This is a genomic window from Pseudomonas sp. WS 5532 (genome assembly GCF_012985445.1).
GTDB lineage: Bacteria > Pseudomonadota > Gammaproteobacteria > Pseudomonadales > Pseudomonadaceae > Aquipseudomonas > Aquipseudomonas edaphica.
This window is the reverse complement of the sequence record NZ_JAAQWK010000015.1, coordinates 56,784-113,164: the sequence shown is the minus strand read 5'-3', so window position 1 is coordinate 113,164 and position 56,381 is coordinate 56,784. Positions and strand designations below refer to the sequence as shown.

Below are 56,381 nucleotides of genomic sequence, written 5' to 3'. Positions count from 1 at the left end.
CTGCAACAGGTCTTCGGCGGTGCTGTGGTTATTCACCATCCGCTGCAGAGTGCGTAGCAGAATCACCCGTTGGGTGAGAAAGACTTGGTTGAAGCGAGATTGGCTCACAGTGATACCAGACCGGTTTGCAGTTAATGATAATGCTTATCATCAACTCAAATGGCAAGTGGCACTTTGAGATGCTGCGTCGACTCCTGTGGGAGCTGGCTTGTGTGGGAGCTGGCTTGCCTGCGATGCAGGCGCCCTGGTCTTTCAGACAGACCGCGGAGATGCTATCGCAGGCAAGCCAGCTCCCACACAAGCCAGTCCACACAATGGAACAACCGGGTCGGTTTACTCGGCGTTGCACAGTGCCAGGCAGTTATCCAGCATACGGTTGGAGAAGCCCCATTCGTTGTCATACCACGCCAGCACTTTGAGCAACTTGCCACTGACCTTGGTGTGATTGGCATCGAAAATCGACGACAGCGGGTTATGGTTAAAGTCGCTCGAAACCAGCGGCAGGGTGTTGTAGCCGAGGATTTTCGAATGCTGGCTGGCTTCTTTCAGCAGTGCGTTGACTTGCTCGGCCGTGGCTTCTTTTTTCAGCGTCACGGTGAGGTCCACCAGCGACACGTTGATCACCGGCACACGCACGGCCATGCCGGTCAGCTTGCCTGCCAGTTCCGGCAGTACCAGGCCGACCGCTTCAGCGGCGCCGGTCTTGCTCGGGATCATGTTCTGGGTGGCCGAACGCGCGCGGTACGGGTCGGTGTGGTACACGTCGGTCAGGTTCTGGTCATTGGTGTAAGCGTGAATGGTAGTCATCAGGCCGCTTTCGATGCCCAGCTCGCGATGCAGCACCTGAGCCACAGGTGCCAGGCAGTTGGTGGTGCACGACGCGTTGGAGATGATCTGGTGCGATTGACGCAAAATGTCATGGTTTACCCCGTAAACCACGGTGGCGTCCGCGCCTTTGGCCGGGGCCGAGATGATCACCTTGCGGGCGCCGGCGGTAATATGAGCGGCAGCCTTGTCGCGGTCGGTGAACAGACCGGTGCATTCGAACACTACGTCGATCTTGTGCGCAGCCCATGGCAGGTCGGCCGGGTTGCGAATGGCACTGACGGCAATCCGGTCACCATTGACGGTCAGGCTTTCCTGATCGTGGGCGACCTCTGCGTCGAAAGTGCCGTGCACGGTGTCGTATTTGAGCAGGTGGGCATTGATCGAGCTGTCGCCCAGATCATTGATGGCGACGATCTGCAAATCCTGGCGGTAGCCTTGGGTATACAGTGCGCGCAGGACATTACGGCCGATACGGCCAAAACCATTGATTGCGATACGAAGAGTCATTGGAAAGTGCCTGTCGTCGATTTGTTGTAAGAATTACAAGATTATTCGCATAAAAATAGAAAACAAGCCTTTTTAGTGGCAATATTTTGTTCAATCTACAACGAGTGACCTGAATCAACTGGTCCGATGATTCAAACGACACCCTGCCATCCCATGAGCTGCGGGCGTTTGATCAGCATAGACTCTCAGGTCGCCACATCCGTTAGCCTGGAGTTCTATACATGCATCCCCGCGTTCTTGAGGTCACCGAACGGCTTATCGCCCGCAGTCGTGCAACCCGCGAGGCTTACCTTGCGCTCATTCGTGGCGCGGCCAGCGACGGCCCGATGCGCGGCAAGCTGCAATGCGCCAACTTTGCCCACGGCGTGGCCGGCTGCGGCACTGAAGATAAAAATAGTCTGCGTATGATGAATGCCGCCAACGTGGCAATTGTTTCGTCATATAACGACATGCTCTCGGCGCACCAGCCGTACGAACATTTCCCGGAACAGATCAAGAAAGCCCTGCGCGAAGTCGGCTCGGTCGGCCAGTTCGCCGGTGGCACGCCCGCCATGTGCGACGGCGTGACCCAAGGCGAGCCCGGCATGGAGCTGAGCCTGCTGAGCCGCGAAGTCATCGCCATGTCGACGGCGGTAGCGCTGTCCCACAACATGTTCGATGCCGCGCTGATGCTGGGCATCTGCGACAAGATTGTGCCGGGCCTGATGATGGGGGCGCTGCGCTACGGCCACCTGCCGATGATCTTCGTGCCGGGCGGCCCTATGCCATCGGGCATCTCCAACAAGCAGAAAGCCGACGTGCGCCAGCGTTATGCCGAAGGCAAGGCTACCCGTGAGGAACTGCTGGAATCGGAGATGAAGTCCTACCACAGCCCCGGCACCTGCACCTTTTACGGCACCGCCAACACCAACCAGTTGTTGATGGAAGTGATGGGCCTGCACCTGCCGGGCGCTTCGTTCGTCAACCCGTACACGCCGCTGCGCGATGCGCTGACCCGCGAAGCCGCGCACCAGGTCACGCGCCTGACCAAAGCCAGTGGCGACTTCACGCCGATTGGCGAGATCGTCGACGAGAAGTCCATCGTCAACTCCATCGTCGCCCTAAACGCTACCGGCGGTTCTACCAACCACACCCTGCACATGCCGGCTATCGCCATGTCGGCGGGCATCATCCTCACCTGGCAGGACATGGCCGACCTCTCCGAAGTGGTGCCGACCCTGTCCCACGTGTACCCAAACGGCAAGGCCGACATCAACCACTTCCAGGCAGCGGGCGGCATGTCGTTCCTGATCCGCGAACTGCTCGAAGCCGGCTTGCTCCATGAGGATGTGAACACCGTGGCGGGCAAGGGCCTGAGCCGTTACACCCAGGAACCGTTCCTGGTCGACGGCGAACTGATCTGGCGCGACGGCCCGATCGAAAGCCTCGACGAAACCATCCTGCGCCCCGTAGCCCGTGCGTTCTCGCCCGAAGGCGGCTTGCGCGTGATGGAAGGCAACCTCGGCCGTGGCGTGATGAAGGTCTCGGCCGTGGCGCCGGAGCATCAGATCGTCGAAGCACCGGCCGTGGTGTTCCAGGATCAGCAGGATCTGGCCGATGCATTCAAGGCCGGCCAGCTGGAAAAAGACTTTGTCGCGGTGATGCGCTTCCAGGGCCCGCGCTCCAACGGCATGCCCGAATTGCACAAGATGACACCGTTCCTCGGTGTGTTGCAGGACCGTGGCTTCAAAGTTGCGTTGGTAACAGACGGGCGTATGTCTGGCGCGTCGGGTAAGATCCCCGCCGCGATTCACGTCAACCCCGAAGCCCAGAGCGGCGGGCCGCTGGCGCGGGTCAAGGATGGCGATATCATTCGCGTCGATGGCGTGAAGGGCACCCTGGAGCTTAAGGTGGACGCCGAAGAATTTGCAGCGCGCACGCCTGCCACGGGCCTGTTGGGCAACAACGTGGGGGCCGGTCGCGAGCTGTTTGCATTTATGCGCTTGGCCGCAAGCTCCGCAGAGCAGGGCGCCAGCGCCTTTACCTCTGCCTTGGAGACGCTTAAGTGAAGCTTGCGCTGGTCGGTGACATTGGTGGTACCAACGCCCGTTTTGCGTTGTGGCGGGATCAGGAACTGCATTCGATCCGCGTGCATGCCACGGCGGACCACCACAGCCCTGAGGAAGCCATCAAGGTTTACCTCAAGGAGGAAGGCCTGGAAATCGGGGACATCGGCGCGGTGTGCCTGTCAGTCGCGGGGCCGGTGAGTGGCGATGAATTTAAATTCACCAACAATCACTGGCGGCTGAGCAAAACTGCGTTTTGCAAAACCCTGCAGGTCGATGAGCTGCTGCTGGTCAATGACTTCACGGCCATGGCCCTGGGCATGACGCGGCTCAAACCCGATGAATTCCGTGTGGTCTGCCAAGGCACGCCGGAGCCGTTGCGCCCAGCCGTGGTGATCGGCCCGGGCACTGGCCTGGGTGTGGGCACCTTGCTGGATTTGGGCGAAGGCCGTTACGCGGCGTTGCCAGGGGAGGGTGGCCATGTCGACCTGCCGCTGAGCAGCCCGCGCGAAACCCAGTTGTGGCAGCACATTCACAGCGAAATTGGGCATGTGAGCGCCGAGACCGCGCTGAGCGGTGGCGGCCTGCCCCGTGTGTACCGCGCCATTTGTGCGGTCGACGGGCACACGCCGGTGCTGGACACGCCCGAAGCCATTACGGCCGCGGGCCTGGCTGGCGACGCGGTGGCCATGGAAGTGTTGAACCAGTTCAGTATCTGGCTGGGCCGTGTGGCCGGTAACAACGTGCTGACCACCGGTGGGCGTGGTGGTGTGTACATCGTGGGCGGGGTGATTCCGAGGTTTGCCGACTTCTTTATCAACAGCGGTTTTGCCAAGAGTTTCAGCGACAAGGGCTGCATGAGCGACTACTTCAAAGGCATTCCTGTGTGGTTGGTGACGGCGCCGTATTCCGGGTTGACCGGGGCCGGTGTTGCGCTTGAGCAGGCTTTTGCGTAGGGGCTGATGGCCTCATCGCAGGCAAGCCAGCTCCCACAGTTGACCGGGTTCCAACCTTGGAATGCAGTCAACTGTGGGAGCTGGCTTGCCTGCGATAGGGCCTCAAACGCAACAAATGATTTAAGCTTGGCCATAACAACAAGGAGGACCCCGTGAGCGTAATCAGTAAATCGATTCTCCTCGTCGACGACGACCAGGAAATCCGCGAATTGCTGCAGACCTACCTCAGTCGCGCCGGCTTCCAGGTACGTGGCGTACCGGATGGCGCGGGGTTCCGCCAGGCGATGAACGAGGCGCCGTGCGACCTGGTCATCCTCGATGTGATGTTGCCGGACGAAGACGGTTTCAGCCTTTGCCGCTGGATTCGCCAGCACCCGCGCCAGGCGCAGGTGCCGATCATCATGCTGACCGCAAGTTCCGATGAAGCCGACCGTGTGATCGGCCTGGAGCTGGGGGCCGACGACTACATCGGCAAACCCTTCAGCCCGCGCGAGCTGCAAGCGCGGATCAAAGCATTGTTGCGTCGCGCCCAGTTTGGCCAGGAGCGCACGGGTGGCGGCGACGTTCTGGTGTTCGATGAGTGGCGCCTGGACATGATCAGCCATCGCCTGTTTCACGTGGACGGCGAAGAGGTAATCCTCTCCGGCGCCGACTTTGCCTTGCTCAAGTTGTTTCTTGATCACCCCCAACAGATTCTCGACCGCGACACCATTGGCAACGCCACCCGTGGCCGCGACCTGATGCCGTTGGACCGTATCGTCGACATGGCCGTCAGCCGCCTGCGCCAACGCCTGCGCGATACCGAAAAACCTCCAAGGCTGATCCGCACCGTGCGTGGCAGCGGTTATCAACTGGCAGCCAGCGTGGTTGCCGGCAATGCCCACTGAGCCGCTGACCGAGCGCCGCCGGCGTTTTCCGGTGCCGCGTTCGCTGCTTGGGCGCATGTTGCTGCTGACCTTGCTTGTGGTGCTGTTTGCCCAGGCGCTGTCCAGCGTGATCTGGGTTTCGCAACTGCGCGCCACCCAGCTCGAAGGCCTGGTGACCAGTGCGCGCAGCCTGGCGCATTCGATGACGGCCAGCGTGAGTTACTTCCGCTCGCTGCCGGTTGCCTACCGCCCGTTGGTGCTCGACCAACTGCGCAGCATGGGCGGCACGCGGTTTGTGGTGACCCTCAACGACCGCCCATTGGACATGCAGATTCTGCCGCAGACCCCGCGCAAGCAGGCGGTGCTGCAAGCCGTGGACGAAGTGCTGCGCCAGACCCTGGGCAGCGACGTGCATATCTCGGTGGAGTTCGTCAGCGCCGAGGACCTGCGTATTTTCAACGCGGGCCTCAAACTCGATGAACTGCCGCGTTCCTGGGCGCATTATGCCCTGACCCTGGAGCCGGTGAACCCGCCGGTGCTGGTCACGCAAATCCAGCTGGCACCCGGCGAATGGCTGTACATCGCCTCGCTGCTGCCCGAGCCGTACACCAGTTTGGAAGAACAAGGCCTGCCGTCGCAGCAAGTGTGGTTTATCGTGCTGACCAGCGGTTTCCTGTTGCTGTTTATCGGCCTGCTGGTGCACTGGCAAAGCCGGCCGCTCAAGCGCCTGGCCCGTGCAGCGCGGGACATGTCCCTGGGCGCCGATGTGGAACCGGTGGCCGAAGGCGGTGGCAGCGAAGTGGTGGAAGTGGGCCGTGCGTTTAACGCCATGCGCGAGCGCATCAGCCGTTACCTCACCGAGCGCAGCCAACTGTTCAGCGCAATTTCCCACGATTTGCGCACGCCGATCACGCGTCTGCGCTTGCGCGTGGAGTTGCTGGAAGACGAAAACCTGCAAGCCAAATTCGGTCGTGACCTGGATGAGTTGGAGTTGCTGGTCAAGGGGGCACTGCAATGCGTCAAAGACACCGACATCCACGAGAACATCGAGCCGGTCGACCTTAACCACGTGCTTGATTGCCTGGTGGAACCGTACCTGGCGCCGAACGGTAACGGCCGTATCACCCAGCACGGACGGGCGCTGACCCCTTATCCGGGCAAACCGCTGGCGCTCAAGCGCTGCATCGGCAACCTGATCGACAATGCCTTGAAGTACGGGCAGAACGCGCATTTGCATATCGAGGACGATGGCGTGGAGTTCATCCTGCATGTGGATGACGAAGGCCCGGGCGTGCCGGAGCAGCGTTTGGAACAGGTCTTCGAACCGCACTTTCGCCTGGCTGGCCAGCAGCAAGGTTATGGCTTGGGTCTGGGCATCGCGCGCAACATTGCCCACAGCCATGGTGGGGAAGTGAGTTTGCAGAATTTGCGCGAAGGCGGGTTGCGGGTGACCTTACAACTGCCGCGAACCCTGGACTAATGTGGGAGCTGGCTTGCCTGCGATGCAGGCACCCTGTTCTTTCAGTCAGACCGCGGTGATGCTATCGCAGGCAAGCCAGCTCCCACACAAGCCCGCTCCCACATTTTGATCCCGGTTGAGTCAGATACTTTGGCGCAGCCGGGCCAAATCCCGCAGCGGCGGTGCCCCGAACAACCGGCTGTATTCCCGGCTGAACTGCGACGGGCTCTCATACCCTACCCGATACCCCGCTGCCGACGCCTCCAGCCCTTCGGCAATCATCAATCGCCGCGCTTCCTGCAACCGTAACTGCTTCTGGTATTGCAGCGGACTCATCGCCGTAATCGCCTTGAAGCGATGGTGCAAGGTCGAAACACTGAGGTTCACTTCCCTGGCCAGGTCATCAATGCGCAGCGGTTGTTCGAAGTTCCCGTTCAACCATTTGATGGCCTGACTCACGCGATGGCTCTGACTGTTGGCCACGGCGATTTCATACAGCCGATAACCCTGCGGGCCACGTAACAACCGATAGAGAATCTCGCGATTGATGAGTGGCGCGAGCATGGCGATGTCTTTCGGTGTGTCCAGCAGGCGCGCCAGGCGCAACACGGCGTCGAGCAGTTGGTTGTCGATGCGGTCAACGTACATGCCACGCGATGTCGGCCTGGAGGGCACGCCCATCGGGCCTGCCTCGGCGATCAATGCGGTGAGCTGGGCCGGGTCGATATTGATGCGCACCGACAGGTTGGGGTCTTGCGGTGTGGCGTCGATGATCCGCCCGGCGACCGGCATCGCCACCGAAAACACCAGATAATTGAGCGGGTCGTAGGCAAAGATCTCGTCGGCCAGGCGCACTTCCTTGCTGCCGCTGGCCAGAATGCACAGGGCGGGTTCGACCAGCACCGGCATGAAATCGCGCGGGGTGTTGTGGCGGTTCAGATACAGCGAGGTAATTGCCGTGCCGTAGGAGCCATCTTCCCAGGTATGACGGTGAACAATGCTGGCCAGCTCGGCGCGTTGTTTTTCCATCTCGGCATCGAGGGGCATTGGCTTGGTTTCGGGCGACGACATGGAGCGTCCTCTACTGACTGCTTTGATGGGCCCAGCTTAGCGGCGGCTTTTCAAAAGGTGTTACTTCGATTCTGCACAATCCTTGCCTGATCCTGCGATAAGGCGTGAATCAGGCAAGTGCAGGGCCTGTCATGTGCCTGAAACACTGAGTGTGCGGTTGGAATAAATCCCTGGGGCCAGACGTCTTATCTACGCTTCTCGCAGGATTGTGCAATAAGCCTGCAGGAATCGACTAACTGCGCCCATCTTCGCGCCGCTATCTTTGATCCTGTGGCAACACGCCCTCACAGTGCTTGCCGAGCATCACTTCTCAACGGGAGAGTCGAACATGTCCACCCCCATTCCCGCGAGCCATATGGCCTTTATCCGTGCCCGTACCGGGTGCAGCACCGAACTCGGTGCACGCTTGAGCAGTTTGATCGAACCGGGCCGTCAGGCTCAGGGTTGCCTGCAATTCTCGTTGCAGCATTCCCAGGTCGATCCCGATGTATGGCTGGTCTCGGGCTTCTGGAGCAGCGAGCAGGCGATGAGTGCCTACTTCAGTTCCCCTGCCTTGATGCTCTTTACTGAGCTGTTGAACGACATGGTAGTGCGCAGCATGGACTTCCAGACCTTCACCGACGCATCCGCCGCCCATGCTTACGGTGAGTACCTGCAATTGGCCGGTTAGCGGTTAGAATGGCCGACTTTTCATTGGCCAGGACCTGCAACATGGCACGTAAACAATTTGCCCATCACGAAGCCGTTTCTGCATTAGTGCGTGAAGAAGAGGGTGGCTACAGCGCCGCCGTCGCCGTCAAGGCACTCGATGGCATGGGCGCCCCGCAGTTTCACAAGATCCTGGCTGGCCAGACCTTCAAGACCGCCTCCGACGCCGACGATGCAGCGACGCTGCAACTTGAATGTCTGGTTGATGTGGACGAAGACGGTCAGTTGACTTGGGCAACGGCCGCAAGCTGAAGCCGAACACTTTATATCGCTCAACAGAAATCAAATGTGGGAGCCGGGCTTGCCCGCGATAGCGGTTTGCCAGCCAACTCATCAGGTGGCTGACAAACCGCTATCGCAGGCAAGCCCGGCTCCCACAGGGTTCTGTTGTGTGTGTTGGGCAGTGAATCAGCGCGGGCGATACATCTTGAACAACGCCTCCGGTCCCAACTGGAAATAATCCGCCGGGCCACCGCCGCGCAAAATCGGCTCAGCGGCCGCCGTGTCGTAAACCCCATCCTTGAGCAGCCACTTGGCAATGTGCACGGCAACCACCTCACCGAGCACCAGCCAGCTAGGCACCAACCCCTTGTCGGCACGCTGCAGTTGAATGATCTGCGTCACCTTGCATTCAAACGACACCGGGCTTTCGCCCACCCGTGGCACCGCGACGATTTTCGAGGCCACCGGCGTCAGGCCGGATAACTCGAATTCATTCACGTCCGGTGATACGGCCGCGCAACTCTGGTTCATCTGCTCGGCCAGCGGGCGGGTGGCCAGGTTCCAGACAAATTCGCCGGTCTGTTCGATGTTGTTCAGGCTGTCTTTGCGCCCGACACTGGAAAACCCAATGATCGGCGGGATGTAGTTGAACGCGTTGAAGAAACTGTAGGGCGCCAGGTTCAGGCGGCCCTCGCCATCGTGTGACGAGATCCAGCCAATCGGCCGTGGCCCGACGATGGCATTGAACGGATCATGGGGCAGGCCGTGGCCGTTGGCGGGTTCGTAGAAATGGATATCGTCGGACATGGGCCAGGGTTCCTGCTGCGCGTTGGAGGAGGCCGTCATAGTGCAATCCAGAGCGATGAATTTCCATCGCGCGTATGGAATTTTCATTGATTGCCCACCTATTTTTCACAGCCCCGCGTTCAGTCTGCGCGCCAGGTCGGCACCCCTTTAAGTCGGCTGATTGAAAGACTGAGCTTCGGAGCCTTCTCGCACATGAACAAACTTCCTCAGATCACCCTGGCGTTCTGGGTCATGAAAATCTGCGCAACGACCCTGGGCGAAACCGCCGGGGATTTGCTCTCGATGACCCTTAACGTCGGCTACGCCATCAGCTCGATGATCCTGATCAGCGTGTTTCTCGTCACGCTGCTGACACAGCTCTGGTCGAAAACCTACAACCCGGTGCTGTACTGGATCGTGATCCTGTCCACCAGCACGGCCGGCACCACCATGTCGGACTTTATGGACCGCACGTTGGGCCTGGGCTATGCGGCAGGGTCGATGATCCTGATCGTGATCCTGATGATCATCTTTGCACTGTGGCGCTTGAGCGGCGACTCGCTGAACGTGAACAAGGTCCAGACCTTTCGCGGCGAGCTGTTTTACTGGATGGCGATTCTGTTTTCCAACACCTTGGGCACCGCGTTGGGCGACTTCCTGGCGGACGATTCGGGGTTGGGCTTTGCCGGTGGCGCCTTGCTGATCGGCTCGGCGATTGCGCTGGTGGTCGCACTCAAATACTTCACACAGATATCGTCAGTGCTGCTGTTCTGGGTGGCATTTGTGCTGACCCGCCCGTTTGGTGCGACCCTGGGCGATTTTCTGACCAAACCCTCTGAAAAGGGCGGGCTGGATTTCGGCACCGTTGGCTCATCGGCGGTGCTGGCGGCAGTGCTGGTGGTGATGATTGCCGGGGCGGCATATGCGCAGCGTCGGTATGGGCGTAGCGCAATAGCGGACGTTTCCTGAAACCAAATGTGGGAGCGGGCAAGCCAGCTCCCACATTTTTTACCGCGCTAAACCCTTAGTCGGTGGTGATACGCGAGTGTTTACGGGTGTCTTTCATGGTCACGTAAACCACCAGCGACACCGCGATACACGCGGTCACATACCAGTAGTAACCCGTCTCCATGCCGATGTTCTTGAACCACAGCGCAATCACTTCAGCCGTACCGCCGAAGATCGACACGGTCAGCGCATACGGCAGGCCCACGCCCAGCGCACGGATCTCGGTTGGGAACAGTTCAGCTTTCACCACCGCGTTGATCGAGGTATAGCCGCTGACGATGATCAGCGCCGCCATGATCAGGAAAAACGCACCCCACCAGCTTTGGATAGTGTGCAGGGTGGTGAGGATCGGTACGGTGAACAGCGTGCCGAGGATGCCGAAGGCGATCAGGATCGGCCGGCGGCCAACCTTGTCCGACAGCCCGCCAACCAGCGGTTGCAGGCACATGAACAGGAACAGTGTGGCGGCCGAAATGGTGGTGGAGTCGGAGATGCTCATGCCGACCGTGTTCACCAGGTATTTCTGCATGTAGGTGGTGTAGGTGTAGAAGGCCAGGGTGCCGCCCATGGTCAGGCCGACCACGGTCATCACTTCCTTGGGGTGACGCATCAAGGTGCGCATTGCGCTTTCCTTGGCTTTTTCCTTTTTGGTGAACGACTCGGTTTCTTCCATGCCACGACGCAGGAACAACGCGACCACTGCGCACAGCGCGCCGATGGCGAACGGGATGCGCCAGCCCCAGGCATACAGCTGCTCGGTGGTCAGGGTTTGTTGCAACACGATCAACACGGCAAGGGCGATGAGCTGGCCGGAGATCAGGGTCACGTACTGGAAGCTGGAGAAGAAACCGCGACGCTCCTTGGTCGCCATCTCACTCAGGTAAGTGGCCGAGGTGCCGTACTCGCCACCGACCGACAGGCCCTGAAGCAAACGTGCAAACACCAGCAGGATCGGCGCGCCGATACCGATGGTGTCGTAGCCCGGCGTCAGCGCGATCAGCAGCGAGCCGAAGCACATCAGCAATACCGAGAACATCAGCGCAGCCTTGCGCCCTTTGTAGTCGGCATACAGGCCCATCAGCCAGCCACCGATCGGGCGCATGATAAAGCCCACGGCAAAGATGGCAGCGGTGTTCATCAACTGAGCGGTGGAGTCACCGGCGGGGAAGAAGGTCTTTGCGAAGTACAGCGAGAAAGCGGCGTAGACGTACCAGTCGTACCATTCGACCATATTGCCGACGGAGCCACTGAAGATCGATTTGATACGGCTGGTAGTGGTGCGCTCTTTAGCCGGCGCAGCCGCCGACCCCAGAGGCAGGGCGTTGGAGTTATCCATTGAAGGATCCTTCATCTAGTTGTTTTTATGGAGCCGCACGAACGCAGCCTGGTTTGGGCTATAGCAGGAGCTGTGCCAAACAGATGAAGGCCCGGAATAGAAGGGTTACAAGATTTTTTTGAGCGGAAAGTCGCTGATGATTATTGGGTGGTGAGCGGAAATCCGCTTATGGCTGCTGGCCTCATCGCAGGCAAGCCAGCTCCCACAGGAATGCGCATTCCAACTGTGGGAGCTGGCTTGCCTGCGATAGCGTCTTCGAAAACGCCATCGAAAATAGCTAAAGAAACATCTCCCGCACCAACCCATGCCGCTGCATCTTTTCATTCAAGGTACGGCGCGGCAGTTGCAGCTCGGCCAACACCGCCTTGATATCGCCTTTGTGCCGCGTCAACGCAGCCTTGAGGCAATGCGCTTCGAACGCTTCCTGTTGCGCCGCCAGGGATTGCCCGGCCTCGACGCCTTCCGGCTCAGGTTCACCCAGGCCCAGCACTTGGCGTTCGGCGACGTTGGCCAGCTCGCGCACATTGCCCGGCCAGTCGTGGCTGAGCAGGCGCCCCAGTTGCGCGCCGCTCAACGGCTCGACGTTGCGGCCCAGGCGCTCGGCGGCGCTTTGGGCGAAGTGGTCGAACAACAGCGGGATATCTTCGCGGCGCTCACGCAACGGCGGCAGGCGCAGTTGTGCGACGTTCAAACGGTACGCCAGGTCTTCGCGAAACCGCCCGGCGCGGGCCTCTTCGAGCAAGTCGGGCTTGGTGGCGGCAATGATGCGCAAGTCCACATGGATACTTTGGTTGGAGCCCAGCCGCTCCAGTTTTTGCTCTTGCAGCACCCGCAACAATTTGACCTGCTGGGCCAGCGGCATGCTTTCGATTTCATCCAGGAACAGCGTGCCGCCGTGGGCATATTCCAGCTTGCCGATGCGCTTGCCCTGGGCGCCGGTGAACGCGCCGCTTTCGTGGCCGAACAGCTCGGCTTCAAACAGCTGCTCGGGGATGGCCGCGCAGTTGAGCGCGACAAACGGCTTTTTTGCCCGTGGGCCAAAATCATGCAGGCAACGGGCGACCAGTTCCTTGCCGCTGCCGGTTTCGCCACGGATCAGCACATTGACCGGCAAGCTGGCCAGGTCCAGCACTTGCCGGCGCAGGGTCTGCAAACCGCGAGACACGCCGAGCAGGCTCGATTCCAGCTGCGCCCGATGGTCGGCCTGTTGATGCAGGCGACGGTTCTCCAGGATCAACCCGCGTTTATCCAAGGCGCGGCGCAGGCTGTTGAGCAGTGCGTCCGGGCTGAAGGGTTTTTCCAGAAAGTCGTAGGCACCGTCGCGCATGGCTTCCACGGCCATCGGTACATCGCCATGGCCGGTGAGCAAGATCACCGGTAAGTCGGCGTCACGCCGCTGCACTTCGGCCAGCAGCTCCAGGCCGCTGAGGCCGGGCATGCGCACGTCGCTCAAAATGACGCCAGGAAAGTCTTTGGGCAGCTGTGCCAGGCATTCTTCGGCGCGACTGAACAACTGCACTTCGAATCCCGACAGGCTCAACCACTGCTCGACGGCGGTGCGAATACTCGCCTCGTCATCCACCACAATCACTGCGTTCAACATAGGTCGGGTGTCTCCAGCGCGATAGGCAAGGTCAGGGTAAATACCGCGCCGTCGCCACGGTTACCGGCGAGCAGGCGCCCACCCAGTTCATGCACGATGGCATAGGACACGGCCAACCCCAAGCCAAGGCCGTCGCCCACGGGTTTGGTGGTGAAAAATGGATCGAACACGCTGTTCAAATGGGCTTCGGCAATCCCGCCGCCGCTGTCGCTGACGCTCAGTTGCCACAGCTGTTGGTCGGCGTGCAGGCGGATTTCCAGGCGTTTGCGCGGTTTGTCGGCCATGGCGTCCAGCGCATTGCGTAGCAGGTTGATCAGCACTTGCTCCAGGCGGATTGCGTCACCGCGCACCCAGGCGGGGCGGCTCAGGTCCAGCACCACACCAATGCTTTCATCGCGCAGGCGGGCGTCGAGCAGGTGCAAGGATTGGTCGACCACCGTGGCCAAATCCAGCCGTTCGCGCAGGCCGCTGGGGCTCTTGCGGGCGAAGGTCTTAAGGTGGCTGGTGAGCGCCGCCATGCGCGTGAGCATGTCGTCCAGCGGGGTGAGCGCCTTATAGGCATCGTCCACGCGGCCGTGATCGAGCAGCAGGCGCAAGGTCGCCAATTGCATGCGCTGGGTGGTCAGCGGCTGATTGATCTCATGGGCGAGGGCAGCGGACATTTGCCCCAAGGCCGCCAGCTTGGCCGACTGCACCAGGCCATCCTGCGCGGTGCGCAACGCCTGGGTGCGTTCTTCGACAAGCTGTTCAAGCTCCTCGCGGCTGCGTTGGCGCAAACGGGCCAGGCGCCAGCGTTGGTTCAGGAACAGCAGCAGGAACACCAGCGCCAGCCATGAACCGGCGGCGGCAAGGCCAGCGTTGCGTTGGTCTTCAAAGGCGAATTGCGGTTTGCGCAGCAAGTGCAAGGTCCAGCCTTCGGCTTTCAGCGGCAGGGATTCCCAGATGTAATTGGCGTTGCCGTCGGGGCCGTTGACACGCATCAGATGGCTGTTTTCGTCAAAACGCTGCAATGTCTGGGTGTCCAGCGGCTGCAGCTGTTTTTTGTCGTATTGGCGAGTTGCCTTGAGTTCGGCAAGGTCGCTCGCCGACAACGGACGCAAGTTGCGGAAACGCCAGCCCGGCTGATTGGCGATAAACACGATGCCACGCGCATCGCTGACCAGCAGCAGGTCATTACCTTGGGCCCATTCGCGCTCAAGTTCGGGGAACTCCAGCTTCACCACCATGGCGCCGAGGAACTGTTCGTGCTCATCGACCACGGCGCTGGAGAGGAAATAACCCGGAATGCCGGTGGTCACCCCCACCGCATAAAAACGCCCGGTTCCCTGGCTCAAGGTCTGGCTGAAATACGGGCGAAACGCGTAGTTGTGCCCGACATAACTGCTGGGCAGGTTCCAGTTGCTGGCGGCCACGGCCAGACCGTTACGGTCCATCAATTCCAGAGTGGAAGACTGCGCGGCACCGTTGATGCGTTCCAGCTTGCGGTTGAGCAAGTCCTGGGTGGCGGTGTCCAGCGGGGCTTTAAGGGCGCTGATCATTTCCGAATCCAGCGCCAGTACGGCGGGCAGGGCACGGTAACGTTCAATCAGGGTATGCAGTGAGTTGGCATAGAGCGCCAGTTGTTGATTGGCGCGAGCGGCGTCATCCACCAAGGCCTGGCGTTCGGCATGGCGGGTGGCCAAGGCGGCGGCCAGCACGGCGCCGGCGATGATCAACAGCGAGTAGAAAGTCAGTCGCAGGGGGCGAGGGATCACGATCATACGGTGATGAACAGGCGCGGTAAGGGGCAAGCACCATAGCATGAGCCGCCGCAAACTTGTGGCACGTGGAATTTCTGTGGGAGCTGGCTTGCCTGCGATAGCTTCACCTCGGTGCAACTGAAAAACCGCGGTGAAGCCATCGCAGGCAAGCCAGCTCCCACATGACCGAGTTCGCCATAAAAAAGGCGACTGGGCCGTGGGGCCGCAGTCGCCTTTTTCCTTGCAGGGAAGTGCTTACTGCACTTCGACCGCCAGGCTTTCACTGATCTTCTTCTGCCAGATGGCAGGACCGGTGATGTGTACGGATTCGCCCTTGCTGTCCACCGCAACGGTGACCGGCATGTCTTTGACGTCGAACTCGTAGATCGCTTCCATGCCCAGTTCGGCAAATGCGACAACGCGCGACTTCTTGATGGCTTGCGCCACCAGGTAAGCTGCGCCGCCCACGGCCATCAGGTACACGGCCTTGTGGTCCTTGATCGCTTCGATCGCAGTCGGGCCGCGCTCGGATTTGCCGATCATGCCCAACAGGCCGGTTTGCTCGAGGATCTGACGGGTGAACTTGTCCATCCGCGTGGCCGTGGTCGGGCCAGCCGGGCCAACCACTTCTTCGCGCACCGGATCAACTGGGCCGACGTAGTAGATAAAGCGACCCTTGAGGTCCACCGGCAGGGTTTCGCCCTTGTTGAGCATCTCGACCATACGCTTGTGAGCAGCGTCGCGGCCGGTGAGCATCTTGCCGTTGAGCAACACGGTTTCGCCCGGCTTCCAGCTTTGTACTTCTTCCGGGGTCAGGGTGTCGAGGTTGACGCGGCGGGCCGACGGGCCGGCTTCCCAGACGATTTCCGGGTAGGCGTCCAGCGGTGGTGCTTCCAGCGATGCCGGGCCTGAACCATCGAGCACAAAGTGTGCATGACGGGTGGCGGCGCAGTTGGGGATCATGCACACCGGCAGCGAGGCTGCGTGGGTCGGGTAGTCCATGATTTTCACGTCGAGCACGGTGGTCAGGCCACCCAGGCCCTGGGCGCCGATGCCCAGTTGGTTGACCTTCTCGAACAACTCCAGGCGCATCTCTTCGATACGGTTCTGCGGGCCGCGCTTTTTCAGCTCGTGAATGTCGATGGACTCCATCAACACTTCCTTGGCCATTACCGCAGCTTTCTCGGCGGTGCCGCCGATGCCGATGCCGAGCATGCCCGGTGGGCACCAGCCGGCGCCCATGGTCGGAACGGTCTTGAGCACCCAGTCGACGATCGAGTCGGACGGGTTGAGCATGGCCATTTTCGACTTGTTCTCGGAACCGCCGCCCTTGGCTGCCACGTCCACTTCCACGGTGTTACCCGGGACGATGGAGTAGTGGATTACGGCCGGAGTGTTGTCCTTGGTGTTTTTACGCGCACCGGCCGGGTCGGCCAGGATGGAAGCACGCAGGACGTTCTCCGGCAGGTTGTAGGCGCGACGCACGCCTTCGTTGATCATGTCGTCCAGGCCCATGGTGGCGCCGTCCCAACGCACGTCCATGCCCACGCGCACGAACACGGTAACAATACCGGTGTCCTGGCAGATCGGGCGATGGCCGGTGGCGCACATGCGCGAGTTGATCAGGATCTGGGCGATGGAGTCACGGGCTGCCGGCGATTCTTCACGCAGGTAGGCTTCGTGCATGGCCTGGATGAAGTCAACGGGGTGGTAGTAGGAAATGAATTGCAGGGCGTCGGCAACGCTCTGAATCAGGTCGTCTTGCTTGATCACGGTCATGAGTCGCGCTCCTCTATAAGGGAACATTCAATAAAGGTGGCTTCAGTGTTGCATCGGTCGGCTGAAACCACCTTTCCAAGGCACGCCACAGTGGTGCAAGGCGCGACGCTAAAAAGGCGCGGCAGTATAACCCGACGCGGTGGCCGATACACCCGACTATGGTCAAACTGTCGCAGGCATGATTCCCTGTGCCGGTCCCTTCTGATTGAGCCTTTATATGCCTGAACTGCACGTCGGCGAACGCCACTGGTCGGTAGCCACCGGCAGCAACCTGCTGGATGCCTTGAATCTGGCGGGTGTGGCTGTGCCCTACAGTTGCCGGGCGGGCAGTTGCCATGCGTGCCTGGTGCGTTGCCGGGGTGAGGTCGATGATAAGCAACCCGATGCCCTGAGCCCGGCGCAGCGCCAGGACGGTTGGCGTTTGGCTTGCCAGTGTGAAGTTGTCGCAGATTTACAGGTTGAAGCATTTGACCCACTGCACGATGGTTTGCCCGCGCAAGTGGTGGGCGTCGACTGGTTGAGCCCCGAGGTACTGCGCCTGCGCCTGCAACCTGAACGTGGCTTGCGTTATCGGGCCGGGCAACATCTGGTGCTGTGGGCAGGTCAGGTAGCGCGCCCGTATTCGTTGGCCAGCTTGCCGCAGGAAGACCCGTTTTTGGAGTTTCACCTCGATTGCCGCCTGCCCGGCGAATTCAGCGATATTGCTCGGCAATTACAGGTGGGCGACAGCCTGCGCCTCGGCGAATTACGTGGCGGGGCACTGCAATACGATCCTGACTGGCAATCGCGGCCGCTGTGGCTGCTGGCATCCGGCACGGGGCTTGGGCCGTTATGGGGCGTGCTGCGCGAGGCACTGCGCCAGGATCACCAAGGCGCCATCCGCCTGATTCACCTGGCCCATGATGCCGATGGGCATTATCTGGCCGAACCCTTGGCGCAATTGGCCGCGCTGCACGCGAACCTGACTGTGGAACTGTGGACGGCGGCTGAGTCGGCCCAGGCATTGGCGCAACTGCGGCTTGTTTCGCGGCAAACTCTGGCCTTACTCTGCGGGCACCCCGCCAATGTCGAAGCGTTTTCCAAACGCCTGTTCCTGGCGGGGTTGCCGCGCAATCAACTGCTGGCTGATATGTTCCTGCCGCGTGGTTGAGCGCTGACTTTTCCAGCCGCGAGATTCGCCATGACCGACGCCATCCTGCTGCAACGCGAAGGCGGGCTGCTGACCCTGCAGCTCAATCGCCCCGACAAGAAAAACGCCCTGACCCGCGCCATGTACACCCAACTGGCCAAGGCGTTGGAGCAGGCTGATGCGGACTCAGGTATCCGTGCGGTGCTGATCCAGGGCAGCAATGAGTGTTTTACCGCCGGCAACGACATAGCCGACTTCCTCGAACAGCCGCCCGGTGATCTGGACAGCCCGCCGTTTCACTTCATGAAAAGCCTGCTCAACTGCCGCAAGCCGGTGATCGCGGCGGTGGCGGGTGCGGCGGTCGGCATCGGTACGACCCTGTTGCTGCATTGCGATCTCGTCTATATCAGTCGCGATGCGCGCTTGCGCATGCCTTTCGTCAACCTGGGGCTGTGCCCGGAGTTTGGCTCCAGCCTGATCCTGCCCCGGCTGCTGGGGCATGCGAAAGCGGCTGAACTGTTGCTGTTGGGCGAAGGCTTTACCGGCGAGCAGGCGGCGGCGTGGGGCATTGCTACTGAGGCGATGGGTAGCGGTGAAGCGGCGCTGGTCAAGGCGCGGGAAGTTGCGCAGCGCTTTGAAACCCTGGCGCCGGGAGCGGTGCAGGTCAGCAAACAGTTGATGAAAAGTGTCGACCGTGAACAGTTGCGGCAGGTGATTGAGGTCGAGGGGGCGTTGTTTGTGCAGCGTTTGAAGTCACCGGAGGCGATTGCGGCGTTGTCGGGGTTTATTGCCCGGCGTTGATGACGCCATCGCAGGCAAGCCAGCTCCCACAGTTGACCGCATTCCAATGTGGGAGCTGGCTTGCCTGCGATGAGGCCCTTTGATTCAACAGGTTCCCAGGCCTTTAAATACAAAAAGCCCCGCCATTCACATGGCGGGGCTTTTGTTTTTTAGCGTGTCACTCAGAACTGCGGGTCGCCCACGTGCAGGATCTTCATGCCATTGGTGCCACCGGTGGTGTGGTAGCTGTCGCCCTTGGTCAGGATGACCCAGTCGCCTTTCTCTACGACGCCACGCTTGACCAGTTCGTCGATTGCCTTCTGGCTCACTTCGTTAGGGGCCAACGAAGCTGGATCGAACGGAATGGTGTACACGCCACGGAACAACGCTGCGCGGGCCTGGGCTTCGCGGTGCGGGGTGAACGCGTAGATCGGTACCGACGAACGGATACGCGACATGATCAGCGGGGTGTAGCCACTTTCGGTCAGGGCAATGATCGCCTTGACGCCCGGGAAGTGGTTGGCGGTGTACATGGCCGCCAGGGCGATGCTCTGGTCGCAGCTTTCGAACACTTTGCCGATGCGGTGGCTGGAGGTCTTGCTGGTCGGGTGCTTTTCGGCACCGACGCAGATACGCGCCATGGCCTGTACGGCTTCCAGCGGGTAAGGGCCGGCAGCACTTTCAGCCGAGAGCATCACGGCGTCGGTGTAGTCGAGCACGGCGTTGGCCACGTCGGACACTTCGGCACGGGTTGGCATCGGGTTCTGGATCATCGACTCCATCATCTGGGTCGCTACGATCACGGCCTTGTTGTGACGGCGTGCGTGCAGGATGATCTTCTTCTGGATACCGATCAGCTCGGCGTCACCGATTTCCACGCCCAGGTCGCCACGGGCAACCATCACAGCGTCGGATGCATTGATCAAGGCATCGAGGGTTTCGTCATCGGCCACGGCTTCGGCACGTTCGATCTTCGCCACCAGCCAGGCAGTACCGCCGGCTTCGTCGCGCAGCTTACGGGCGTATTCCATGTCGGCAGCGTCGCGCGGGAAGGACACGGCGAGGTAGTCCACTTCCATTTCGGCGGCGAGCTTGATGTCGGCCTTGTCTTTCTCAGTCAGGGCCGGCGCCGTCAGGCCACCGCCGCGACGGTTGATGCCTTTGTGATCGGACAACGGGCCACCGATGATCACGGTGCAGTTCAGCTCCGTCGAGGTGGCCGTGTCGACGCGCATCACCACGCGGCCGTCGTCCAGCAGCAGTTCGTCGCCGACGCCGCAGTCCTTGACCAGGTCCGGGTAGTCGATACCGACGACTTCCTGGTTGCCTTCGGTCAGCGAATGGCTGGTGGAGAAGGTGAACTTGTCACCGATCTTCAGCTCAATGCGCTTGTTGGCGAATTTGGCGATACGAATTTTCGGGCCTTGCAGGTCACCCAGCAGTGCCACAAAGCGGCCGTGCTTGGCGGCCAGGTCACGCACCAGCTTGGCGCGAGCCTTGTGCTCGTCCGGGGTGCCGTGGGAGAAGTTCAGACGGGCAACGTCCAAACCAGCCAGAATCAGCTGTTCGAGGACTTCCGGCGAGTTACTGGCCGGGCCAAGGGTGGCGACGATTTTGGTACGACGGACGGACATGCACAGACTCCTGAGTTCAAGCGCTGGGGAAGGCTACTATGCTCTTTGGTTGTAGTCATTGTTCGTTTGCACTACTTATCGAAGATTCGCTTGTTTTCGCTCCAATTGAATAGATGAACATCCTTGAAGATTTTCGACGCGGGGTCGATACACTGCTCAAGACAGGAGAACCCCCATGCGAATTTTGCTCATTGCTGCCCTGGCCGTCAGTGTTGTCGGCTGTACCCGCTGGTCGATGGACCATCATTTGAACAACGCTTACCGCGCCTATGGGGTGGGTGACTGCGAGCGTGTCACCCTGGAGTTGTCCCAGGTAGACCGCGAGAGCCGTACCCGTCGGTATGTGCAACCGGAAGTTTCGATGCTGCGCGGGCAATGCCTGGAGCGCCAGAAGCTGTTCGTCGATGCGGTGCAAACCTACCAGTTCATCATCAATCAGTACCCGTCCAGCGAGTACGCCTATCGTGCCCGTGCTCGGCTCGACACCCTGCAGCAACTGGGCCATTACTCCGGCGCGAGTGTCGCGCAGCCACGGCCCGCATCACTTTGATGATATTTGTCATTCCATAGCTGGCCCGTCGCCAGTCTTAAGCTATTCTTTGAATGTCTGTTTGTACAAGTTTATGTTCAATCGGATGGATTGCTTGGGATTGGCAGTTGTAAGGCGATCAAGCGCACGCTGGATTCGCACCAATTTCCAGGGAGAGCGAACATTCAGTGTTCGTTCCGAATAACTGGCGCGGCCACTGATCTGGCCAATGGATGGCGATTTCATCATGTTTACCGACCGAAGGATTGAGCGGCATCAGCTGTCTGGTTTCTTGAAAGTGTTCAACCGGCTGACGGATAAGCCTATTGGCTACTTGGGGAACGTGTCCGAAGATGGGCTGATGTTGATCAGCCAATTACCCATGATGGTTGACGTGGCGTTTGAACTGCGTTTGAAAATCCCTCTGGCAGACGGTGATTTCCAGGCAATTGACCTCACTGCGATGTGCTTGTGGAGCCACGAAGATGTCAACCCGCAGCACTATGACTCAGGGTTTCGCGTGGTCGAAGCGCCTGAGGCATACGGGCACTTGATAAGTGCCTTGTATCATTACTTCACCTTTGATCCTCTGCAGGCTTCCGCCTAGGCGTTGCGCGCTGTCGACCCGGCTCGGACGTGGTTAGCCGAGCTTGTGGTCGTGTGCTTGAGTCATAAAACACCGGCCTTTTTCCAGCCCAGATAGCGCGTCACCAGTGCAGCCCCCAGCCCCGAAGGTGGCGTATCCAGCACCGACAAACCGTGGGCACTCAAGCGCTCATGCAGATCGTTTCTCTTGTTGAGATAGTCGACAGTCCCGCAGTAGGCCAGCGCTTCAGGCAAGGTTTGAACCGGGGCCTGGCGCAGTTGGTCGAGTATGTCTTCGCGCAGGCTGGCGACCAGCACCCGATGTTGCCGGCTGATGCGCTTAACGGCTGCGAGTAACTCCTCATCATCTTCATCGCGAAGATTGGTCACCACGATCACTAATGCCCGACGTTTCTGTCGGGCCAGTAATTGGCTGGCGGCGGCTGCATAATCGGCAGTGCGTCGGGTGGTGTCGAGGTCGTAAACGGCATTGAGTAATACGTTCAGTTGGCCGCTGCCTTTGACGGGTGCCAGGTAGCGTGGCTGGTCACAGGCAAAGGTGCACAGACCCACCGCATCGCCTTGGCGCAAGGCGACGTAACTGAGTAACAGGCAGGCATTGAGGGCGTGGTCGAAGTGAGCGAGCTCCGCGTCCTGGCTGCGCATGCGCCGGCCGCAATCGAGCATGAACACTATCTGCTGGTCGCGTTCGTCCTGATATTCCCGGGCGATGGGCGTGCGCTGGCGCGCGGTGGCCTTCCAGTCGATCTGTCGCAGGCTGTCGCCTTCGCGAAACTCGCGCAACTGATGAAACTCCAGCCCCAACCCGCGTCGTGGGTGCTGGCGAACCCCTAATTGGCTCAACCAACTGTCCACGCCCAGCAGTTGTGCGCCGTACAAACGGGCAAAGTCAGGGTAGACCCGCGTTGTATCCCGGGCTGCAACAAAACGCCTCGCAGACCACAACCCGAAAGGGCTGGGCAGGTGAATCTCACTGCGACTGAAACTGAAGTGGCCGCGCCGCAAGGGCCGCACTCGATAGCCCAGTTCGCTTTGTTGGCCCGGGAGAAGCTCGACGGACTGCGGCATATTCTCCACGCTCAGGCCGTCAGGTGCGTGGTCGAATACCTGCACGGTCAGCGGCTGCGGGTAGTCATGTTCAAGGGTCAGGCGTACCTCACCCCAGCGGCCCAGGGCCAGGCTGCCGGGCATCTGCCGTTGCACCCGTGGGCAGGGAAGGCGCCGCAGGCGCAGGGCGTCCAGCAGTGCCAATAGAAACAGCGCCAGCAGCAGGCCCCACGCCACTGAATGCAGCGTGTCGGGCACTTTGAGCTGGAGCGCCGTAGCCGCGCCCAAGAGGATGTTCAAACCCGAGAGGACGCCGAGCCAGATCAGCAGCAGACGAGTTGGCTTCATGGTCGAGTCATTGCCGAGGTGCCGAAATCTGGTCCAGCAGTTGCTTGAGCACCTGATCCACTTCCAGCCCGTCAATGTCCAATTCGGGGGTAATACGCACGCGATGGCGCAGCACCGCCAAGGCGCAGCCCTTGATATCGTCCGGGGTAACAAACTCGCCGCCGCGTAGCAAGGCCCGGGCGCGGGCGCCGCGAACCAGGGCGATGGAGGCACGCGGGCCTGCACCGATGGTCAGCCCCGGCCAACTGCGAGTGGCGCGGGCCAGGCGCACGGCGTAGTCGAGTACTTGCTCATCCAGCGGCAGTTCGCTGGCAATTTGCTGCAACTGCAACACGTCCTCTGCCTGCAGCACCGTGCGCAGTGGCTGCACATCCAGCATGTCGGCCCTGGAGGAGCGGGTGACTTCGCGGACCATCTCCAGCTCCTGCTGCGCATCGGGGTAGTCCATGCGTACTTTGAGCATGAACCGGTCCAGCTCGGCCTCGGGCAGGGGGTATGTGCCTTCCTGTTCGATGGGGTTCTGGGTCGCCAGCACCATGAACGGTTGGCCAATGGGCAGCGCTTCACCCTCGAGGGTGACTTGGCGTTCCTGCATGGCCTCAAGCAGGGCGGCCTGGGTCTTGGCGGGGGCGCGATTGATTTCATCGGCCAGCAACAGGTGGGTGAACAGCGGCCCCTTGCGCAGCTTGAACTGCTCACTGTGCAGGTCGTACACCGCGTGGCCGGTGACATCGCTGGGCATCAGGTCCGGGGTGAACTGAATACGTGCAAAGTTGCCACCAAAACAGCGTGCCAACGCGCGAACCAACAGGGTTTTGCCTAGGCCCGGTACACCTTCGAGCAGTATGTGGCCACCTGCGATCAATGCGGTCAGCACGTCGTCGATCACCTGGTCCTGGCCAATCACCGCCTTACGCAGTTCAACACGCAGAGCCTGTGCCTGCTGGCTGGCCTTTTGAAGGCTTTCGGCAGTCGGGGCGGTGGCTGATGGAAATTCGCTCATAGGGCATTCCTGAGGGTTTGCAGGCTCGCCACCTGACGGCTGAAATCGGCGCTGGTGAGCCGTTTTGCCGGGAGTGGGTCGAGGGCCTGGCGGATGACGTGGGAGGGTTGGCGCGTCAGGCGTTCGAGGACCTGCCATTGTTCGTCGCTGTCGAGGTGTTCAAAGCCTGGGTGGCGTCGTCGTGCAGCCCGCTGGATATCACGCTGCAAGGCGTGCAGCAGCGTGCCTTGGCCACTGCGGCGCAGCAGGAAGTCGGCACTGGCCTTCAAATGTTCCTGTAACTGGCGACGTGCCTTTGGCGCGGGCGCCTGGGTCGGCCCCTGGCGCATGCCGGCGTGCCAGAGTGCCAGGGCAATCAGTGCGCAGAGCGCCACTAACGCCTGGGGGAAGTTGCGCATTAGCAGGGTGAGCAGATCGTCTACGTCGCTGTTGAACAGCAGTGTTACATCCGTCCCCCGGTTGAGATACCACAACAGCCAGGCGTTATCGTGTTTGCCGATGCCTGGGGTTTTCCACAAGTCGCTGTCGGTTACAACCGTTACGGTGCCTTGACCGAAGTTGCGTTGCATCAAATGGCTGGACTTGCCGCTGTTGGCGGAGAACTGCGCCAGGTGTCTGGGGTCGGTGAGGTTGAAGTCGGTATCGAAGCTGAAATAGGCCGGGGCGGTCTCATTGTCGACGTAGAGCTTGGTCAGGTCCGGTACTTTCTTTTTGCGTGGGGAAGCAGGCTCGTCAAGGCCCTCGCTGAGTGTCTGGTGGAAGCCCAGCTGGTCCAGCAGCAGGTCGCCGCTTTTACCGGTTTCCTCATCCCAAAGCGCTTCGGCAACCAGCAGCAAATGGCCACCGGATTTTGCCCAGTCCAGCAGTTGCTCAGCCTGGCGCGGGGTCATGTTGCTGCGCTCGCCCAGCAATACCAGGCTATGCCCCTTGGCTGGCTGGTCGGCCAGGTGCTCAAGGCTGTTGGCGTGTTCCACGGCCAGGCCCTGCTGGCGCAGGAAGTATTCAGCCGCCAGGTAGGGGTTGGCGATGGCTTGTGGCGATGGGCCGCGATCGACTATTTCGTCGTAGGGGATCGCCTTGTGCCAAACATAAAGCCCACCTGCTCCAAGCACACAGGCCAGCAGCAGGCCGACCCACAGCATGGGGCGGTTCATTGGGCGGCTCCCGTACTGAACAGGGCGCGCCAATCGCGGCACAGTTGCTGTTGTACCAAAGCCGGCGGCAGGCGGTGGCCATAGGCGAGGTTTTGCCAGTGGTGTGTCAGTGCATCACTGAAGGCCAGTAGTTGTGGCTGTTGCAGTTGGTGGATGCGCTCCAGGACCTGGCCTTCGGTATCGGCGCTTTTCAGGGGCAGGTTGAAGTCGTGCAGCAGTCGGTTGAGCAGGCCGCGATACAGCAGGCCGAGAGCTTCCCTGGGGTGGGTGGACCACAGCTGTTCGGCGGTGCTGGCAATGTCGTCAGGCAAGGTCTCGCTGCCCAACGCCAGGCCGAACAATTGTGCAGGGGCCGCTTTGGCGGTTTTGGCTTTGGCTGGCCCGCGTCGACTGACGAAGGTGTGCAGCCACTCCCGATAGCGCCAGACAACTAGCGCGAGGCCAGTCGCCAGCAGGCCCAAGAGCAGTACCTCCAGGCCGAGGGCGGCGTTTTTGAAGGTATTGCTGTTGAATCCGTCCAGTAGCGCCTGAAGCCAGGCCGGAAGTTTACCGTCACCCTTTACCTTGTGTTGCGCGGCGTTTTTTTCGTTGCCAAAACGGTAGCGAGTGACGGTTTCCGGGTGCTTGAACGGGGGGCTGTCCAGCAGCGCCTTGATCGATTGGCTGGCGGCCTGGGTGGTGACTTGTTTGGCCGGTCCGGGCTCGTCCGCCATGACGGGGCGGCTGAATGGCACGAGCATCAGCCCAGCCACCAGCAGCAACGTTGCGACGCTGCTCAGGCGTTGGCGTAATCGGCGGAACACCAGTTCAAGGTCCCAGGCTTCCAGCACGGTGCGGCGGTTGAGGTACAGGCTGAAGCCGCAAGCGACATAAATGGGCTCCCAGAACACCAGAATCAGTGCGTAGAAGGCGTTACTCAAATGCTCCAGCCACAACCCTTCCGAGCCGCTTGCCAGTGCCAGCCGTTGCCAGTCCCAATCGAGTTCCAGTTGCTGCGGGATGAACAGGTAAAACAGTGCCATGCAACCGAACCACAGGCCGATTTCCATATGCACGCCAATGGTGGTCAGCCAGCGTGCGGCGCCGGCGTTGCGTTGCAGCAGCACCCCCAGGCGTATTTGACGGGCATTGCCATCCAGGCCTTCAAGCTGGCTCACCGGCATCACAAAGCTGCGGCTCAGGCTCAGTCGCCTCCAGGTCAGGCTGGCCAGCAGTTGGCCTTTGAGCAGGCGCGGCCACTGGCGCACAGCCTGCTTGAGGCTGGGTGTCTCGCCAAACAAGGCCTTGGAGAGGATGTACAGTGGCAAGCGGTCAAAGGCCGGTTTTAACCACCAGAACACAAACATGGCCATGGACGGGTATCGCCACAGCAGCACGGTCAGCAAAATGAATATCGGCAACGTCACCATTGCCCAACTGCTCATTAACAGCAGTCGATGTTCCTGGGCCATCAGTACGCCCAGGTCCATGGCTTCCCAGGAGGTGCGGGGCCGAATTACCACGCTGGCCTCACTCAGGCGCATGGTGAGTGCGTCCGGCAAGCGTGAGGTAGGCGGCAACCAGCAGCCACAGCCCGGCGCCCGTTGAGTATTTGATCCAGGGCGTGATCGTGGTGGAGGAAGACCAATAGGCTTCAATAAACGCCGCGATCAGCAGCAATAGCATGACGCCGCAAAGCATCCGCACGCTTGTGCGTGCCGCCAGCCGCAGGGATTCGCCGCGAGTCAGGTGCCCGGGAGCAATCACCGCCCAGCCCAATTGCAAGCCTGCCGCCCCGGCCAGGGCGATGGCCGTGAGTTCGAAAGCACCGTGGCCGATGACAAACGACCAGAAGGTCTGGCCATAGCCGATCTCGGTGAGGTGGCCGGAGATGGCGCCGATGATCAGGCCGTTGAAAATCAGAAAGAACACGCTGCCCAAACCAAATAGCAAACCGGCGGCAAAGGTCTGGAAGGCAATCCCGATGTTGTGCATCACGTAGTAGCCGAACATCATCCAGTCTTCACTGGAAGCGCGGTCGGCGGCACGCCCCAGGTGGCCAGCATCCGGGTCATACATGCTGTGCATTTCGGCGACCTGCGCGGGGCTCACGATGCTGTAGATAAGGTCTGGAAACAGGTAGACCAGCAACGCAACGCCCACCAGGCTGCCGAAGAACAGCACGCCGGCGATTAACACGAAACGCCATTGTTCGCGCACCAGGCGCGGGAAGCCCGCCAGGATGAAACCCAGTACATTCGCGCCCAATTGGCTGCGGTGGCGATACAACTGCTGGTGGCCCCGCAGCGCCAGTTGTTGCAGGGGATCTATCAGATAGCTGCTGTAGCCACGCTCCTGGGCCAGGGCGAGGTGCTGGCACAGGCGTCGATAATGGTGGGGGAAGTCAGACATATCGCTGGCCTTGGCCTTGCCTTGCTCCAACTGTATGAGTTGTGCGGTGAAGGCTTGCCACTGCGGCTGATGGCGGCTCTCGAACAGGCTCTGCTTCATGCTGGCCCCACTAAGCCGCGCGCCACGCCATTGAGTTGTTCTACCGCGCGAGCCGGCGATACGTGTAACGGCGTTGCCAGGATGGACGCCAGTTCGTGCACCCGATCGGCGGACAACTCACTTTGGCGTTCAGCGAAACCCAGTATGGCGCGTTGTTCGCTCAGCTCCAGCGTGAAGGGCAGGCGCAGGGCGGCGGCTTGAGGCACCTTGGGGCGCGCCAGTGGCTGTTCGCGGTAGACCACCAGGGTGCCCGCAGCGAGGTCGCCGAGCCGTTTGAAGTGAGGGTGTTGCAGGCAACTGATGGCGCCGAGGAAGTAGCCCAAAGGCAGCATGTCGACAAAGCGCAGCAGGTTGCGGATGAGTGAAGCTGGCCAGCCAATGGGTGTGCCGTCGTCCTGAATGACGCGCAAGCCCATGACCTGCTTGCCCGGAGAGCAGCCCTGGTTAAGGACTTCGAACAGCACCATGTACCACCAACTGATCAGGAACAGCAGCAGCGAGCCCAAGCCAATACCGATATTGCCAAGCAACGCCAGCGGCACGAGCAGGATACCCATGATCAGGCCGCGCAGTCCCAGGTCGAAAGCAAAAGCCAGTGCGCGTGGCATCAGGCCGGCCGGGCGCAAGGGCAAGTCTATGCCCTCGGGGGTCTCGATCGGGTAGTGGGTATCCAATGGAACTGATGGCATCGCGATCCTTGGCAGTGCGGGCGGCTTGAAGACACGGATGCTAGCAGTGTCGACGGTGGAAGCAACCTTTCAAGGTTTTGCTGGATGTTTGTACAGTAATCTATCGCTGGCCCCGAGTGCCTTGCAGCGCCTAGACTTTGTCGATCTTCAGCACAGGAACAGCCCGTGACTACCATTTTCTGGTACGACTATGAAACTACCGGCATCAACCCCCGCAGCGATCGCCCGTTGCAGGTTGCCGGTATTCGTACCGACCTCGAGCTCAACGAGGTCGGCCCGCCGGTCAACCTTTATTGCCAGCCAAGCGACGATATCCTGCCGCACCCGGCTGCCTGCGCCATAACCGGTATCACCCCTGGCATTCTGGCGGAAAAAGGCCTGGCCGAAGCCGACTTCATGACCCGCGTGCACGCCGAGCTGGCTGCGCCTGGAACCTGTGGTGCCGGTTACAACACGTTGCGCTTTGACGATGAAATGACGCGCTACAGCCTGTACCGCAACTTTTTTGATCCGTATGCCCGTGAGTGGCAGGGGGGCAATAGTCGTTGGGACTTGATCGATGTGGTTCGTACGGCTTACGCACTGCGCCCCGAAGGCATTGAGTGGCCGCAGCAGGACGGGCGTGTCACCCTCAAGCTGGAGCGTTTGACCCAAGCCAATGGCATCGACCATGGCCATGCTCACGATGCCCTGTCGGACGTGCGAGCCACCATAGCCCTGGCGCGGCTGATCCGCGACAAGCAGCCAAAGTTGTATGACTGGCTGTTTCAACTGCGCAGCAAGCAGCGGGTGATGGATCAGATCCGCCTGTTGCAGCCCATGGTGCATATTTCCGGGCGTTTCTCCGCCGAGCGTCATTACCTGGGTGTGGTACTGCCCCTGGCCTGGCACCCGCGCAATCGCAATGCGTTGATTGTCTGTGACCTTGGTCTCGACCCGCAGGGTTTGCTCGACCTGGACGCCGAAACCTTACGCCAGCGGCTTTACACGCGCCGTGATGAGTTGGCGCAAGGTGAGTTGCCAGTGCCGCTCAAGTTGTTGCATATCAACCGCTGCCCGGTGGTCGCGCCATTGAATGTGCTGCGCGCACAGGATCGCGAACGCCTGAACTTCGATATGGACGTGTGCCAGGCGCGGGCGCTGCGACTAACTGACGCACAGGAAGTTTGGCGCGACAAGTTGGCAGCCATTTATGCCGAGGAAGACTTTGCACCGAGCACAGACCCGGAGCAGCAGCTCTATGACGGTTTTATCGGTGACCGCGACCGACGGTTATGCGAACAAGTCCGTGTGGCTGAACCGTCACAGTTGGCACGTCAGCAGTGGCCTTTCGATGATCATCGATTGCCGGAATTATTATTCCGTTACCGTGCGCGTAACTTTCCTGACACCTTGGACAACGATGAGCAACAACGCTGGAAACTTTTCTGTCAGCAACGTTTGTCGAGCCCGGAGTGGGGCGCACCCAATACCCTGTTGGCATTTAAGCAGGCACGTGAGGAGTTGGCTGTTAGTGCTACAGCGTTTCAGCGCCAGGTGCTCGATGAATGGCAAGAGTATGCCGACTCTTTAGCCGCTCGCCTGGGCCTGTAGTCAGGCACTTGCAAAATATTCGGACAATAAAAAACGCCAGCAAGCTGGCGTTTTTATTGTGTTGCATATCAGGCAGAAGCCCGATCAGGCTTAGCCCAGCAGGGTAGCCCAACCTTCTACCACGTCGCCGCCCCACTTGGCTTTCCACTCTTTCAGAGTCTTGTGGTTGCCACCTTTGGTTTCAATCACTTCGCCGTTGTGCGGGTTTTTGTACTGCTTGACCTTGCGAGCACGCTTGGTGCCGGTAGTTTTCACAGCGCCACGTGGTGCTTTAACTTTGGATTCCGGATCCAGCAGCGCGATGATGTCACGCAGGGATTTGGAGTACTCACCCATCAGGGTGCGCAGTTTGCCTTCGAATTCCAGCTCGGTTTGCAGCTTGTCGTCTTGTGACAGGTTCTTCAAACGGGCTTGCAGTTCTTTGATAGCTTCTTCGGTGGCGCGGTATTCGTTGATCAGGGACATGTGGACTACCTTATGTAGAGCGCTGATTGACAGTGAGTGGCCTAATAATAGTCAGGCAATTTCCCCAAGTAAACATTTAAGAAGGCATTTATGTGAATTACGTTGAATGTTTGTGGCAATGCTATGCAATCGAGTTAATTAATAGGTGGTAGGTGTAAAAATAATTCTGTTTATTTTGCATAACTGTCTGAGCCTCGGGTGGGCGTTCATATAGCGGCGGTAAAACCTTACGCTATTAAGGGGTGTCGCCAGGACCGGGCGACAGAATAAGGTGCAAGGAGTACTGCAGTTTTTCTGCGTAATCGCTAGAATGGCGGCCTTTGCGAAGTTCTGGAGTTTCCCCCTAATGCGCACTTTTCGGCTGGTGATTGCTTGCCCGGACCGGGTTGGTATCGTTGCCAAAGTCAGTAACTTTCTGGCCTCCCACAACGGCTGGATCACCGAGGCGAGCCATCACTCGGACGATCTCAGTGGTTGGTTTTTCATGCGTCATGAGATACGTGCCGACACGCTGCCCTTCGGCCTCGAAGCATTTCGCGAGGCGTTTGCGCCGATCGCTGAAGAGTTTTCGATGACCTGGCATATCACCGACACCGAGCAGAAAAAACGTGTCGTGCTGATGGCCAGCCGTGAATCCCACTGCCTGGCCGACTTGCTGCACCGTTGGCACAGCGATGAGCTGGACTGTGAGATCGCCTGTGTAATTTCCAACCATGATGACCTGCGCAGCATGGTCGAATGGCATGGCATCCCGTACTACCACGTGCCGGTCAACCCACAGGACAAGGAACCGGCATTCGCCGAAGTCTCCCGCCTGGTCAAGCAGCACGAAGCCGATGTAGTCGTGCTGGCGCGTTACATGCAAATCCTGCCGCCGGAACTGTGCAGCGAATATGCCGGTCGAGTGATCAACATTCACCACAGCTTCCTGCCATCGTTTGTGGGTGCCAAGCCGTATCACCAGGCCTCCCTGCGCGGTGTGAAGTTGATTGGCGCAACGTGCCACTATGTCACCGAGGAGCTCGACGCCGGCCCGATCATCGAGCAGGACGTAGTGCGCGTCAGCCACAGCGACAGCATTGAAGACATGGTGCGTTTCGGCCGTGACGTCGAGAAGATGGTGCTGGCCCGTGGCCTGCGTTACCACTTGGAAGATCGCGTGCTGGTACACGGCAACAAGACTGTGGTGTTCTGACAGCCGCGTTTAAGTTGAAGAAAAAAGGGCCTGGGCGTTAAATCGTCCCAGGCCCTTTTTTTGTCCGCCATGAAGGATTAAGCGATGAGCGATCCACTCGATAAAGCCACCTCCAAGGCCCCAGCGACGCTGGGCGAAGGGTGTTTGAGCCGTTTTGACCCGGATGACCTGGACGCGGAGGACGGCACCGAGTTTCCCGGTGCCGCCGAGCTGTGGCGGCAGGAACACACTAAAACCGATCCCGAGCAAGCCTAGCGGTCCGCCGCCTTAACGCTCGGCGGGCGCAGGGATCAGATCCGGAAGCTGCCCACCAGCTGTTTCAAGCGTGCGGCCTGTTGTTCCAGGTCGGTACAGGCGCGCAGGGTTGATTGCAGGTTTTCCACACCTTCCTGGTTGAGGGTGTTGATCTCGGTGATGTCCATGTTGATCGACTCCACCACCGAAGTCTGTTCCTCGGTGGCGGTGGCCACGGACTGGTTCATCCCGTCGATCTCGCCAATGCGTTGGGTCACGCTGTTGAGACGCTCGCCGGCCAGGTTGGCGATCTCGACGCTCTCCAGGCTATGGCGTTGGCTTTCACTCATGGTGCTGACCGAATCCCGGGCGCCGACCTGCAACTCTTCAATCATCTTTTGCACTTGTTGCGCCGATTCCTGAGTGCGATGTGCCAGGTTGCGCACCTCATCGGCCACCACCGCAAACCCGCGACCAGCTTCACCTGCACGTGCCGCTTCGATGGCGGCGTTCAGCGCCAGCAGGTTGGTTTGCTGGGAGATGCTGGTGATCACCTCCAGAATCTGCCCGATGTTCACGGTCTTGCTGTTGAGCGCTTCGATATTGCTGCTGGAGGCGCTGATCATCTCGGACAGTTGGTTCATTGCCTTGATATTACGCTCGACCACTTGCTGGCCGTCCTCGGCCAAGTGCCGGGCATCGCTGGCCTGATGGGAAGCCTGCGCGGCGTTACGTGCAATTTCTTGCGCAGCAGCGCCCAGTTCGTTGATGGCGGCGGCCACGCTGTTGGTGCGGTTGGCCTGCTCGTCAGAGTTGACCATCGACGAGTTGGAAGCGCTGACCACTCGCAGGGCCACTTCATTGACCTGCTCGGTGGCCGAGGACACTTCGCGAATCGAGGTGTGAATGCGCTCCACGAAGCGATTGAAAGCATTACCCAGCGTGCCGAACTCGTCGTGATTCTGGATGTTCAGGCGGCGGGTCAGGTCACCTTCGCCATCGGCGATGTCCTGCATGGCGCGGGTCATCACGTGCAGGGGTTGCAGCAGCACTCGGATCAGCATGCCGAGCAGCGCGATGATGATCACAACCGCAATGATCGTGGCGATAACGGCCGAGGTGCGAAATTTGCTGAGCATGGCGAAGGATTTATCTTTATCCACCGAAATACCCAGGTACCAGTTCACCGACGGCAGGCCTTTGATGGGGGTGAAGGTCACGATGTTGTCTTTGCCATTGGCTTCGACTTCGCTGAAATCACCACTGATCTTCGGGGTGTTTTTCGGGTACATGTCGGCCAGCGTCTTCATCACCAGGTTCTTGTCCGGGTGCACCAGCACTTTGCCGTCAGCGCTGACCAGGAACGCGTAGCCCATGCCGCCGAAGTTCAGCGCGCCGATGTTATCCACCAGCGTTTGCAGGCTCAGGTCGCCGCCGACCACGCCGATGCTTTGCCCCGCCTTGGCGCTGGGGGTAGCGACGGAAATGATCAACTGGCCGGTCGCTGCGTCGATGTAAGGTTCGGTCAGGGTTGAGCCGTTACTGCTTTGGGCGCCTTTGTACCAAGGGCGCACCCGTGGGTCGAAACCGTCCGGCATCTTGGTGTCGGGGCGGATGGTGAAGGCGCCTTTGCTGTCGCCCACGTAGGTGGCCATGAACGAGGATGTCAGGGTTTTCTGCTCGAGCAGGCCAGCAACTACGGCGGGTTCAGGGTTGATCGCGATGTTCTGTGCAGCGTTTTCGACCAGGGCAATACGCCCGGTGAGCCAGGTTTGAATGTTGCTGGCGGTGACATCGCCCATTTCATGCAGGTAATTATTGAGGTCGTCGCGAATCGCGTTGCGTTGCAGGTAGTCGTTGTAGAGGGTAAACAGTGCAAAAGCGGCGATGACGATAAGGGAGGCTGCAAGCAGGATTTTGTGGCTGAAGCGCAGGTTTTTATTCATGGCTTGTAGGGTCCGCTAAGGTCTTAATATCCGAAGCGCGTCCTTGTAGGATGCGCAAAATGACAGCGTCAAAAAAGGTGTGATACTGCTTGTGATAATTCCGGTGGTCCCTGTGAGAACTATCTGACCTATTTTTAGACTTTGTGGGTCTTACCTCTGTCTGTATCGACCTGACGGCACTAAAGATTAACCAAAGGTGACGAAATGCCTGATTCCTCGCAACTCCTTATCGGCGCCGGCCTGGACGGCCAGCCCATCGCCCAGGCCATGCGCTTGGCCAACCGTCACGGGTTGATTGCCGGCGCGACCGGCACAGGTAAAACCGTCACGTTGCAGCGCTTGGCGGAAGCCTTCAGCGATGCGGGTGTGGCCGTGTTTGCCGCTGATATCAAGGGTGACTTGTGCGGCCTTGGCGCTGCGGCCAACCCTCAAGGCAAGGTGGCCGAGCGCATTGCGGGCATGCCCTTCCTCAATTACAGCGCGAAGGCGTATCCGGTAACACTGTGGGATATCCACGGGCAGTCCGGTCATCCGCTTCGCACCACCATCAGCGAAATGGGGCCGTTGCTGCTTGGCAGCCTGCTGGAACTCACTGACAGCCAGCAATCGGCGCTCTATGCGACTTTCAAGGTGGCCGACCGCGAAGGCCTGTTGCTGCTGGACCTCAAAGACCTCAAGGCCTTGCTCAACCACTTGCGTTATCACCCGGAACTGCTGGGCGACGACGCGGCGCTGATGACCACCGGTTCCAGCCAGGCGCTGTTGCGGCGTTTGGCGGTGCTGGAGCAGCAGGGCGCCGAAGCCTTGTTTGGCGAGCCTGCCCTGCAGCTTGAAGATATCTTGCAGCCTGCCGGCGATGGTCGTGGGCGCATTCACCTGCTGGACGCGAGCCGCTTGGTGCACGAGGCGCCCAAGGTCTATGCGACCTTCCTGCTGTGGCTGTTGGCCGAGTTGTTCGAACAACTGCCGGAGCGTGGCGATGCCGATAAACCGTTGCTGGCGCTGTTTTTCGACGAGGCGCATTTATTGTTCGCCGATACGCCCAAGGCATTGCAGGATCGCCTGGAGCAAGTGGTGCGTTTGATCCGTTCCAAGGGCGTGGGTGTGTACTTTGTCACTCAATCCCCAGGGGATTTGCCTGACACGGTATTGGCGCAACTGGGCTTGCGTATCCAGCATGGCTTGCGGGCGTTCACCACCAAAGAGCAGAAATCACTGCGTGCGGTGGCGGACGGTTTTCGCCCCAACCCGGCGTTCGATACCTTGTCGGTACTGACTGAGTTGGGCACCGGTGAGGCATTGGTGGGGGCGTTGCAGGAAAAGGGCACGCCGGAAGTGGTCCAGCGCGTGCTGGTCGCGCCGCCGCAATCGCGGATCGGGCCGCTCAGCGAAGCCGAGCGCGCTGCGATCATCGCCAGTTCGCCTTTATTGGGGCGCTACGACAAGCCAATTGACCGTGAGTCGGCCTATGAAGTGCTGATGGCGCGCAAGGAGCTTGGCCCGACCGAGGAGGCCAAACCGGCCGCCGAAGAGCCGAGCTTTACCGACAAGGCCGGAGCGTTCCTGGGGACTACAGCAGGTAAGGCGCTCAAATCCGCCATGCAACAGGCGGCCAATCAAATGGGACGGCAGTTGGTGCGCGGGTTGTTGGGCTCGTTGCTGGGCGGCAGTAAACGCAAGTAGCGGTTCAGGGCTTGGGCCTGGCGTGGGCGGCCAACCGCTCCAACGCTGCGCGCAGGCCCGGATCGCTGATGCCGTCGGCCGTGGCTTGAATGGTTTCGGCCGCGTTCTGCGACAGGTCCATGGTGTGGCCCACTGCACCTTGCTGCACGGTGGGCGGCTGCACCTTGAACTGGATGCGGGTCAGGCTGGCAAACTCTTCAAATGCCATTAATTGCCGCTGCAAGCGTTTTTGCTGGTAGCGCAGGCGGGTGGCCCAATGCCCGTCGGTGACAATTAACAGTAAATTGCCTTCGCGCCACGACGCCACATGACAATGTTCGCGGGCGGCAGGTTGCAGTTGGCTTTCTACAAGGCGTTGCAAATGGCCCAAGCGTTGCGCGTGGCCGAAGATGGCTTTCAACGGTTTGGCTTCGCGGAGCAACACGCTGGGCGCGCGGGCTGTAAGTGGGCGAAACGCCATGTTTAGACACCTTAAGTAACAGAGCCGCCATCTTAGCAGAAAGCGCCTGTGCGGCCCCAGGCAAAGCGATAGCAGGGCAATGCGAGTGAAATCAATAGGTAACTTCTGCGCTTGATGGGTTGAAGTTCCAGCAAAAGCCCTTATTTTAAACAGGCCCTCTCACAGCGCCATGCCAGCATCGGGGAATAACGCCACTTTCCTCACCCACGATTCCGGGTAGAATGCGCGTTCGCATGCGGCCGTGAGGGCTGCTCGGGCCACTCACGGTGCGCCCTCCATCCCTATGTGTGGAAGAACCTGCCGATATGTTTGCGCCTTTGTTAAAGAAACTTTTTGGAAGCAAGAATGAGCGCGAAGTCAAACGCATGCTCAAGACGGTGCAGCTGGTCAATGCCTTCGAAGAGCAGATGGTTGCCCTGTCGGACGAGCAATTGCGCGCCAAGACCCAAGAGTTCAAGGCCCGCATAGCCAAAGGTGAAACCCTCGACAAGCTGTTGCCTGAAGCCTTTGCGGTCGCCCGTGAAGCCGGTAAGCGTGTCATGGGCATGCGCCACTTCGACGTGCAGTTGATCGGCGGCATGACCTTGCATGAAGGCATGATTGCCGAGATGCGTACCGGTGAAGGCAAGACCCTGGTGGCAACCCTGGGCGTTTACCTCAACGCACTGTCCGGCAAGGGCGTGCACGTTGTGACGGTGAACGACTATCTGGCCCGCCGGGACGCCAACTGGATGCGCCCGCTGTATGAATACCTCGGCCTGACCGTCGGCGTAGTCACGCCGTTCCAGCCGCCGGAAGAAAAGCGCGCCGCCTATGCGTGTGACATTACCTACGGCACCAACAACGAATTCGGTTTCGATTACCTTCGCGACAACATGGCGTTCAGCATGGAAGAAAAATTCCAGCGCGAACTCAACTTTGCCGTGATCGACGAAGTCGACTCCATCCTCATCGACGAAGCGCGTACCCCGCTGATCATCTCCGGCCAGGCCGAAGACAGCTCGCGCCTGTACACCGAGATCAACAAGTTGATCCCGCGCCTGGTGCAGCACGTTGAGGAAGTGGAAGGCGTGGTGACCAAAGAAGGTCACTTCACCATCGACGAGAAGACCCGCCAGGTTGAACTCAACGAAGCCGGTCACCAGTTTGTCGAAGAGATGCTGACCCAGATCGGCGAGCTGGCCGAGGGCGAAAGCCTCTACTCGGCGCACAACCTGGGCCTGTTGACCCACGTGTACGCCGGCCTGCGCGCCCACAAGCTGTTCCATCGCAACGTCGAATACATTGTCCAGGACGGCCAGGTCGTACTGGTTGACGAACACACCGGCCGTACCATGCCGGGTCGCCGTCTGTCCGAAGGCCTGCACCAGGCCATCGAAGCCAAGGAAATGCTCAACATCCAGGCCGAAAGCCAGACGTTGGCGTCGACTACCTTCCAGAACTACTTCCGTCTGTACAACAAACTGTCCGGCATGACCGGTACAGCTGACACCGAAGCGTTCGAATTCCATCAGATCTACAACCTGGCTGTGATGGTGATTCCACCGAACAAGCCGCTGGCGCGTAAAGACTTCAACGACCTGGTGTTCCTGACGGCCGAAGAGAAATACGCGGCAATCATCAACGACATCAAGGACGGCATGGCGCAGGGGCGTCCGATCCTGGTGGGTACTGCCACCATCGAGACTTCCGAGCACGTGTCCAACCTGCTCAACAAGGAAGGCATCGAGCACAAGGTTCTCAACGCCAAGTTCCACGAAAAAGAAGCCGAGATCATTGCCCAGGCCGGTCGCCCAGGCGCGCTGACCATCGCTACCAACATGGCCGGTCGTGGTACCGACATCCTGTTGGGCGGCAACTGGGAAGTGGAAGTTGCGGCACTGGAAAACCCAAGCCCTGAGCAAATCGCCCAGATCAAGGCCGACTGGCAGAAACGCCACCAGGCTGTGCTGGAATCCGGTGGTTTGCAGGTAATCGCCTCCGAGCGTCATGAATCGCGCCGTATCGACAATCAGCTGCGTGGTCGTGCCGGCCGTCAGGGTGACGCCGGTTCCACCCGCTTCTACCTGTCGCTGGAAGACAGCCTGATGCGTATCTTCGCCTCGGATCGGGTGAAGAACTTCATGAAAGCCCTGGGCATGCAGTCCGGTGAAGCGATCGAGCACCGCATGGTGACCAACGCCATCGAGAAGGCCCAACGCAAGGTAGAAGGCCGTAACTTCGACATTCGTAAGCAACTGCTCGAGTTCGATGACGTTAACAACGAACAGCGTAAAGTGATTTATCACATGCGTAACACGTTGCTGGCCGCCGACAACATTGGCGAGACGATTGCCGATTTCCGTCAGGACGTGCTCAACGCTACCGTCAGCGCACACATCCCGCCACAGTCCCTGCCTGAGCAGTGGGATGTTGCCGGCCTGGAAGCCGCGTTGAAGAGCGACTTCGGTGTGGACTTGCCGGTTCAGCAGTGGCTGGACGAAGACGACCACCTGTACGAAGAAACCCTGCGCGAGAAGCTGATGACCGAGCTTTTGGCCGCGTACAACGAGAAAGAAGAGCAGGCGAGTGCCGAAGCACTGCGCACCTTCGAGAAACAAATCGTACTGCGCGTGCTGGACGACCTGTGGAAAGACCACCTGTCGACCATGGACCACCTGCGTCACGGTATCCACCTGCGTGGCTACGCCCAGAAGAACCCGAAGCAGGAGTACAAGCGCGAGTCGTTCACGCTGTTCTCCGAGCTGCTGGATTCGATCAAGCGCGATTCGATCCGTGTGCTCTCCCACGTTCAGGTGCGTCGCGAAGACCCGATCGAGGAAGAAGCCCGCCTGCGTCAGGAAGCCGAGGCACTCGCTGCGCGCATGCAGTTCCAGCATGACGAAGCACCGGGGCTGGAAGCGCCGGAAGCCTTGGGCGAAGAGGTCGATGTGGCCTTGGCTCAAGCCCCGGTCCGCAATGACCAGAAGCTGGGCCGCAACGAGCTGTGCTGGTGCGGTTCGGGCAAGAAGTTCAAACACTGCCACGGCGAAATCAACTAAGATTTTTGCCTGACGCTGCAACACCCTGCGCCGCGACCGGCCTTTGCCGTCGCGGCGTTTTGCCATTAATTTCACCGTTGATCGCGACGGTACAGACATCACCTATTCTTTAAGGAGCGCATTCATGGCTGTTGGTCTTGGTCCTTTGCCCACTTTGCACCCGGTCGCCGGTTTTGAACTCGGTATCGCTTCGGCCGGCATCAAGCGCCCGGGGCGCAAAGATGTAGTGGTGATGCGCTGTGCCGAAGGCTCGACGGTTGCGGGCGTGTTCACGCTCAACGCGTTTTGCGCCGCACCGGTCATCCTGGCCAAGCAACGCGTGGCAGGTTCGATCCGTTACCTGCTGACCAACACCGGCAATGCCAACGCCGGTACCGGCGAGCCAGGCCTGGTTGCCGCTGCGCGCACCTGCGCCAAGCTGGCCCAGTTGACCGGCGTGGATGCCAGCCAAGTGCTGCCGTACTCCACCGGCGTGATCGGTGAGCCGCTGCCGGTGGAAAAAATCGAAGGCGCGCTGCAAGCCGCACTGGATGACCTGTCTGTGGATAACTGGACGGCTGCGGCCACCGGCATCATGACCACCGACACCCTGCCCAAAGGCGCTAGCCGCCAGTTTGTACACGATGGCGTGACCGTTACCGTGACCGGCATCAGCAAGGGCGCGGGCATGATCCGCCCGAACATGGCCACCATGCTCGGCTACATTGCCACCGACGCCAAAGTCTCCCGCGACGTGCTGCAGCGCCTGATGCTCGACGGCGCCAACAAGTCGTTCAACCGCATCACCATCGATGGCGACACCTCGACCAACGACTGCTGCATGCTGATCGCCACCGGCCAGGCCAACCTGCCGGAAATCACCTCCACCGAGGGCGCGCTGTTCGCCGCATTGAAGCAGGCGGTGTTCGAAGTGTGCATGGACGTGGCCCAGGCCATCGTGCGTGACGGTGAGGGCGCAACCAAGTTCGTCACTGTTGAAGTGAACGGCGGCGCTAACCACCAGGAATGCCTGGATGTCGGTTACACCGTGGCCCACTCGCCCCTGATCAAGACTGCACTGTTTGCTTCCGACCCGAACTGGGGCCGCATCCTCGCTGCCGTCGGCCGTGCCGGTGTGCCGGACCTGGACGTCAGCAAGATCGACGTATTCCTTGGTGACGTGTGCATTGCCAGCCGTGGCGCTCGCGCTGAAACCTACACCGAAGCCCAGGGCTCGGCGGTGATGCAGCAAGAAGAAATCACTATCCGCATCGAGTTGGGTCGCGGCGAGTGCAGCGAAACCATCTGGACCACCGACCTGTCCCACGAGTACGTAAAGATCAACGCGGAATACCGCACCTGACAGCCAAGAGGAAAGCGTGGTGAAACGAGTGCATGTAGCAGCAGCGGTGATCCGTGGCGTCGACGGCAGGATCCTGCTGGCACGCCGTGCCGATACCCAGCACCAAGGCGGCCTCTGGGAGTTTCCCGGCGGCAAGGTGGAGGCTGATGAGTCGGTCGCAAGCGCTTTGTCCCGCGAGTTGCAGGAAGAACTGGGCATCCAGGTCACCACGGCGCGCCCGCTGATCAAGGTGCAGCATGACTACCCGGACAAGCAGGTGTTGCTGGATGTCTGGGAAGTCTCGGCCTTTACCGGCGAGCCCCATGGTGCCGAAGGGCAGCCGTTGGAATGGGTGACGCCGCGGGACTTGCTCAACTATGAGTTCCCGGCGGCGAATGCACCGATTGTCGCGGCTGCCCGTTTGCCCGCTGAATACTTGATCACACCAGGCGAACTGGAAGCCCCCACCTTGTTGCGTGGTGTCCAGAAAGCCATTGCCGGTGGCATCAAGCTGGTTCAACTGCGCGCGCCCAACGGTTACGACCCTAAATACCGTGACCTGGCGGTGGACGCGGTGGGCCTGTGTGCCGGCAAGGCGCAACTGATGCTTAAAGGGCCGTTCGAATGGCTGGGGGATTTCCCTGCCGCCGGCTGGCACATGACCTCGGCGCAGTTGCGTAAATATGCGAGTAAAGGCCGCCCGCTGCCGAAGGATCGCTGGTTGGCGGCTTCTTGCCACAACGCCGAAGAGCTGGCACTGGCAGAGATGATGGACGTGGATTTCGTCACGCTGTCGCCGGTGCAGCCGACCCAGACTCATCCCGATGCCCAGCCGTTGGGTTGGGAGCAGGCGGTAGAGTTGATCCGTGGGTTCAGTAAACCGGTGTTTCTGCTGGGCGGGCTTGGGCCGGCTGAGCGGGAACAGGCTTGGGAAGCCGGGGCTCAGGGTGTGGCAGGCATTCGCGCGTTCTGGCCTGAGGCATGATGATCGTTCCCACGCTCTGCGTGGGAATGCCTCTTGTGACGCTCCGCGTCACGCTTTGGGGCGCGGAGCGTCCAGGGCTGCATTCCCACGCAGAGCGTGGGAACGAACTTAGTGAGGCTTGGCCGCCGCCTGCCACAACACTTCCACTACACCCTGACGCTTGGCAATCACCCGCGCCGCCACAAACAGCAAATCCGACAACCGATTGATATACGCAAGCCCCACGCCTTCCAACGGCTCAATCGCATTCAACTGCTGACACCGCCGCTCCGCACTGCGCGCCAGGCTGCGGCACACATGGGCCTGGGCAATCAGCGCTGAACCGCCGGGCAAGATGAAGTTTTCCAGCGGCCCGACTTCCTCATTCCAACGGTCAATCGCCGCTTCCAGCCGATCGACTTCTGCGGCATTCAACGCTTTGTACACAGGCATCGCCAACTCACCGCCCAAGTCGAACAAGCGGTGCTGGCACGGCGTAAGCACCTCGATCACCTCGTTGAGCTGCGGGTGCTGGCCGCTCTGTTCTTCAAGGTTGGCCAGCAGCAAACCCAACTGGCTGTTCAGCGTATCCACCTCGCCAATGGCTTCCACGCGAGGGTGGTCCTTGGGCACGCGACGGCCATCACCCAGGCCCGTCTCGCCCTTGTCGCCGGTGCGGGTGTAGATCTTCGACAGGCGAAAGCCCATGGTCATTGCTCCAGTTGAGTCAGTTCATAGGGTGGCATCTGGCTGCCGGCCAACGGCAGGCGCAGGGTAAAACAGGTGCCTTGGCCGAGGGTGGAATGCACTTCCATCTGGCCTTTATGGTTGTTGGTGATGATGAAGTACGACACCGACAGCCCAAGCCCGGTGCCTTGGCCGATTTCCTTGGTGGTAAAGAACGGCTCGAACGTGCGTTTGCGCACGTTCTCGCTCATGCCGATGCCATTGTCTTCCACCTGGATCTCCGCCCACGGCGGGTTGAGGCGGGTGCGCAAGATGATGCGCCCCGGCTCGCTGTCGTCTTCACGCAGGTGAATGGCTTGCGCAGCGTTTTTCAGCAGATTGAGCAGCACCTGTTCCAGCTCGTTGGCGGTACCGGGCACCGGGCCCAGTTGCGGGTCGAACTGGCGGATGATCGCCTGGCCCTTGAAGTCGAAGCCGATGGTCAGGTCGAAGTCGTTACCGGCAATTTCCACGGCCTGGTCGATCAGTGCCGGTAAGTCGCACGGCGCCATCTGGCGGTTACTGCGGCGGCTGAAGCTGAGCATATGGGTGACGATTTTCGCCGCCCGCGCGCCGGCTTGCTGGATGCCATCGAGCAATTGCGGGACTTCGCGGCTTTGCAGGTAGTGGTTGACCGTCTCCAGCTCGATACCCGCCTGTTCGGCGTGTTCCAGGTTCTTCGGCAGGTCGGGGGACAGGCGCCGGCGGATGTTCTGCACGTTATGCAGGATCGCCCCCAGCGGGTTGTTGATTTCATGGGCCATGCCCGCAGCCAGGCCGCCCACGGAGAGCATTTTTTCCGACTGCACCATCATTTCTTCCAGGGACAAACGCTGGGTGATGTCGTCGATACGGATCACTACGCCGCGCCCGGCACCGCCCATCAACGGGTAGAAGGTCAGGGCGTAATGCTTGGGTTCGTCATCCTTGATCCAGGTGACACGCTCAATGCGCTCCACCGTGTGCTGCTCCACCGTGGCTTTTATCTGCGGCAGGTACGGTTTGAGCGGCTGGAAGGCGAGGAAGATCGGCTGGTTCAGCGCTTCATCCAGGCGCGTGCCGGAAAGCGCCGTGGCTTCCTGGTTCCATTGGGTGACGTAAAGCTGCTCATCCAGGGCGATCAGCGCCGACGGCATCGAGTCGATGATGCTGTTGAGGTAGTTCTGGAAGCCGGTGAGCTTTTTCTCGATCTTGCTGCGCACCTGCACTTCCAGTTCGAGCTTGCGGTTGGTGTGGCGTGTTTCTTCGGCCAGGCCCTGGGCTTGGTCGTAGGCGGCCTGAGAGTCGTCTCGCGCACGTTTGAGCTGCTGCTCGCGGGCTTCGATGCGCGACAACATGGTGTTGAAGGCTTCGGCCAGGCTGCCGATTTCATCATGGTTGCCGCGCCCGGCGCGCAGGGCGTAGTTCTCTTCGCGCGTCACCTGGCGTGAAAGCTCTTCCAGCTCATGGATCGGGCGGGTGATCAGGCGTTTGATCTGGCGGGCGATGATCAGCCACAGCAATACGCTGAAAATCAGGATGCCGAGGCTGGCGGTCAATGTGCCGGTATAGAACGCCATAGGCAGCTCACTGCTGGCCACCAACAGCAAATGCCCGGACGGCTGGCCGGCGCGGGGCAGGGTGATGACCTGGTTGCTGCGAAACTCAGTGAGGCGCCAGGCTTCGATATGCCGGTAGTTTTCCGGCAGGTGCAGGCGGTTGCCGTGCTGCATCTGCGCCAGCAAGGTGCCGTCGCCGTCGTACAGCGCGGCGGCGCGTAATGGCGAATAGCTGGTCAGCTCATTGAGCAGGGCGTCGGCCTTGGCCGGGGATTCAAGGGCTTCGGCGGCCAGCGACGGGTTGGACACCAATCGACCGATGGCCTGCAACGCCTGGGGCGCCATGCTTTCCTGGGAGATCCAATAGGCGGCACTGATAAACGTCAGGTTGGCCACCAGTAATACCGTGGTCAACAGCACCAGCAGGGCGGCCAGCAGTTTCTGCCCTACCGGTAGATTTTCTAGACGCTGGCGCAGTGGCATCAGGTTTTTTCCAGGTGATAGACAGGTAGGCAGGGTAGCGCGTGCCTCAGTCGCTGGCCAATCCGCGTGTGTGCAAGTAGTCGACCAGGCGCGCCCGCAACTGTTGCAGATGCGGCAGCACCAATTGATGGCGCTCTGCCGCCTGGCACGCATAACCGAGCAGGTAGCTGATTTCGGTGCGACGGCTGGAGGCCACATCCTGATACATGGACGAATAATTGGCCGCGGTGGCTTGGATCACCCGTTGCACTTCGCTGTGCAGGTCCTGGGCGGCGGCGGGTTGGCCGCAGCATTCGAGCAACTCGCTGAGTTCGGCGCACAAGGTCGCGACTTCGCATTGGTGGGCTTGCAGGCCGCCGTTGCGGCACTGGTAAAGCACGGTCAATGGGTTAATGGCGCAATTGAGCGCCAGCTTGCGCCATAAACGCGTCAGGATGTCGGTGCTCCACTCATGGGGAATGCTGGCGGCGTGCAGGTCGTCCAGCCACAGCGCGGGAGTGGGGTGCCGCGCGTCTCCCAGCCAGGTGTAGCCGTGGCCGGCGAAGACCACGCGCCAATCGCCGTCGCGAAACGCGCCTTCGGTGCTGGAGGCAAAGATACAGCGGGCCTGGGGTAATTGCGCGGCCACCGCGTCCTGGCTGCCAAGGCCGTTTTGCAGCAGGATCAGCTCAGCGTCGGGTGCCAATCGGTGTTGCAGCTGTGCGATGGCGCTTTGGGCGTCGTAGGCTTTGCACGCCACCAGCAGGCGATGAATCGGCTCGGGGCTGTCGGGTGTTTCGCCGATCACCGGGTAAGTATTTTCTATGCCGTGTTCCACCAGGGTCAGGCCGCTCGCCTTCTCATAGCTGGTCAGGCGTGCTGCATCGCGCACTATCAGCCGCACGGGCAGGCCCGCGCGCGACAATCGTGTGGCCCAGAGGGTGCCCAGGCTGCCGGCGCCGAGAATATGCCAGGTGGTCGACATCAGTTTGTGCTCCGTAGGGTCGCCTGCGATGAATGGTGCGAAAGAACCGCTATAATGCCTCGGCATTTTAGCTTGGGCGCGCTCCATCTCTACTGAGCCCGCCCCTTATATTGGAGAAATGACATGCCTTCGTTCGACGTGGTATCCGAACTGGACAAACACGAAGTCACCAACGCCGTCGAAAACGCCGTCAAGGAGCTGGACCGTCGCTACGACTTGAAGGGCAAGGGCAGCTTCGAGTTCAAGGAAAAGGAATTGACCGTCAACCTGACCGCTGAAGCCGATTTCCAGCTGGAAGCGATGATCGAGATCCTCAAGCTGTCGTTGGTCAAGCGCAAGATCGACGCACAGTGCCTTGAAATCAAGGACGCCTACGCCTCCGGCAAGCTGATGAAGCAGGAAGCCGTGCTCAAGGAAGGCATCGACAAGGAGCTGGCGAAGAAGATCGTCGCTCACGTCAAAGATGCCAAGCTAAAGGTCCAGGCCGCCATCCAGGGCGAGCAGGTACGTATCACCGGCAAGAAGCGTGACGACCTGCAGGAAGCCATTGCTGCCCTGCGCGCCAAGACCTTCGACATGCCGCTGCAGTTCAATAACTTCCGCGACTGATGGCACATTGGGGAACCTGTGAGCGTTTTTGACGTCCCACGCCCCAGAAACAGTGCCTACACTTGAGCCCTTCGGGGCTCATTTGCGTTTTAAGGCAGTCAATTAAGCCGCACATCCGCGCAACAGGAGAAGATAGATGGATTTAAACGTTGAAATGGATCACCTGATCAAGACCTCTGAGTCTTGGCTCCCGATGATTATGGAATACGGCAGCCGGTTTTTGCTGGCCGTGGTCACCCTGGCCATCGGTTGGTGGCTGATTAACGTGTTGACCCACCGCGTGGGGCGTTTGCTGGCGCTGCGTAATGCCGACCTGGCGCTGCAACATTTCATCACTAACCTTGCCAACATCGCGCTCAAAGTCATGCTGGTGGTCAACGTGGCCTCGATGATCGGCGTGGCCACGACCTCGTTCGTGGCCGCGATTGGTGCCGCTACTCTGGCCATCGGCCTGGCATTGCAAGGCAGCCTGGCGAACTTCGCCGGTGGCGTACTGATCCTGTTGTTCCGTCCGTTTCGCATTGGTGACTGGATCGAAGCACAAGGCACTTCCGGTACCGTCGACAGCATCCAGATCTTCCACACCGTGTTGCGCACCGGCGACAACAAAACCGTGATCATCCCTAACGGTAGCCTGTCCAACGGTCTCATCACCAACACCAACCGTCAGCCGACCCGCAAGGTGGTGTTTGATGTGGGGGTCGACTACGAAGCCGATTTGCAGAAAGCCCGTGAAGTGCTGTTGGAGCTGGCCAAAGACCCACGCGTGCTGGCTGACCCTGCGCCTGTGGCAGTGGTGTCGACCTTGGGAGACAGTTCGATCACTGTCTCCCTGCGTTGCTGGACCAATACCCCGGATTATTGGGATGTGGTGTTTATGCTCAATGAACTGGCGCGTGATCGTTTGAAAGGGGCGGGTATTGATATTCCGTTTCCACAGCGAGTTATTCGCGTGATGCAAGAACCGCTTGCCAAATAACTAAGCGCGGGTTGTCGAACTTGGCCGATAGGTCAAGTTTGATGCGTAAGGCCAATGTAGTTACTTAGCTTGCTAGTTATTTTTCTTGTGTAATAAAACTGAAATAAAAAAGCCGCTCCCTTGCAAAGCAGGGTAGCGGCTTTTTAGTTAAGGCTTACGCCTTAAGTCATCATTGTAATTAAACAGCTAATTACAAGATGTTCAGCGGGTATTGCGCGATCAGACGCAGTTCGTCGATCGACGCCGAACCGTAGTACACGCCATCAGACGAACGATAGGTCGCTTGACGAACGCGCAGGCTCAGGTCTTTTGCCGGGCCGCTCTGAACCACGTACTTGGCTTCGATGTCGCGTTCCCACTCTTTGCCGTTCGAAGTGGTGCCAGTGTTGGCGCCGCTACCGCTGACATAACGAGTCATGAAGCTCAGGCCTGGCACGCCGAAAGTGGCCATGTTCAGGTCGTAGCGAGCTTGCCAGGATTTTTCGTCTTCAGCGTTGAAGTCGGAACGGGCGATGGAGTTGGCCAGGAAAATCGTGCCGCCGCCGTCTACGCCGTAGCCGTAGTCACCGTCACCGCTGACTTTCTGGTAGGCCAGGGTGAACGTGTGAGCCTGGATGGTGTACGCGCCTTGCAAGCTGTACGCACGGTTATCCAGTTTGGTGGTGTTGTCTTTTTCTGCGCGCTGCAGGCCGGCGCCATCGCTTTTGGTGCTGTAGATGTTGAAGTCAACGGCCAGGGACTGATCGTTGCTCAGCGCGTGAGTCCAGTTCAGGTTGGCGTAGGTCTTCTTCCAGTAGTCTTCGGTCTTCGCGTAGTAGAGGCTGGCGCTGACTTCCGGCGTCAGGGCATAGACACCACCGATAAAGTCGGTTTTGGTCAGACCCAGGCTGTCACGGTATGTCTGTGCTTGTGCCACGCTCGAGGTGAAGTGACCGCCTTCGAGTTTCAGGCCCTTGATCTCGTTGCTGGTGATCGAGATACCTTGCGGCAGCTCTGGCAGCAAGCGGCTGTCGTCGGAAGCGAACACAGGCGCGGTGGTGTACTGGTCGCCGACTTTAAGCACGGTGTCGGAGATGCGGAACTTAACGGCGCCGCCGCCTTTGGAGTAGTCGTCTTGCGAGCGACCGTCGGCACCGGTAGGGAACAGGCCAGTGCCCGAGCGACCCTTGCCGCTGTCCAGTTTCACGCCCAGCAGGCCGATCACGTCAACGCCGACACCGATAGTGCCCTGGGTGAAACCCGATTGGTACAGTGCGTTGAAGCCCAGGCCAGTTTCTTCGACACGGCTTTGAGCCTTGCCATTGATGATTTTGTAGCCGCCAGCCGGCTCATTACGGAAATCACGGCTGAAATACAACATACGAGTATTGATGCCGAAAGTGCTGTCTTCAACAAAGCCTTTGGAATCGTCCTGGGCGGACGCCATTGCGTACTGCGAAACGCCGGCTGAAACAGCCAGGGCGATCATGCTCCACTTCATCACGCGCATCGTGATTTGCTCCTTTGGTTTTAGGAAGAGTACTGCCGTCCCACCTGTATTTTTATCTGGGCGGCTCTTTCTTTTTTGTGTCGGCGCAAAGTTATATCACGCAGACCCTATTGACGATACTTACTCATCTATCCTTTCAGCTTCTTTACGAGGCTGTCGTAAATTGCTATTTCCCTGTCGCAAATTCACAGCCCGAGTGTGACCAGGCTGACAACTAAAGTGCAGTATTCATACCCCTTGCGAAGTTTGAACTCATCCTTGAAAGGCACCTGAACGCTACTGTTTCTTATCGCGTAACACCTGTATCCATACGGGTGCCGTTGCCGACGATACGGGTGTGAATGCAACAAGCGTGCACAAAGCGGTAACCGAATGTCATTTTTTCGTGAAAAACGTTACGGCCGTGTAAAAACCGCATAAGCACGGGCTTTTTACGTCGTTTGGTTTGGGCTTGACGCCCCGCTGAAACACCTGTTGGGAGGTACAAAAATCCTGTGCCAGGGCAAAGCGTTACCGGTTCACCCCTTGAGTGGGTAATTGGCGGATCCCTTTGAGGCACGGGTGGGTCATTTTGGTGCATCCCGCTGAGGCCCGATTTAGCGTAGCTCAAATATTTGCCTGCCTCGAAAGGGTGCGTGCTTTTTTGCCCGGTTGCCTGAACGCTCCCGCATTCGCCGTGAAGCCTCGGGCATTCGAAGGTATGCTGGGCACCTGAAATTGACCTGCCGAACGGAGTGCCGCGTGTTCGCCTTAGACCAACGCCTGCAACAAGACACACTGGCCATTGGGGACTTCCCGCTCTGCCGCCTGCTGCTGTCCAACGACGCCAATTACCCCTGGTTCATCCTGGTGCCGCGCATCAACGGTATCAGCGAAGTGTTTCAACTGGATGTCGCAGATCAACAGATACTGTGGCAAGAAACGACAGTCTTGGCGCAACAGCTCAACACGAGCTTTGCCGCCGACAAAATGAACATCGGCGCGCTGGGGAATGTCGTCAGTCAGTTGCATGTGCATGTGATCGTGCGCAAACGTGACGATGCGGCCTGGCCGGCACCGGTCTGGGGCAAACACCCGGCCCGGCCTTATACCGAAGAGCAAGTGGCGGCGATTCGCAGCCAATTGCGCGGGCTATTGCCTGCCGACTTCATCTTTAGCCAGGACTGAATCATGGATCTGCAAGACCGCGTTACCGATCTGGAAAGCCGCCTGGCCTTCCAGGACGACACCATCGAAACCCTCAATGACATCCTGGTCACTCAGCAGCGTGCGGTTGAGCGCCTGCAAATGCAGATGACGGCGCTGCTCAAGCGCCAGGAGGAAATGGGCGGGCAGTTCGAGACCTCCGAAGAAGAAGCACCGCCGCCACATTATTAATCGGTCCTTCGTTAAACAGCCGCGCATAAAAAACCGCGATCCAGCTCAGCCGGATCGCGGTTTTTTTATGCGCTGCGGGTAGGAATCAGCGACGCGGCAAGGCCGCAATCACGTCTTCGGCTTGCAGGCCTTTGTCGCGGTTCATGACGGAGAACTCCACGCGCTGGCCTTCGACCAGGACGCGATGGCCTTCGCCACGGATGGCCCGGAAGTGGACGAAGATATCGTCGCCCGAATCGCGGGAAATAAAGCCGAAGCCTTTGGAGGTGTTGAACCACTTGACGGTCCCGGTATCCCGGTTGGTCATGTCGTAGTTTTGCGACGCCGCGGCAGGCGACGAACGGTAGAAGCTGATGGCCAGGTGAAGAACGATGGCGACCACAGCAATCACCAGGCTGAGCAGGATGGCCGGGTGGCCGCCCACTTCAGGCATAGGTGCCAGGAGGGTGAGGGTTTGCACGACAACGGTCAGTACCAACAGCGCGCTGACCAGGTTTTGCAGTTGATGACGCGTGCCTTTGTTCCAGTAAGGGATTACCGGTGCGAGCGTCAGGTTAAGAAGGCCGAACAAGGCCAGGTACAGGGCGTCGTGTTGTTCCAGGTACGGCAGGCTTTCAGGCTGCAGACTCGGAATAAAGGACAGCAGCAACGCTGCAACGCCCGTCAGGAGGTGGACGATTTTCAACATTTTGATTAACTCACGTTAAGACGGATCACAAGGAAGAGCTGACTGGCACGGTTCGCTTCTGAACAATGGGAGGCGTTGAGCACGTGCGCGGGTATCAGCCTATGTGGCGTACCGCAGAAATGAACGGTAACCACACGCCGCCTATTTAACAGCAAAGGCTGTGCCTACTCAAATCAAGCATTTCGGGGCGTTGCAAGGGCAAAGGCATTTCTGCGTCAAACCCTTGTCCTAGACAGTGGCAGGGTTTGCGAGCGGTAATTTTAAAGTTTTCCGACTCGTCACAAAGGTTGGCCCGTCGCTCATAGGCACCGCCGTGGAGAGGGGCGATATGTCGCACGCTGTCTGCCTGTGTCGGGCTGCACACTGCCGGCACTCTTGCTAGAGTGGTCCTGCACCTGATCAATGAATGTTCGTCAATTGAAGGGGAAAAACATGGCAATCGATATTGGTATCAGTGAAGAAGATCGTAAATCCATCGTCGATGGGCTTTCACGGCTGCTGTCCGATACCTATGTACTGTATTTGAAAACCCACAACTTCCACTGGAACGTCACGGGTCCCATGTTTCGTACGCTGCACTTGATGTTCGAGGAGCAGTACAACGAACTCGCGCTGGCGGTGGACTCCATTGCCGAGCGTATCCGCGCCCTGGGCTTCCCGGCGCCGGGTGCCTATTCGATCTATGCCCGGCTGTCTTCGATCAAGGAAGAAGAGGGCGTGCCCAGCGCCGAAGAGATGATCAAGCAACTGGTGGCCGGCCAGGAAGCCGTCACCCGCACCGCACGCGGTATTTTCCCACTGCTCGACAAGGTCAGCGACGAGCCGACCGCCGACCTGTTGACCCAGCGCATGCAGGTTCACGAGAAAACCGCGTGGATGCTGCGTTCGTTGCTTGAAAACCAGTAAAGACACCCGCTGAGCGGCGCCTTCCCGGCGCCGCTCGCTTGTTTCTCCGCATTTCCTGGCGTTGTCCTACAACTTTCCAATCCGCGTCTTCTGGCTGGCCCTCTCGCCCTGCTGTTTTATAGGCCCACTGCCCAATGGGAGAAACCCATGGGCTGCTGTTTGGCAATGGAGTGTCAGGTGTATGTCACGCGGAGTGGGTAATGGAGTGATGGAAACCGCCGGTTTTCACAAGATAAAGGTCGACCCCTTTGCCAAAGGGTTCGACATGGGACTGGCCAAGCCATTGTCCCGGTCGGTCAGGCTCAATGGGTTTTCCACCTGCCTGCGTCTTGAGCAGATCTACTGGAATATCCTCACGGAGATAGCCAGGATCAATGCCTGTTCAGTCAGCGCGTTGCTGTCGTATGTCGATCGGGAAGTGCATTTGCGTTACGGGGGAGTGAAGAACTTCAGCGGGTTGGTACGGGTGGTGTGCGTGGTCCACGTATTAAAAGATCGTGCCAGCGCCACGGGCCAGGATTAAACCGCCGGTTGCGAAGCAGGCCCACCGTCAAGGCGGGCCAGGCTTCGGGCAGAAAGCCGGCTGCGCTGTGTCGATTTACCAGATATAATCCCGCGCTTTGCTGCGCGCCCCTGGCTTATCCACAGGGTGGGCGTGGCGCAGTTACGATCTGATCGCCGAGACATCTCCATGCCCATGTACGATTATCAATGTGCTTCCTGTGGTCATCAGTTGGAAGCCATTCAGAAGATCAGCGCTGCGCCGCTGGTCGATTGCCCTGCCTGCCAGGCACCTGAGCTGAAGAAGATGTTGTCCATGCCGGGCTTCCGCCTGAGCGGCGGCGGCTGGTATGAGACCGACTTCAAGACCGGCGCCAAGAAGAATCTGGCGGGCGGCGACAAAGCAGACTGAGTTGAACTCTACGCGCAGGCTCCTGCATTATCCGTCCCCTGCTTAACTGTACGGTGACAAGGCGAGCCTCCACCGAATTTCGAATTACGAGAAGTGAAACCACTACCATGATGCGCAGCCACTATTGCGGCCAACTGAACGAGACCCTGGATGGTCAGGAAATCACCCTTTGCGGATGGGTTCACCGTCGCCGCGACCACGGCGGGGTGATCTTCCTCGATATCCGTGATCGTGATGGTCTGGCCCAAGTGGTGTTCGACCCGGACCGCGCCGAGAGCTTCGCCGCCGCCGACCGCGTGCGCAGCGAATACGTCGTTAAAATCACCGGCAAGGTGCGTCTACGCCCGGCCGGTGCTGTAAACGCCAACATGGCCTCCGGCGCCATCGAAGTGCTGGGCTATGAGCTGGAAGTGCTGAACGAGTCGGAAACCCCGCCGTTCCCACTCAACGAATACTCCGACGTGGGCGAAGAAACCCGCCTGCGCTACCGTTTCCTGGACCTGCGTCGTCCGGAAATGGCCGAGAAGCTGCGCCTGCGTTCGCGCATGACCACCAGCATCCGCCGCTTCCTCGACGAAAACGGCTTCCTCGACGTCGAAACGCCGATCCTGACCCGGGCCACCCCGGAAGGTGCGCGTGACTACCTGGTGCCGAGCCGTACCCACGCCGGTTCCTTCTTCGCATTGCCGCAATCGCCGCAGCTGTTCAAGCAACTGCTGATGGTCGCCGGCTTTGACCGCTACTACCAGATCGCCAAGTGCTTCCGCGACGAAGACCTGCGCGCTGACCGTCAGCCTGAATTCACCCAGATCGACATCGAGACCAGCTTCCTCGATGAAAAAGAGATCATGGGCCTGACCGAGCAAATGATCCGCAACCTGTTCAAGGAAGTGCTGGACCTGGAATTCGGCGAGTTCCCGCACATGACCTTCGAAGAAGCCATGCGCCGCTACGGTTCCGACAAGCCAGACCTGCGTAACCCGCTGGAACTGGTGGACGTGGCCGACCAGCTCAAAGCAGTCGACTTCAAGGTGTTCAGCGGCCCGGCCAACGACCCGAAATGCCGCATCGCCGCCCTGCGCGTGCCTGGCGGCGCGAGCATGCCGCGCAAGCAGATCGACGACTACACCAAGTTCGTCGGCATCTACGGTGCCAAAGGCCTGGCGTACATCAAGGTCAACGAGCGTGCCAATGGCGTTGACGGCCTGCAATCGCCGATCGTGAAAAACATTCCGTTGGACAACCTGAACGCGATCCTCGACCGCGTCGGTGCAGTCGATGGCGACATCGTGTTCTTCGGTGCCGACAAGGCCAAGATCGTCAGCGAGGCCTTGGGCGCGCTGCGCATCAAGCTCGGTCACGACCTGGACCTGCTGACCTGCAAGTGGGCGCCGATGTGGGTCGTCGACTTCCCGATGTTCGAAGAAAACGAAGACGGCAGCTTCAGCGCCTTGCACCACCCGTTCACCGCGCCGAAGTGCTCGCCTGAAGAGCTGGAAGCCAACCCGGCGGGCGCTCTGTCGCGCGCCTACGACATGGTGCTCAACGGCACCGAGCTGGGTGGCGGTTCGATCCGTATCCACCGCAAAGAGATGCAACAAGCGGTGTTCCGCCTGTTGGGCATCAACGAAGCGGAACAGGAAGAGAAGTTCGGCTTCCTGCTCGACGCCCTGAAGTACGGCGCACCGCCGCACGGTGGCTTGGCGTTTGGCCTGGACCGTCTGGTGATGCTGATGACCGGCGCCCAGTCGATCCGCGAAGTGATCGCCTTCCCGAAAACCCAGAGTGCTGCGGACGTCATGACCCAGGCTCCGGGCGTGGTGGATGCCAAGGCGCTGCGCGAACTGCACATCCGTCTGCGCGAGGCGCCGAAGGCTGAGTAAGGCTGCGGCGTGAAAGCGCAATAAGGTTTTACGCAGTCAAAAAGGCGCATCTTCGGATGCGCCTTTGCGTTTAAAAGAGGGAATTCCTGCCTGGGGCGGGATTGATAAGGTTTCTAGAGAATTTCGGAGTTGTGTTATGGCTGGCCATTCCAAGTGGGCGAACATCAAGCACCGCAAAGAGCGTCAGGATGCCAAGAAAGGCAAGATCTTCACCAAGTGGATTCGCGAACTGACCGTCGCCGCCCGTCAAGGCGGTGGTGACCCAGGTTCCAACCCGCGTCTGCGCCTGGCGCTGGACAAGGCCTTGGGCGCGAACATGAGCCGCGACATCATTGATCGCGCGGTGGCCCGTGGTGCCGGCGCTGCCGATACCGACGACATGGTCGAGCTGAGCTACGAAGGCTACGGCCCAGGCGGCGTGGCGGTGATGGTTGAGTGCATGACCGACAACCGCAACCGCACCGCGGCTGCTGTGCGCCATGCCTTCAGCAAGTGCGGCGGCAACCTGGGTACTGATGGCTCGGTGGCTTACCTGTTCGAGCGCAAGGGGCAGATCACGTTCGCCCCCGGCACCGATGAAGACGCCCTGATGGAAGCGGCCATGGAGGCAGACGCCGACGATGTGGTGACCAACGAAGACGGCTCCATCGACGTATTCACCTCGTTTGCCGGCTTCTACGCCGTGCGTAACGCGCTGGAAGCGGCGGGTTTCAAAGGCACCGACGCAGAAATCGTGATGTTGCCGACCACCAGCGCCGAGCTGGACCTGGACGGCGCGCAGAAAGTGCTGAAGATGCTGGATATGCTCGAAGACCTGGATGATGTGCAGAACGTCTACTCGAATGCCGACATCCCGGAATCCGTAGCCGAACAACTCACCTGAGCACCATGAAAATCGCCTGTGGGAGCTGGCTTGCCTGCGATAGCATCACCTCGGTTTGACGGAAATACCGAAGTGTCTGCATCTCAGGCAAGCCAGCTCCCACATTTGATTGTTGTTGGCCGCAAGAATCATGTTTTTCCCAACCCGCAGGCGTTATGACTTTAATCCTTGGTATCGACCCCGGTTCGCGCATCACCGGTTTTGGCGTGGTGCAACACACCCCGCGTGGCTGCGTCTATGTCGCTTCGGGCTGCATCCGTACCGGCGCGGGCGAACTGGCCGAGCGTCTGCAGATTGTGTACCGCGGCGTGCGTGAAGTGATCCAGACCTACGGGCCGGTCACCATGGGCATCGAAAAGGTCTTCATGGCCAAAAACGCCGATTCTGCCTTAAAGCTCGGCCAGGCCCGTGGCGCTGCTATTGTGGCCGGTGCGGAGGAGGGCATGGAAATCGCCGAATACACCGCGACCCAGGTCAAACAGGCCGTGGTCGGCACCGGCGCGGCGAATAAAGAGCAGGTGCAGATGATGGTCATGCACATGCTCAAGCTCACCTCAAAGCCGCAAATCGACGCCTCCGACGCCCTGGCCATTGCCATTTGCCATGCACACACGCGTTCCAGCCTCTTGCCGCATGGCCTGGGCACCGCACGCAGTCGTGGCGGGCGGCTGCGTCTCTGATAGCATCAGCGCAATCGTTATTTCCGGTCAGGCCGTGCTCTGACCCCAAGCTTTAAGGATCTGAACCGTGATTGGACGCTTGCGCGGCACCCTGGCTGAGAAACAGCCGCCGCACCTGATTCTGGATGTAAATGGGTTGGGGTATGAGCTGGAAGTGCCCATGACCACCTTGTATCGCTTGCCGTCGATCGGTGAGCCGATAACATTGCACACGCATTTGGTGGTGCGCGAAGACGCGCAATTGCTCTATGGTTTCATTGGCAAGCGCGACCGCGACTTCTTCCGTGAGCTGATTCGCCTCAATGGCGTGGGACCAAAGCTGGCGCTGGCGTTGATGTCGAGCCTGGAAGTGGACGAGTTGGTACGCGCAGTTTCGGCCCAGGACACGTCAGCGTTAACCAAGGTGCCTGGTGTCGGCAAGAAAACCGCCGAGCGCCTGCTGGTCGAACTCAAGGACCGTTTCAAGGCCTGGGAAGTGGTGCCGAACATGTTCGCGCTGGTACCGAATCAGCCGGACATGCCGGCCGGCCAGGTCGCCAGTGCCGAAAGCGATGCCGTGAGCGCGCTGATCTCCCTGGGCTACAAGCCCCAGGAGGCGAGCAAAGCCGTATCGGCCATCAAGGACAAGAACCTGAGCAGCGAAGACATGATCCGCCGAGCCCTGAAGGGAATGATTTAAGTGATTGAAGCTGATCGTCTGATCGCGGCCACCGGCCCGCGCGACCGTGAAGAAGTCCAGGACCGCGCCATCCGCCCCGTCAGCCTTGCCGACTATATCGGCCAGCCGACCGTGCGCGAGCAGATGGAGCTGTTTATCCAGGCTGCGCGTGGGCGCAACGAGTCCCTCGATCACACGTTGATCTTCGGCCCGCCAGGCCTGGGCAAGACCACCCTGGCGATGATCATCGCCCAGGAGATGGGCGTGTCGATCAAGTCCACCTCCGGCCCGGTGCTGGAGCGTCCGGGTGACCTGGCCGCGCTGTTGACCAACCTTGAACCGCACGACGTGCTGTTTATCGACGAGATTCACCGGCTGTCG

The 56,381-nt window shown here is 59.8% G+C and carries 53 protein-coding genes (2 of these 53 cut by a window edge); 30 read left to right on the top strand and 23 right to left on the bottom strand.

What is annotated here, in order from left to right; translation table 11 throughout:
• Both HBO23_RS23400 and gap read right to left on the bottom strand, forming a co-directional pair.
• Positions 1–108 carry the beginning of a sigma-70 family RNA polymerase sigma factor gene (locus HBO23_RS23400; RefSeq protein ID WP_056858662.1) on the bottom strand. It extends 411 nt beyond the left edge of the window, so only the first 108 of its 519 coding nucleotides appear in the window; its start codon is at positions 106–108; the stop codon falls past the left edge of the window.
• A gap of 225 nt (positions 109–333) precedes the next feature.
• A complete protein-coding gene (gene gap, locus HBO23_RS23395; protein ID WP_017139767.1) occupies positions 334–1,335 on the bottom strand; it encodes a type I glyceraldehyde-3-phosphate dehydrogenase in 1,002 nt (333 codons plus the stop codon).
• A gap of 221 nt (positions 1,336–1,556) precedes the next feature.
• On the opposite strand from gap, the gene edd reads away from it, so the two are divergent.
• The 4 genes from edd (at position 1,557) to HBO23_RS23375 (ending at position 6,682) form a co-directional block, all read left to right on the top strand.
• On the top strand, positions 1,557–3,383 hold the full coding sequence (gene edd / locus HBO23_RS23390) for a phosphogluconate dehydratase (RefSeq protein ID WP_138451872.1): 1,827 nt from the start codon (positions 1,557–1,559) through the stop codon (positions 3,381–3,383).
• Entirely contained in the window at positions 3,380–4,336 is a 957-nt protein-coding gene (locus HBO23_RS23385; RefSeq protein WP_017139769.1) for a glucokinase, read from the top strand. The genes edd and HBO23_RS23385 overlap by 4 nt, the downstream gene beginning before the upstream one ends.
• A gap of 152 nt (positions 4,337–4,488) precedes the next feature.
• The gene (locus HBO23_RS23380; RefSeq protein WP_017139770.1) at positions 4,489–5,223 is read left to right on the top strand and encodes a response regulator transcription factor; all 735 of its coding nucleotides are present in this window, start codon (positions 4,489–4,491) and stop codon (positions 5,221–5,223) included.
• Positions 5,213–6,682 (top strand): ATP-binding protein, encoded by a 1,470-nt coding sequence (locus HBO23_RS23375; RefSeq protein ID WP_017139771.1) that lies wholly within the window; start codon positions 5,213–5,215, stop codon positions 6,680–6,682. The genes HBO23_RS23380 and HBO23_RS23375 overlap by 11 nt, the downstream gene beginning before the upstream one ends.
• Positions 6,683–6,802: 120 nt before the next feature.
• Here HBO23_RS23375 and HBO23_RS23370 read toward each other — a convergent pair whose 3' ends face one another.
• The gene (locus HBO23_RS23370) at positions 6,803–7,732 is read right to left on the bottom strand and encodes an AraC family transcriptional regulator (RefSeq protein ID WP_017139772.1); all 930 of its coding nucleotides are present in this window, start codon (positions 7,730–7,732) and stop codon (positions 6,803–6,805) included.
• A gap of 328 nt (positions 7,733–8,060) precedes the next feature.
• On the opposite strand from HBO23_RS23370, the gene HBO23_RS23365 reads away from it, so the two are divergent.
• Both HBO23_RS23365 and HBO23_RS23360 read left to right on the top strand, forming a co-directional pair.
• Entirely contained in the window at positions 8,061–8,402 is a 342-nt protein-coding gene (locus HBO23_RS23365) for an antibiotic biosynthesis monooxygenase family protein (protein ID WP_017139773.1), read from the top strand.
• 8 nt (positions 8,403–8,410) lie between these two features.
• The gene (locus HBO23_RS23360) at positions 8,411–8,692 is read left to right on the top strand and encodes a hypothetical protein (protein ID WP_017139774.1); all 282 of its coding nucleotides are present in this window, start codon (positions 8,411–8,413) and stop codon (positions 8,690–8,692) included.
• A 156-nt stretch (positions 8,693–8,848) separates the two neighbouring features.
• On the opposite strand, the gene HBO23_RS23355 is transcribed toward HBO23_RS23360, so the two are convergent.
• A complete protein-coding gene (locus HBO23_RS23355; RefSeq protein WP_099549418.1) occupies positions 8,849–9,469 on the bottom strand; it encodes a flavin reductase family protein in 621 nt (206 codons plus the stop codon).
• Positions 9,470–9,661: 192 nt separating this feature from the next.
• Between HBO23_RS23355 and HBO23_RS23350 the strand changes: the two genes are divergently transcribed.
• A complete protein-coding gene (locus tag HBO23_RS23350) occupies positions 9,662–10,417 on the top strand; it encodes a hypothetical protein (RefSeq protein ID WP_099549376.1) in 756 nt (251 codons plus the stop codon).
• A gap of 55 nt (positions 10,418–10,472) precedes the next feature.
• Here the strand turns inward: HBO23_RS23350 and HBO23_RS23345 are convergent, their stop codons facing one another.
• The 4 genes from HBO23_RS23345 to HBO23_RS23330 all read right to left on the bottom strand — a co-directional run bounded on the left by HBO23_RS23345 (position 10,473) and on the right by HBO23_RS23330 (position 16,913).
• Positions 10,473–11,792, bottom strand: coding sequence for an MFS transporter (locus tag HBO23_RS23345; RefSeq protein WP_017139777.1), 1,320 nt, complete (start codon positions 11,790–11,792; stop codon positions 10,473–10,475).
• A gap of 277 nt (positions 11,793–12,069) precedes the next feature.
• A complete protein-coding gene (locus tag HBO23_RS23340) occupies positions 12,070–13,395 on the bottom strand; it encodes a sigma-54 dependent transcriptional regulator (protein WP_099549377.1) in 1,326 nt (441 codons plus the stop codon).
• Positions 13,389–15,155, bottom strand: a complete 1,767-nt coding sequence (locus HBO23_RS23335; RefSeq protein ID WP_017139779.1) for an ATP-binding protein — start codon at positions 15,153–15,155, stop codon at positions 13,389–13,391. Before HBO23_RS23335 ends, HBO23_RS23340 begins: the two co-directional genes overlap by 7 nt.
• 234 nt (positions 15,156–15,389) lie before the next feature.
• The gene (locus HBO23_RS23330) at positions 15,390–16,913 is read right to left on the bottom strand and encodes a fumarate hydratase (protein ID WP_010208051.1); all 1,524 of its coding nucleotides are present in this window, start codon (positions 16,911–16,913) and stop codon (positions 15,390–15,392) included.
• Between the two features lie 217 nt (positions 16,914–17,130).
• On the opposite strand from HBO23_RS23330, the gene HBO23_RS23325 reads away from it, so the two are divergent.
• A complete protein-coding gene (locus HBO23_RS23325; protein WP_170039915.1) occupies positions 17,131–18,063 on the top strand; it encodes an iron-sulfur-binding ferredoxin reductase in 933 nt (310 codons plus the stop codon).
• 30 nt (positions 18,064–18,093) lie between these two features.
• On the top strand, positions 18,094–18,843 hold the full coding sequence (locus HBO23_RS23320; protein ID WP_170039913.1) for an enoyl-CoA hydratase-related protein: 750 nt from the start codon (positions 18,094–18,096) through the stop codon (positions 18,841–18,843).
• 161 nt (positions 18,844–19,004) lie between these two features.
• Here HBO23_RS23320 and pyk read toward each other — a convergent pair whose 3' ends face one another.
• Positions 19,005–20,456 (bottom strand): pyruvate kinase, encoded by a 1,452-nt coding sequence (gene pyk / locus HBO23_RS23315; protein ID WP_017139781.1) that lies wholly within the window; start codon positions 20,454–20,456, stop codon positions 19,005–19,007.
• Between the two features lie 175 nt (positions 20,457–20,631).
• On the opposite strand from pyk, the gene HBO23_RS23310 reads away from it, so the two are divergent.
• Together HBO23_RS23310 and HBO23_RS23305 are read left to right on the top strand one after the other, a co-directional pair.
• Positions 20,632–21,006: a hypothetical protein gene (locus HBO23_RS23310; RefSeq protein ID WP_017139782.1), complete on the top strand. Its 375-nt coding sequence runs from the start codon at positions 20,632–20,634 to the stop codon at positions 21,004–21,006.
• Positions 21,007–21,232: 226 nt separating this feature from the next.
• Positions 21,233–21,592, top strand: a complete 360-nt coding sequence (locus tag HBO23_RS23305) for a PilZ domain-containing protein (RefSeq protein WP_026013902.1) — start codon at positions 21,233–21,235, stop codon at positions 21,590–21,592.
• A 62-nt stretch (positions 21,593–21,654) separates the two neighbouring features.
• Here HBO23_RS23305 and HBO23_RS23300 read toward each other — a convergent pair whose 3' ends face one another.
• From HBO23_RS23300 to HBO23_RS23275, 6 genes are read right to left on the bottom strand one after another with little or no spacing between them, the layout of a single operon-like run.
• Positions 21,655–22,986 carry a DUF58 domain-containing protein gene (locus tag HBO23_RS23300; protein WP_170039911.1) on the bottom strand — a complete coding sequence of 444 codons (1,332 nt, stop codon included), beginning with the start codon at positions 22,984–22,986 and terminating at the stop codon, positions 21,655–21,657.
• Between the two features lie 7 nt (positions 22,987–22,993).
• Positions 22,994–23,989, bottom strand: coding sequence for a MoxR family ATPase (locus HBO23_RS23295; protein ID WP_170039909.1), 996 nt, complete (start codon positions 23,987–23,989; stop codon positions 22,994–22,996).
• Positions 23,986–25,143 carry a DUF4350 domain-containing protein gene (locus HBO23_RS23290; RefSeq protein ID WP_099549382.1) on the bottom strand — a complete coding sequence of 386 codons (1,158 nt, stop codon included), beginning with the start codon at positions 25,141–25,143 and terminating at the stop codon, positions 23,986–23,988. Before HBO23_RS23290 ends, HBO23_RS23295 begins: the two co-directional genes overlap by 4 nt.
• Complete coding sequence (locus HBO23_RS23285) at positions 25,140–26,666, bottom strand: DUF4129 domain-containing protein (RefSeq protein WP_170039907.1); 1,527 nt, start codon at positions 26,664–26,666, stop codon at positions 25,140–25,142. Before HBO23_RS23285 ends, HBO23_RS23290 begins: the two co-directional genes overlap by 4 nt.
• Complete coding sequence (locus HBO23_RS23280; RefSeq protein ID WP_017139788.1) at positions 26,653–27,633, bottom strand: stage II sporulation protein M; 981 nt, start codon at positions 27,631–27,633, stop codon at positions 26,653–26,655. The genes HBO23_RS23285 and HBO23_RS23280 overlap by 14 nt, the downstream gene beginning before the upstream one ends.
• Positions 27,630–28,322 carry an RDD family protein gene (locus HBO23_RS23275; protein WP_017139789.1) on the bottom strand — a complete coding sequence of 231 codons (693 nt, stop codon included), beginning with the start codon at positions 28,320–28,322 and terminating at the stop codon, positions 27,630–27,632. The genes HBO23_RS23280 and HBO23_RS23275 overlap by 4 nt, the downstream gene beginning before the upstream one ends.
• Positions 28,323–28,487: 165 nt before the next feature.
• Here HBO23_RS23275 and sbcB point away from each other — a divergent pair, with 165 nt between their 5' ends.
• Positions 28,488–29,915, top strand: a complete 1,428-nt coding sequence (gene sbcB, locus HBO23_RS23270) for an exodeoxyribonuclease I (protein WP_099549385.1) — start codon at positions 28,488–28,490, stop codon at positions 29,913–29,915.
• 90 nt (positions 29,916–30,005) lie between these two features.
• Here sbcB and mvaT read toward each other — a convergent pair whose 3' ends face one another.
• Positions 30,006–30,380, bottom strand: coding sequence for a histone-like nucleoid-structuring protein MvaT (gene mvaT, locus HBO23_RS23265; protein ID WP_005790963.1), 375 nt, complete (start codon positions 30,378–30,380; stop codon positions 30,006–30,008).
• A gap of 346 nt (positions 30,381–30,726) precedes the next feature.
• Between mvaT and purU the strand changes: the two genes are divergently transcribed.
• Together purU and HBO23_RS23255 are read left to right on the top strand one after the other, a co-directional pair.
• Complete coding sequence (gene purU, locus HBO23_RS23260; RefSeq protein WP_017139791.1) at positions 30,727–31,575, top strand: formyltetrahydrofolate deformylase; 849 nt, start codon at positions 30,727–30,729, stop codon at positions 31,573–31,575.
• Positions 31,576–31,659: 84 nt separating this feature from the next.
• Complete coding sequence (locus HBO23_RS23255; RefSeq protein ID WP_017139792.1) at positions 31,660–31,830, top strand: hypothetical protein; 171 nt, start codon at positions 31,660–31,662, stop codon at positions 31,828–31,830.
• Positions 31,831–31,865: 35 nt separating this feature from the next.
• On the opposite strand, the gene HBO23_RS23250 is transcribed toward HBO23_RS23255, so the two are convergent.
• Positions 31,866–33,755 (bottom strand): methyl-accepting chemotaxis protein, encoded by a 1,890-nt coding sequence (locus HBO23_RS23250; protein WP_017139793.1) that lies wholly within the window; start codon positions 33,753–33,755, stop codon positions 31,866–31,868.
• A 204-nt stretch (positions 33,756–33,959) separates the two neighbouring features.
• On the opposite strand from HBO23_RS23250, the gene HBO23_RS23245 reads away from it, so the two are divergent.
• Positions 33,960–35,438, top strand: coding sequence for a helicase HerA-like domain-containing protein (locus HBO23_RS23245; RefSeq protein ID WP_017139794.1), 1,479 nt, complete (start codon positions 33,960–33,962; stop codon positions 35,436–35,438).
• 4 nt (positions 35,439–35,442) lie between these two features.
• Here HBO23_RS23245 and HBO23_RS23240 read toward each other — a convergent pair whose 3' ends face one another.
• The gene (locus HBO23_RS23240) at positions 35,443–35,898 is read right to left on the bottom strand and encodes a DciA family protein (RefSeq protein WP_017139795.1); all 456 of its coding nucleotides are present in this window, start codon (positions 35,896–35,898) and stop codon (positions 35,443–35,445) included.
• 305 nt (positions 35,899–36,203) lie between these two features.
• Here HBO23_RS23240 and secA point away from each other — a divergent pair, with 305 nt between their 5' ends.
• From secA to HBO23_RS23225, 3 genes are all read left to right on the top strand, one after another.
• Positions 36,204–38,939: a preprotein translocase subunit SecA gene (gene secA / locus HBO23_RS23235; protein WP_170039905.1), complete on the top strand. Its 2,736-nt coding sequence runs from the start codon at positions 36,204–36,206 to the stop codon at positions 38,937–38,939.
• Between the two features lie 124 nt (positions 38,940–39,063).
• Complete coding sequence (gene argJ, locus HBO23_RS23230) at positions 39,064–40,281, top strand: bifunctional glutamate N-acetyltransferase/amino-acid acetyltransferase ArgJ (RefSeq protein WP_170039903.1); 1,218 nt, start codon at positions 39,064–39,066, stop codon at positions 40,279–40,281.
• A 19-nt stretch (positions 40,282–40,300) separates the two neighbouring features.
• Positions 40,301–41,245, top strand: a complete 945-nt coding sequence (locus HBO23_RS23225; protein ID WP_169985148.1) for a Nudix family hydrolase — start codon at positions 40,301–40,303, stop codon at positions 41,243–41,245.
• A gap of 108 nt (positions 41,246–41,353) precedes the next feature.
• Here the strand turns inward: HBO23_RS23225 and HBO23_RS23220 are convergent, their stop codons facing one another.
• From HBO23_RS23220 to HBO23_RS23210, 3 genes are read right to left on the bottom strand one after another with little or no spacing between them, the layout of a single operon-like run.
• On the bottom strand, positions 41,354–41,932 hold the full coding sequence (locus HBO23_RS23220) for a cob(I)yrinic acid a,c-diamide adenosyltransferase (RefSeq protein WP_170039901.1): 579 nt from the start codon (positions 41,930–41,932) through the stop codon (positions 41,354–41,356).
• A 2-nt stretch (positions 41,933–41,934) separates the two neighbouring features.
• Entirely contained in the window at positions 41,935–43,971 is a 2,037-nt protein-coding gene (locus HBO23_RS23215) for an ATP-binding protein (protein WP_017139800.1), read from the bottom strand.
• A 46-nt stretch (positions 43,972–44,017) separates the two neighbouring features.
• Positions 44,018–44,935 (bottom strand): putative 2-dehydropantoate 2-reductase, encoded by a 918-nt coding sequence (locus HBO23_RS23210; RefSeq protein ID WP_170039899.1) that lies wholly within the window; start codon positions 44,933–44,935, stop codon positions 44,018–44,020.
• A gap of 123 nt (positions 44,936–45,058) precedes the next feature.
• Here HBO23_RS23210 and HBO23_RS23205 point away from each other — a divergent pair, with 123 nt between their 5' ends.
• Entirely contained in the window at positions 45,059–45,544 is a 486-nt protein-coding gene (locus HBO23_RS23205) for a YajQ family cyclic di-GMP-binding protein (protein WP_003209785.1), read from the top strand.
• 136 nt (positions 45,545–45,680) lie between these two features.
• Complete coding sequence (locus HBO23_RS23200) at positions 45,681–46,523, top strand: mechanosensitive ion channel family protein (RefSeq protein WP_099549392.1); 843 nt, start codon at positions 45,681–45,683, stop codon at positions 46,521–46,523.
• Between the two features lie 190 nt (positions 46,524–46,713).
• Here HBO23_RS23200 and HBO23_RS23195 read toward each other — a convergent pair whose 3' ends face one another.
• Positions 46,714–48,012 (bottom strand): OprD family porin, encoded by a 1,299-nt coding sequence (locus HBO23_RS23195; protein ID WP_017139803.1) that lies wholly within the window; start codon positions 48,010–48,012, stop codon positions 46,714–46,716.
• Positions 48,013–48,753: 741 nt separating this feature from the next.
• Here HBO23_RS23195 and HBO23_RS23190 point away from each other — a divergent pair.
• Positions 48,754–49,179 (top strand): HIT domain-containing protein, encoded by a 426-nt coding sequence (locus HBO23_RS23190; RefSeq protein WP_138454013.1) that lies wholly within the window; start codon positions 48,754–48,756, stop codon positions 49,177–49,179.
• A 3-nt stretch (positions 49,180–49,182) separates the two neighbouring features.
• Positions 49,183–49,389: a SlyX family protein gene (locus HBO23_RS23185; RefSeq protein WP_017139805.1), complete on the top strand. Its 207-nt coding sequence runs from the start codon at positions 49,183–49,185 to the stop codon at positions 49,387–49,389.
• Between the two features lie 85 nt (positions 49,390–49,474).
• Here the strand turns inward: HBO23_RS23185 and HBO23_RS34070 are convergent, their stop codons facing one another.
• Positions 49,475–50,077 (bottom strand): cold-shock protein, encoded by a 603-nt coding sequence (locus tag HBO23_RS34070; protein WP_003193875.1) that lies wholly within the window; start codon positions 50,075–50,077, stop codon positions 49,475–49,477.
• A 432-nt stretch (positions 50,078–50,509) separates the two neighbouring features.
• Here HBO23_RS34070 and HBO23_RS23175 point away from each other — a divergent pair, with 432 nt between their 5' ends.
• The 8 genes from HBO23_RS23175 to ruvB all read left to right on the top strand — a co-directional run.
• On the top strand, positions 50,510–50,983 hold the full coding sequence (locus HBO23_RS23175) for a Dps family protein (RefSeq protein WP_003193874.1): 474 nt from the start codon (positions 50,510–50,512) through the stop codon (positions 50,981–50,983).
• A 181-nt stretch (positions 50,984–51,164) separates the two neighbouring features.
• On the top strand, positions 51,165–51,506 hold the full coding sequence (locus HBO23_RS23170) for a ribbon-helix-helix domain-containing protein (RefSeq protein WP_099549394.1): 342 nt from the start codon (positions 51,165–51,167) through the stop codon (positions 51,504–51,506).
• Positions 51,507–51,674: 168 nt separating this feature from the next.
• Entirely contained in the window at positions 51,675–51,896 is a 222-nt protein-coding gene (locus HBO23_RS23165) for a zinc ribbon domain-containing protein (RefSeq protein ID WP_017139808.1), read from the top strand.
• Between the two features lie 107 nt (positions 51,897–52,003).
• Positions 52,004–53,779 (top strand): aspartate--tRNA ligase, encoded by a 1,776-nt coding sequence (gene aspS, locus HBO23_RS23160; RefSeq protein ID WP_170039897.1) that lies wholly within the window; start codon positions 52,004–52,006, stop codon positions 53,777–53,779.
• Positions 53,780–53,915: 136 nt separating this feature from the next.
• Positions 53,916–54,662, top strand: a complete 747-nt coding sequence (locus HBO23_RS23155; RefSeq protein ID WP_017139810.1) for a YebC/PmpR family DNA-binding transcriptional regulator — start codon at positions 53,916–53,918, stop codon at positions 54,660–54,662.
• A 155-nt stretch (positions 54,663–54,817) separates the two neighbouring features.
• Positions 54,818–55,342: a crossover junction endodeoxyribonuclease RuvC gene (gene ruvC, locus HBO23_RS23150; protein WP_024077147.1), complete on the top strand. Its 525-nt coding sequence runs from the start codon at positions 54,818–54,820 to the stop codon at positions 55,340–55,342.
• Positions 55,343–55,409: 67 nt separating this feature from the next.
• Positions 55,410–56,021 carry a Holliday junction branch migration protein RuvA gene (gene ruvA, locus HBO23_RS23145; protein ID WP_056858571.1) on the top strand — a complete coding sequence of 204 codons (612 nt, stop codon included), beginning with the start codon at positions 55,410–55,412 and terminating at the stop codon, positions 56,019–56,021.
• Positions 56,022–56,381, top strand: the 5' portion of a protein-coding gene (ruvB, locus tag HBO23_RS23140; protein ID WP_017139814.1) for a Holliday junction branch migration DNA helicase RuvB. The gene runs 699 nt beyond the window's last position; 360 of the gene's 1,059 nt are visible here — the first part of the coding sequence; the start codon lies at positions 56,022–56,024; the stop codon falls past the right edge of the window.

What these genes read in the sequence shown, in the direction of transcription:
- gap (WP_017139767.1), bottom strand. Translation starts at nt 1,335, where the DNA reads ATGACTCTTCGTATCGCAATCAATGGTTTTGGCCGTATCGGCCGTAAT.
- edd (WP_138451872.1), top strand. Translation starts at nt 1,557, where the DNA reads ATGCATCCCCGCGTTCTTGAGGTCACCGAACGGCTTATCGCCCGCAGT.
- HBO23_RS23375 (WP_017139771.1), top strand. Translation starts at nt 5,213, where the DNA reads ATGCCCACTGAGCCGCTGACCGAGCGCCGCCGGCGTTTTCCGGTGCCG.
- HBO23_RS23370 (WP_017139772.1), bottom strand. Translation starts at nt 7,732, where the DNA reads ATGTCGTCGCCCGAAACCAAGCCAATGCCCCTCGATGCCGAGATGGAA.
- HBO23_RS23365 (WP_017139773.1), top strand. Translation starts at nt 8,061, where the DNA reads ATGTCCACCCCCATTCCCGCGAGCCATATGGCCTTTATCCGTGCCCGT.
- HBO23_RS23360 (WP_017139774.1), top strand. Translation starts at nt 8,411, where the DNA reads ATGGCCGACTTTTCATTGGCCAGGACCTGCAACATGGCACGTAAACAA.
- HBO23_RS23355 (WP_099549418.1), bottom strand. Translation starts at nt 9,469, where the DNA reads ATGTCCGACGATATCCATTTCTACGAACCCGCCAACGGCCACGGCCTG.
- HBO23_RS23350 (WP_099549376.1), top strand. Translation starts at nt 9,662, where the DNA reads ATGAACAAACTTCCTCAGATCACCCTGGCGTTCTGGGTCATGAAAATC.
- HBO23_RS23345 (WP_017139777.1), bottom strand. Translation starts at nt 11,792, where the DNA reads ATGGATAACTCCAACGCCCTGCCTCTGGGGTCGGCGGCTGCGCCGGCT.
- HBO23_RS23340 (WP_099549377.1), bottom strand. Translation starts at nt 13,395, where the DNA reads ATGTTGAACGCAGTGATTGTGGTGGATGACGAGGCGAGTATTCGCACC.
- HBO23_RS23335 (WP_017139779.1), bottom strand. Translation starts at nt 15,155, where the DNA reads ATGATCGTGATCCCTCGCCCCCTGCGACTGACTTTCTACTCGCTGTTG.
- HBO23_RS23330 (WP_010208051.1), bottom strand. Translation starts at nt 16,913, where the DNA reads ATGACCGTGATCAAGCAAGACGACCTGATTCAGAGCGTTGCCGACGCC.
- HBO23_RS23325 (WP_170039915.1), top strand. Translation starts at nt 17,131, where the DNA reads ATGCCTGAACTGCACGTCGGCGAACGCCACTGGTCGGTAGCCACCGGC.
- HBO23_RS23320 (WP_170039913.1), top strand. Translation starts at nt 18,094, where the DNA reads ATGACCGACGCCATCCTGCTGCAACGCGAAGGCGGGCTGCTGACCCTG.
- pyk (WP_017139781.1), bottom strand. Translation starts at nt 20,456, where the DNA reads ATGTCCGTCCGTCGTACCAAAATCGTCGCCACCCTTGGCCCGGCCAGT.
- HBO23_RS23310 (WP_017139782.1), top strand. Translation starts at nt 20,632, where the DNA reads ATGCGAATTTTGCTCATTGCTGCCCTGGCCGTCAGTGTTGTCGGCTGT.
- HBO23_RS23305 (WP_026013902.1), top strand. Translation starts at nt 21,233, where the DNA reads ATGTTTACCGACCGAAGGATTGAGCGGCATCAGCTGTCTGGTTTCTTG.
- HBO23_RS23300 (WP_170039911.1), bottom strand. Translation starts at nt 22,986, where the DNA reads ATGAAGCCAACTCGTCTGCTGCTGATCTGGCTCGGCGTCCTCTCGGGT.
- HBO23_RS23295 (WP_170039909.1), bottom strand. Translation starts at nt 23,989, where the DNA reads ATGAGCGAATTTCCATCAGCCACCGCCCCGACTGCCGAAAGCCTTCAA.
- HBO23_RS23290 (WP_099549382.1), bottom strand. Translation starts at nt 25,143, where the DNA reads ATGAACCGCCCCATGCTGTGGGTCGGCCTGCTGCTGGCCTGTGTGCTT.
- HBO23_RS23285 (WP_170039907.1), bottom strand. Translation starts at nt 26,666, where the DNA reads ATGCGCCTGAGTGAGGCCAGCGTGGTAATTCGGCCCCGCACCTCCTGG.
- HBO23_RS23280 (WP_017139788.1), bottom strand. Translation starts at nt 27,633, where the DNA reads ATGAAGCAGAGCCTGTTCGAGAGCCGCCATCAGCCGCAGTGGCAAGCC.
- HBO23_RS23275 (WP_017139789.1), bottom strand. Translation starts at nt 28,322, where the DNA reads ATGCCATCAGTTCCATTGGATACCCACTACCCGATCGAGACCCCCGAG.
- mvaT (WP_005790963.1), bottom strand. Translation starts at nt 30,380, where the DNA reads ATGTCCCTGATCAACGAATACCGCGCCACCGAAGAAGCTATCAAAGAA.
- purU (WP_017139791.1), top strand. Translation starts at nt 30,727, where the DNA reads ATGCGCACTTTTCGGCTGGTGATTGCTTGCCCGGACCGGGTTGGTATC.
- HBO23_RS23255 (WP_017139792.1), top strand. Translation starts at nt 31,660, where the DNA reads ATGAGCGATCCACTCGATAAAGCCACCTCCAAGGCCCCAGCGACGCTG.
- HBO23_RS23250 (WP_017139793.1), bottom strand. Translation starts at nt 33,755, where the DNA reads ATGAATAAAAACCTGCGCTTCAGCCACAAAATCCTGCTTGCAGCCTCC.
- HBO23_RS23245 (WP_017139794.1), top strand. Translation starts at nt 33,960, where the DNA reads ATGCCTGATTCCTCGCAACTCCTTATCGGCGCCGGCCTGGACGGCCAG.
- HBO23_RS23240 (WP_017139795.1), bottom strand. Translation starts at nt 35,898, where the DNA reads ATGGCGTTTCGCCCACTTACAGCCCGCGCGCCCAGCGTGTTGCTCCGC.
- secA (WP_170039905.1), top strand. Translation starts at nt 36,204, where the DNA reads ATGTTTGCGCCTTTGTTAAAGAAACTTTTTGGAAGCAAGAATGAGCGC.
- argJ (WP_170039903.1), top strand. Translation starts at nt 39,064, where the DNA reads ATGGCTGTTGGTCTTGGTCCTTTGCCCACTTTGCACCCGGTCGCCGGT.
- HBO23_RS23220 (WP_170039901.1), bottom strand. Translation starts at nt 41,932, where the DNA reads ATGGGCTTTCGCCTGTCGAAGATCTACACCCGCACCGGCGACAAGGGC.
- HBO23_RS23215 (WP_017139800.1), bottom strand. Translation starts at nt 43,971, where the DNA reads ATGCCACTGCGCCAGCGTCTAGAAAATCTACCGGTAGGGCAGAAACTG.
- HBO23_RS23210 (WP_170039899.1), bottom strand. Translation starts at nt 44,935, where the DNA reads ATGTCGACCACCTGGCATATTCTCGGCGCCGGCAGCCTGGGCACCCTC.
- HBO23_RS23205 (WP_003209785.1), top strand. Translation starts at nt 45,059, where the DNA reads ATGCCTTCGTTCGACGTGGTATCCGAACTGGACAAACACGAAGTCACC.
- HBO23_RS23200 (WP_099549392.1), top strand. Translation starts at nt 45,681, where the DNA reads ATGGATTTAAACGTTGAAATGGATCACCTGATCAAGACCTCTGAGTCT.
- HBO23_RS23195 (WP_017139803.1), bottom strand. Translation starts at nt 48,012, where the DNA reads ATGCGCGTGATGAAGTGGAGCATGATCGCCCTGGCTGTTTCAGCCGGC.
- HBO23_RS23185 (WP_017139805.1), top strand. Translation starts at nt 49,183, where the DNA reads ATGGATCTGCAAGACCGCGTTACCGATCTGGAAAGCCGCCTGGCCTTC.
- HBO23_RS34070 (WP_003193875.1), bottom strand. Translation starts at nt 50,077, where the DNA reads ATGTTGAAAATCGTCCACCTCCTGACGGGCGTTGCAGCGTTGCTGCTG.
- HBO23_RS23175 (WP_003193874.1), top strand. Translation starts at nt 50,510, where the DNA reads ATGGCAATCGATATTGGTATCAGTGAAGAAGATCGTAAATCCATCGTC.
- HBO23_RS23170 (WP_099549394.1), top strand. Translation starts at nt 51,165, where the DNA reads ATGTCACGCGGAGTGGGTAATGGAGTGATGGAAACCGCCGGTTTTCAC.
- HBO23_RS23165 (WP_017139808.1), top strand. Translation starts at nt 51,675, where the DNA reads ATGCCCATGTACGATTATCAATGTGCTTCCTGTGGTCATCAGTTGGAA.
- aspS (WP_170039897.1), top strand. Translation starts at nt 52,004, where the DNA reads ATGATGCGCAGCCACTATTGCGGCCAACTGAACGAGACCCTGGATGGT.
- HBO23_RS23155 (WP_017139810.1), top strand. Translation starts at nt 53,916, where the DNA reads ATGGCTGGCCATTCCAAGTGGGCGAACATCAAGCACCGCAAAGAGCGT.
- ruvC (WP_024077147.1), top strand. Translation starts at nt 54,818, where the DNA reads ATGACTTTAATCCTTGGTATCGACCCCGGTTCGCGCATCACCGGTTTT.